This window comes from Kordiimonas sediminis (genome assembly GCF_014656395.1).
GTDB lineage: Bacteria > Pseudomonadota > Alphaproteobacteria > Sphingomonadales > Kordiimonadaceae > Kordiimonas_A > Kordiimonas_A sediminis.
This window is the reverse complement of record NZ_BNCI01000002.1, coordinates 576,202-633,872: the sequence shown is the minus strand read 5'-3', so window position 1 is coordinate 633,872 and position 57,671 is coordinate 576,202. Positions and strand designations below refer to the sequence as shown.

The window sequence follows — 57,671 nt, the reverse complement described above, 5'->3', positions numbered from 1 at the left end:
AACCGAATGCACTGAGCGACTCACCTGATCAGGCTATTCGCGGTATCATCAGGCAGATTGTTGATGCCTCATTACAGACACAAGCCCCATTATTTATGCGCGGATCAGTCATCAGCGACAAATTGCTGCCAGTCGCCTTCACACTTGTTTGCCTGCCGCTGACCGTTGATGGAACTGATAGCTTGGACACCCTACTCTTGGCTTTTGAATTTCCAAAACAAAATAGTTTTGATGCCTTCGCAATTGATTCCATTCTCCAGCCCTCTTATATGTAACAGGAAGACTTGGCGATTTATGGGCGTATACCCCATATCCAATCGCCATAGTTTTAAAGTAAATTTCGAAGGAACGGTTGGTTTTCATGAATGCTTCAACGTCAAATTCTCCGGTTGGTTTAAGCGAAAAAGCAGCTGCACGTGTCGCAGAGCTTATAAAAATGCAGGGTAACCCTGACCTTAAACTACGCCTGTCTGTTTCAGGTGGCGGATGCAGCGGGTTCCAGTACGGCTTTGACTTTGCAGAAAAACCAGAAGCAGGTGATATCGAGGTAAACCGTGACGGTGTGACCATGCTTGTTGACGAAATGTCCCTTCTGTATGTGATCGGCTCCGAAGTCGATTATGTAGAAGATCTGATTGGCGCATCGTTTCAGGTAAAAAACCCTAACGCAACGGCCAGCTGTGGCTGCGGATCGTCCTTCTCAGTTTAATTGTCCTCAGCTCACTATTCACGCCAGATACTTTCAAACAGGCTATTCCGTTATGAAAATTGCGACTTTTAATATTAACGGGATTAAAGCCCGGCTTCCCAGATTATTAGAATGGTTGGAAGAATTCTCCCCTGACGTTGCCTGCTTGCAGGAAATTAAAAGTATTGATGAGAATTTCCCAAGAATGGAGATTGAGGCTCTGGGGTATCATGTGGAAACCCATGGCCAAAAAGCCTTCAACGGTGTAGCCATCCTTTCAAAGGAGCCCATGGCCGATATCGTACGAGGACTGCCTAATATGACGGAAGGCCCTGAAGGTGGCCCCGAACAAGCACGTTATATTGAAGCAACAATCAAAGGCGTACGCATCGCTTCAATCTATCTGCCGAACGGCAACCCCCAACCAGGTCCAAAATTTGACTATAAAATTGCCTGGATGGATAAATTATATGACCGCGCTGCTGAACTGGTCAAACTGGAAATGCCGATCATCTTATGTGGTGACTATAACATCATCCCAACAGACGAAGACTGCTATGCACCTGCCAAATGGGTCGATGATGCGTTGACACAGCCTGAAAGCCGCGCTGGCTATCGGTCGATCTTAAACCTTGGATATCTTGACGCTCTCCGACAGATTAAACCAGCGGGTGCGGCCTATACCTACTGGGATTATCAGCGCGGTGCATGGCAAAAAGATCACGGGATTAGAATCGATCACCATCTTCTATCGCCGCAAGCAGCAGACATATTAAAAGACTGTCAGGTTGACCGTGTCCCCAGAGGCAAGGAAAAAGCCAGTGACCACACACCGGTTTGGATTGAACTGCAGTTGGACGACTAACAGCACGTCACAGTCTATTTAGAAGCAGAAAGTAAAAAGCCCCGACCAGAACTAGTCAGGGCTTTCTGTCATTACTAAAGAATTGTGTACCGTTTACTCTTTACCAGACGAATACTGTACAGCACCAGTACAAAGCCGGTATCTGACACCGTGCGCCATCGCAATTGCAGCGGATACAGGTACACCGATCCCTATCTGGACAATGAAGGCAAGATAGACTGACCCAACAGCCGCAGCCAGATAACTCGGGATTAACAGCGCCATATAAATAATGATCAGGGCAACAGCGAAGTCCGCGGTATGTGCGTGCTCAAACCCTTCACTGGAATCACCAAGCGCAGTATGTGTCAGATTGGCCGAAAACAGTGAATAGATTAAACATACCACTGCCGTTGACACCAGGTTCAGTGCAACCGCACTAAGAGTCAGGGATTGCGCAGACTGCTGTTCCACCAGAATGGTCATAATTTCCAGCGCAGATTTACCGTCAAGAGCCTCCAGATCAATCTCTGGCCCACCTGTAGGCGTGTACCCCAACATACCTAAGGCAGCAAATATAAGCCCAACACCCAAAGCAAGCAGCAATCCGATCAAAATCATTTTGATACCATTCACCAGTCCTGCCTTGAACATATCAGACACACCCTGGCGCGCTGCATCAGCCCCCAATGCGCCGACTCTGACCCAGTAATTGAACCAAGCGCCCATAATTGCCAATATGACAAGTACAGTGATCAATCCAATAACGAACCCGAGGATACTGGAAACCACGGACAGCGCCCCTGATAGCCCAAACCCAACTAGGCTTATCAGGAAAAAAGCAACGACCACGATTAACAAAACAACGAAAATCCGACCAATGTTTTGCAGTGTGATACCAACCGTCTGGTTAACGGTATTCATAATTGAAAAAGACATAATCCCCCTACCCTGCAATTTCTTTGCAAACTACCGCTTCAGCAATTAAAGCCTTGACGTACTTTATCTCTCTTTTATCACTCTGGCAGCTTTCGTACAGCCCCTTTATCCGCGGAAGTTGCCAGAAGGGCATATGCCTTCAAAGCCTTACTGACTTTTCTCGGTCTATCTTCCTGTGGTTTCCAGGCATCTTTGCCCTTTGCCACCATTGCACTGCGACGCGCGGCCAACACATCATCAGATACATTCAGGTTGATGGAGCGCTCAGGAATATTAATAACGATTTCATCGCCTTCTTCGATCAAGGCAATGGCACCGCCTTCTGCTGCCTCAGGGGAAGCATGCCCTATTGAAAGGCCACTTGTACCGCCACTGAAACGCCCATCAGTAAGCAGCGCGCATTCTTTGCCAAGCCCCATGGATTTAAGATAGCTGGTTGGATACAACATTTCCTGCATGCCCGGCCCGCCCTTTGGTCCTTCATACCGGATGATAACAACATCACCTGGCTCGATCTTGCCTGCGAGTATTGCCTCGACACTGCTATCCTGACTTTCAAAAACACGGGCTCGCCCTATGAAGGTCCAGATACTCTCATCAACACCTGCCGTCTTTACGATACACCCATTCTCAGCGATGTTTCCGAACAGAACTGCCAAGCCACCCTCAGTTGAATACGCATGCTCTTTCGATCTAATACAGCCATTCTGCCTATCCCGGTCAAGGCTTTCCCACCGTTTGTTCTGCGAGAAAGCAACCTGCGTAGGCACACCGCCCGGTGCCGCCATGAAGAACCTTTCAATATCCTGATCATCTGTTTTCATAATATCAAATTGATCAATGGCATGTCCCAAGGTCGGACTGTGAACAGTCGCGCAGTCTCTGCGCAGTAATCCCGCACGGTCCAGTTCACCCAGGATTGCCATGATACCGCCTGCGCGGTGTACATCCTGAATATGGTAGTCCTGGGTCGCTGGTGCTACCTTGCATAAATTGGGGACAATCCTGCTAAGGCGGTCAATATCTTCCATGGTAAAATCGACCTCAGCTTCCTGCGCAGCAGCGAGTAGATGCAACACGGTATTTGTAGACCCTCCCATGGCAATATCGAGGATCATGGCATTTTCAAATGCCTCAAATGTTGCAATACCACGTGACGTCGCAGACGTATCACCCTTCTCGTAAAACCTTTTGGTCAAGCTAACAATCTGTCTAGCCGCTGTCAGAAACAGCTCTTTACGGTCCGCATGGGTAGCAAGTGTTGTGCCGTTACCCGGCAGACTAAGCCCAAGCGCCTCGGTTAAACAGTTCATGCTGTTTGCCGTAAACATCCCACTGCAAGAACCGCAGGTTGGACAGGCGTTTCTTTCAATCTCGTCAACTTCTGCATCGGATGTTTGCGGGTTCGCAGCTTCTACCATGGCGTCCACCAGGTCCAACTTCCTGTTCCCGCTTACGCCAGCTTCCATCGGGCCACCGGAGACAAAGATCGTGGGAATATTAAGGCGCAAACTAGCCATCAACATACCCGGTGTGATCTTGTCACAGTTAGAGATACAGACAAGCGCATCCGCGCAGTGTGCATTGACCATATATTCGACACTGTCCGCAATAATTTCACGGCTTGGCAGACTATACAGCATGCCGTCATGTCCCATTGCGATACCATCATCAACCGCAATAGTATTAAATTCCTTGGCAACACCACCTGCTGCCTCGATCTCGCGCGCAACCATCTGACCCAGGTCTTTCAGATGAACATGGCCCGGCACAAACTGTGTGAAGCTGTTTGCTACGGCAATTATCGGCTTATGAAAGTCCTCGTCCTTCATCCCTGTTGCACGCCACAGTGCACGTGCACCTGCCATATTGCGGCCATGTGTTGAGGTTTTGGAACGATACTCTGGCATTCTTTGCACTCCGAAATTTAGCTGTAAATTTGGGGCGGACTTTAGCCAGTGACACATTAAATGTCGATAAGAAATGGCAAGAAAATTTCTCTATTTTTGAAATATTGTTTCTTTTTATTTCAAATCTTATCAATCTCTTTACTGTAAGTAGTATCCATCATAAGTAAGCTTGCACACTATTTGGGGAAACATAATGTCATCAACTATAGACATTTATTCAAAATCTATTTGTAAGAGAAAAACAGCCACTATTTTATCTGAAGTCTTACAATCAACAAATAGTGGTACCAACACATACAATAAAATACGCCTAACAACGGCGAGCCATCAACAACAATTGTTGAGAGCACAGGCTCCGCAAACCTGTAATCTTTTTGATACTAAACTGCATTCCTCCTTTATTGAGTTTTCTGTGAATACAGTTCCATCAAATGAGTTTGTGGAAAAAGCACCCTGCTATGCTGCATGTCCGAAAACAATGCGGACAGAAAACATGGACACTGTAAAGAACCAACAAAACTCAGCCATCCAAGCTGAGCCAGTAGCAGACGCCCTTTACCGGCAGCCACTGGATTTACTATCAGAAAACTATAAATAAATTAGATTGGGGAATCTATGACAACGCATCCAACAATAACAGTGTTGAAAAGAAGTCTAACCAACACTGTAAGTACACTTGTGCTTGCTACAACGCTAATCAGCGGTAGTGCTTTGGCATCAGACACATCACAGGATCAAATGGAAATGATCCTGAAGCGCCTTGAAAAGCTGGAAGCTGAAAATAAGGCACTTAAAGCCAAAGTGAATGCTATGACTGAGGTTGCACCTGTGGCAGTGGCCAGTACATCACAGTCACAATCAGCATCATCAGGTACGCAGCCAAACACAGCGCAAGCATCTTCTGATGCTGCATTAGTGACCAAAGCAAGCCTTGCCTACGACATGCTGGACGCTACAACAAACATCAACAGAAAGCAGCTACGTCTGCTTGAGGCAAAACAAACCGGTGAGCTGGCAAATAACAGCGTTGTCATCAGTGGCGGGGCCACAGCTATCATGGATTACTGGCGCAGTAATACTGATGACAAATTCGGCTATCTAATGCGGCACCCTACACCGTCCAACCAAAGGCAAAAGACGGTATCAGAAGCCGTGTTGCACAGCATGCAACTGTCTGCGACTGCCACTGTTGGTGACTGGGTCACTGTGTACGGAGAGGCGCTGTATGATCCTGAGCAAAGCTTCGGACAAGGCACAATCACAGACCTGAACCGTAACCAGCTTCAGCTGCGCAAAGGGTACGTGCTGCTTGGTAACCTGGACAAGTCGCCCCTGTATTTGACCGTAGGTAAAATGGCTACATCATTTGGCCTGACTGATACAGTTAGTCCCTTCACTGCCTCTACTGTGTGGCATGCCTTCGGCGGCCTCGCATTCGGTGCGCTGGCTGGCTACAGTAAAGATGGTCTGAATATTACAGCAGAATTGGTACAAGGTGGTGCCCAGTTCCGGTCAGCCAACATGCCAAATGACGGCACGAACGTTCCCAGCAAATTGAATAACTATGTGCTGGACGCTAATTATACACTGCCAACACATTTCGGCAGTGCAATGGTTGGTGCCTCTTATCAGCGTGGATCTGCCTATTGCCAGTCATATCCGGTTACCCACTTCAACCCGTGTGAAGATAACAACCCGGCATATAGTGTGTATGGTCAATTGTTTGCAGGCGATTTCATGTTCCTGGGTGAATTTGCTAAAACAACCCGTATATGGGACGGTACACACAATCCGACCCCACCGCTTGACCAGTTTGAAGCACGCAAAGTTACAAGCTTTGGTTTGGGGGGACGGTATTCCATGGACCTAAGCGGCAAGCGTGCTGATCTCTCGCTTGAATTCAGCAGCTTTATCGCAGGGCCAAAAGGATCACCGTGGCGCCGGCAAGACCAGACAGTTCTGGGCTTTTCCTATTTCCTGACTGACTCTGTGAAGTTCTTTGGCGAAGGTATTTTTGTAAACGGCTACGCCCCACTTAACTTCATCAGCGGCGGCAATGTACCGCCGGGTGAAACACACAGCGACATGGACATCACCAACAAAGGTGTCATCATTGGTGTTAACGCCGTCTTCTAAGTCATTACAAATAAATGAAAAGGCCCGGATCACTCCGGGCCTTTTTTTTACATTCTGCCTTAATAGTAAATAGTATATAGCGTCTGCTATCCTAGCCTGTTAAGCGCAGCCTTTGATTTTTCAATCTTGTCTTCAAGGTCAGCAAGCTGTTCTTTGGCTTGCTCAATAACCTGTGCTGGTGCCTTGGCAACAAAGCCCTGGTTACCCAGACGGCCTTTAATCGACCCTGCTTCTTTTTCCAGTTTGTCCAAAGCTTTTGTCAGGCGAGCTTTCTCTGCATCAATGTCCATCAAATCTGCAAGTGGCAAGAAGACAGTTGCCTCATCCACTACCAGCTGTGCTGATCCTTTTCTTTCAGCACTGTCGACACAGGAAGCCTTTTCCAAACGCGCCATCCGGCACAGCATATCCTGCCATGTTGCTACGCGGGACTTTGTGACGTCAGATGCACCAACCAGCAGTGCAGTCGCCTTTGCACTGGCAGGAACATTCATTTCAGAACGTGTTGAACGAACTTCGGTAATGAACCGGATCGCCCAGTCTACTTCTGACAAAGCCTCTTCATCAATTTGATTAACTGTTGGCCATTTGGCGTGAATGAGATCATAGGCACGATCGTCTTTCGTCGCATGCCATAGCTCTTCCGTGATATGCGGCATGAAAGGATGTAGCATTACCAGAATTTGGTCAAGTACCCAGCCTGCTACCGCACGTGTCTCGGCTTTCAGTGCTTCATCCTCACCCCAGAACACCGGCTTTACAAGCTCAACATACCAGTCACAGAAGGTACCCCATGTGAAGTGGTAAATAACATCGGACGCCTCGTTAAAACGGAAAGCATCAAGCGCATTTGTTACCCCGGCTGCAGCTTTTGAGACCTCGGAAATAATCCATTTGTTGACAGAGCTGGTCGCAACCGGTGCATCCACACTGTTTGAACCGACAATACCGTTCATTTCGCAGAACCGAGAGGCATTCCATAGCTTGGTACCAAAGTTCCGGTACCCTTCAACACGTTTCTCAGCCAGCTTGATGTCTCGACCCTGGGCTTCCATTGACGTCAGTGTAAACCGCAGAGCATCCGCACCGTATTTCTCGATAAACTCCAGAGGGTCAATCACATTCCCCTTGGATTTTGACATCTTCGCGCCCTTTTCATCACGGACAAGCGCGTGGATATATACGTTTTTAAACGGTGCCTCGCCCATAAAATGAATACCGGACATCATCATTCTAGCTACCCAGAAAAAGATAATATCAAAACCTGTTACAAGCGTGGCATTAGGATAGTAGCGTGCTAGCTCTGGCGTTTCCTCTGGCCATCCCATTGTAGAATAAGGCCACATTGCAGAAGAGAACCACGTATCCAATACATCAGGATCACGGGTCAACTCTACCGTCTCGCCGAAATGCTTGTCTGCCGCTGCCTGTGCCTCTTCTTCCGTTTCCTCAACGAAAACAGTGCCGTCTGGTGCATACCAAGCAGGAATGCGGTGTCCCCACCAAAGCTGACGACTAACACACCATGGCTGAATATTACGCATCCATTCGAAATAGGTCTTTTCCCAATTCTTTGGGATAAAGTTCGTTGTACCATTTTCCACAGCTTCAATCGCAGGCTTTGCAAGTGTTTCAGCGTCCACATACCACTGCTCTGTCAGCCACGGCTCAATGATAACACCCCCGCGGTCACCATATGGCACCTGATGAACATGGGGTTCCACTTTAACAAGGAAACCACCCTCTTCCATATCGGCGACAATGGCCTTACGGGCATCAAATCTGTCCATACCCTGATATTTTTCCGGGGCATTTTCATTGATCGCGGCATGCTTGTCGAAAATGTTGATCATCTCCAGACCAGCACGCTTTCCAACTTCAAAATCGTTAAAATCATGCGCTGGCGTGATTTTCACGGCACCTGAGCCCTGCTCAGGGTCAGCATAATCATCTGCCACGATCGGAATTAAACGACCAACAAGCGGCAACCGCACCATCTTCCCTATCAGATGCTTGTAACGCTCATCTGACGGATTCACAGCAATGCCCGTATCCCCAAGCATTGTCTCAGGCCGGGTGGTTGCAATTTCAATAAAGCCAGACCCATCTTCGAGTGGATAACGGAAATGCCAGAAATGGCCATTAACTTCCTTTTGCTCCACTTCGAGGTCAGAAATAGCTGTCACCAGCTTGGGGTCCCAGTTTACAAGACGGTTGTCTTTATAAAGCAGGCCTTCCTTGTAAAGCTGGACAAATTTCTTCAAGACCGCTTCTGAGCGGCTTTCATCCATGGTGAAGGCTTCGCGTGACCAATCACAGCTGGCACCAAGACGGCGCAGTTGGCTGGTAATTTTTCCACCTGATTCTGCTTTCCATTCCCAAACGCGCTCGAGAAATTTTTCGCGGCCCATTTCCTTACGGTCCTGACCAGCTGCGTCCAGTTGTTTTTCAACAACATTCTGGGTCGCGATCCCTGCATGGTCTGTACCGGGCTGCCACAAAACATCTTTACCCCGAAGGCGTTCAAAGCGGATCAATACATCCTGCAGTGTATTATCAAGAGCATGTCCCATATGTAGGCTACCGGTCACGTTGGGGGGCGGCATGACAATAACGTACGGCTCTGCCCCTACGTTACGTCCACACTTAAATGCGCCGTTTTCTTCCCAATGCTTGTACCATTTGCCTTCCAGGTCTCCTGGATTATAGGTCTTGTCCATGCCCATGTTGGCCACCTTAGTAAATTGTTCAATGAATGAAGGGTTGTTTTATGCGTCAAGCCACTGTGCGTCAATGCCTACCAGACTGTAGGCAGCACAAATATCATAAATTCACCGAGAATCACCCCAGAGCGTTCGACACATATATCTTTAAAGAAAATTACTTACGGCGCGCAATTCGCGCGACTTCCCGTTCAACCGCATCCTGCACGATTTGTGGCAGGTTTTCATCCAGCCAACCTTGCAGCATTGGTTTCAGCATAGAGCGCACAAGTGCCTCAAGCGTGTTTTCGTCGCCCACATACCCGGACACCATCATACTTGATAGCTGATTGAAGCTTAATGACGCCCTGTCCTCTACTGGCTCCGACACGATCGGATCAGCCGGGTTCACAGGCTGCTCAGTTGCAAATTCAGTCAGATCAAACACATCATCTTCGTCTTCATCTGCCTGGGCGGGTGCAGGCTCAGGCTCTTGAACCGGCAGCGGTGCAGGCTCAGGCTCAATTTCCGGGACGACTTCTGGCTCAGGTGCAATCTCAGGCTCTGGAGTAGGCTCAGGCTCTGGTGCAAATTCGGGTTCCGGCACAACTTCTTCAGGCACAGGTTCAGGGGTCGGCGCCGCTTCCTCAGCAGCACTTTCCGCTTCACCTTCCCCATCATCATCAGAAATTATCCGGCGGATCGACGCCAGAATTTCTTCCATGGTAGGTTCTTCATCAGATGCAGTATCGCTCATAGACCCAGCCAGTTTATTAGCTCCCAAAGGGTAACCCCTAATTGAACAGGTACAGTCTCATTCCCTGCCTGTCAATAATTCTTAATGAATAGTAACGCCTTATGGAAGATAGTAAAAACAGAAACTTGCGTTTTTGTTACTTTTTCTGTCATAAGAATCAGAAAGGCGGGCAAATACCCGCCTTTTGAAGTGATTATTAGGAAAACTACTAGTCTTCGATACCAAGACCGAAGAACTGATTTTTCACATCATCATAATGTTCTTCAGGATCGTAAACAGTAACACCAAGCTCCAGATCCTTGGCTGTCAGTCGTCCAATAGCGGATAGAAGGCTATAAGCAGCAACCATTTCATCGCGCTGCGCCCCGATCAGGTTAGACCGTGCATTCAGGAGCTCCTGCTCAGCATTCAGGACATCAAGAGTAGTACGGGAACCAACTGCCGCTTCCTGGCGAACACCTTCAAGCGCGATTTCGTTTGCACGAACAGATGCCTCGGACGACATAATCTGCCCTCTCGCAGCACGTAAGTTGTCCCACGCTACAAATGTGCTTTCCTGCGCTAAACGCTCTGCCTGATGGATTTCCACCATACGCTGGCTGCGAAGCTGCTTATTACGGCGCACATCACTATGACGCGCACCCCCTGCATAAAACGGAACAGTCAGTTGAACTGATACTGACCGTGACTTAGTATCACTTGGTCGAGACTCTCCACCAAAGAAACTAGTTCCACTACGATGTGTATAGCCTGCCTGGGCTCCGATCCGAGGCGACAAAGCCCCAAGGCTTTGTTTCACGTTGTATGATGCAACGCGTTCATTATGACGCGCTGCTATAACACCTGGTGACTCAGCCATCGCAACTTCGATAGCTGCATCAAGCGTAGCAGGAAGATCAGGTAGCGCATTTTCTTTTTCAAGACCAGCAGGCGTGCGTCCAACTACACGCTGATACAGCGCTCGGCTTGCAGCCAGACGGGCTTCCGCCGCCATCAGATTCGATTTCGCACCTTCAAGGCGTGCTTCCGACTGTGCTACATCTGTCCGGGTAATTTCCCCAACACGGAAACGGTCACGGGAAGCTTGTAACTGACGCTCAAGCACCTGAACCTGGTTTTTATTCAAACCGACAACCGCTTCATCGCGCACAACATTAGTATAAGCACGGATCGCATCCAGAAGAACCTGCTGTTCAATATTCATCAGCTGGGCACGACCGGCCTTAACCTGATACTTAGCTGCTTTGGTTGCGTTCAAGTCCTGAAAGCCACGAAAAAGAGACTGAGTTACTGTCAATCCAAGGTTTTCATTATCAAAAGACTTGTAACCTTGGGAGCCTGGCTCAGTCTCAAGCAAATCATTCTGTTCGCCTTCAGTACGGGAGTAGGTCCCCTCCAAGCTTGGCAGGAAACCTGACTTCGCACGCGAAACATTCTCATCAACAGCACGCAGTGCGGCACGCTGTGCCATCAATTGCGGGTTACTTTCGTACGCCGCTGCCAGTGCCTCTTTCAGACTTTCAGCGGATACCGACGATGCACCGCCAAGCACTGTGGCAAGTGCCAACAGTGATACTAATCCCTTTTTCATAAACGTCTCCTCTATTCCTCGCTGTTTATTATGGGTTTTATTAGAGTCTTTATTATTACCTAAAATAGCAATATGGGCACCCTATCCCCAACTTCAAGCAGATACAACCTAGAAACTGATACGCTCTAGAAAGTAAAACCCTTTTCTACCTGAAAGCCGGGCAAGTCTGCCACATTCGCGTCAAACAGGATTTTTTCCTGAAAATCATCATCAGACCGGGTGACAAGAAGGGCACGTCCGACACCGCCAATCTTTTTAACACAGACAAGGCGGCCACCATCTTTAAGCTGTTTCAACAGGGCTTTTGGCAGATCGTCCACCGCGCCCTGACAGAAAATAACATCGTATGGCCCCTGCTTGGCCACGCCCTTATCAAGGTCACCTTTAACCACGGCGGCATTCATCACGCCCTCGTCAGTCAGTTTTTTCTCTGCTGCCTCATAGAGCGCATCATCACACTCAAGCGCGACAACTGCACCGGCCAGCCCCGCCAGAACCGCAGAAGAATAGCCAGTGGCACAACCAATATCCAGAACCAGATCACCCTCCTGAATTTTGGCAAAATCCATCAGGCGTGCAAAAACCATTGGTTCCATCAAATACCGGCCACCGCCGACGGAAATATCTTCGTCTGCATAGGCAACACTGCGCAGTGTTTTAGGGACAAAATGTTCACGAGCAACTGCACGAACTGCGCTGATCAGCCGTTCATCATTCACTTCATTCGGGCGAAGCTGGCAATCAATCATATGTTCGCGCGCGGCATTGGTTTGTTTCACGATGCTAATCCTTTCAGAGACATCACTAATTTCCATTTAGCCGCTTTATAAGGCGCAACGAAGCGTTTAACAATCCGTTTCACCCCGAAAAATGAACTTTTTGCCGATAATTTGTGATCAGAACGCCTTAGGGAACTTCAGTCCACAGCCGACTACGGAAGAAAATTACAGTTTTGACACAATAACCGTTTGCAGAAGGCAATGGGCTTTGCTATAGCCTCTTCGTCCACTCAGTAAGCGAGGCGCGATGGCGGAGTGGCGACGCAGCGGATTGCAAATCCGTGTACACGAGTTCGATTCTCGTTCGCGCCTCCAATCTTTTCCAAAAACTTAAACAAGTCTTTTTAAACTTATCGCCGTGATGGATAAAGGTTTATTGGAATAGTTTTGACCTGATTCACGGGAAGACCCCTGCCCCAAACACGGCACAAAAGAAAAAGGGGCCATATAGCCCCTCTAATGTATCTTGCAAATTCGCTGAATGCATATGCAACCTGTACTTAAGGCCACATTGGCAGTGCATTCCATTCCGCTTCTGATGCTGGTTCACCCTGATTTTCCATTAACGTCAGCCAGCGATCCCCCTTTTTTACCATTAGCGTTGCAAAATGGGTCATGTAGACAGCTGATTGGCCGTCCTTGCCGATTTGCTCATACCGGAAAATACCAGTTTGGTAGGACGTAGTTGCATTGATGATCCGGCTCTTGAACCGAAACTGCAAGTTTGCGTCGATGCCGTCGGCCTTTGCCTTCGTACCCGACGTGCGCCAGCCCTTCATTGCCTCATCAATCGACTTGGTGGACTTCCCGCCACTGACAATGACTGCATCCGGGTGATATGTGGACGCCATCAGGTCAAAGTCGGCGGCACTGACGGACTGCACGATATCCTTAAATGTGGCATCCGTGGGCTTGGTTTCCTCTGCCGCGGCAAAACCACTTGATATCAGCACGCCCAGCAAAGCCGCAGTGCCCATACCTTTTACTGTTGTTGTAACTTTGGCGATCAAAACTCACTCTCCCCTATTCTGCTAATTGCAAGGCACGCACCTGGCATGCCTTGCATAAATATCTGATATTAGACGAATTTACCGCCTGATATTAGAAGTGTTTACGGAAAGTAACACCGATTGTGCGTGGCTGCACACGAATTACTGCATCCGGATCGAATGGTGGACGACGCAGCGCCCGCACAACACCCTGACTATCAAACAGATTGTTGGCATAAAGAGATACTTCCATGTCTTCCCATTCAAAACCAATTCGCGCATTGGTCATAGAATAGTCGTCCATACGGCGATAGTTTGTGTCAGGGTCATGGTTAAATTCTGTATGGCGTGTACCGACATACTGGTGATTTAACCAAACAAACAGGTCCATAGTATCCGTAATCGGGCGGATATAGTTTACTGTCGCGTTAAAGGACAGTTCCGGAACGTATGGCGCCTGATCCCCTGAAACTGCATTCAGGTTTGGCACATCTTCGTCCAGTTCTGACTGCAGATATGTACCACCGAAACCAACAGACCAGTTTTCAGAAAGCTGCGCATCAAGTTCCAGTTCAACACCCTGACTTGTTGCTTTACCAACGTTTTCACGGAAACCAAAGCCACACTCAAAGCTGCGACTTGTCTGCATGTCATCCCATTTCACATGGAAGTAAGCAGCATTATAGGAAAGCTTGCCATCTGCAGCCCGGCCCTTGGCACCGATCTCATAATTCCAGGTTTTATCCGGGTTAAAGAAACGGACGTCCCCGCCCTGACGTTCAACTTCTGCCAATTCGTCAGCACAAACTGCCTCAGGAATAGCACCGTTAATACCACCGTAACGGAAACCTCGGGCAACCTGAGCATATACAAGCGCATTGTCTGAAATGTCATACGACACATTCAGTTTTGGGTTCACGCCGTCAGTTTTTCCGCGTGGCCGTGGGTCACTATTCGCACCGCCATTAAACAAACCAGACTGATAAAACTCGATATCCTGCTTCCAGTTAAAATAGCGCAGGCCAGCTGTGACAGTAAATTTATCAAAGCTATAGTAGGCTTCACCAAAGAAGGCGAACGTCTTCACAGTCAGATCATCATAGCCGTAAAAAAGATGGTCATCCGGCGCCCCAAAAGCAGAGGAAGGCGTTCCGATGATCGCATCAGCCCCCGGAACCGGGAACGTGTTCAGATAGTATGTATCTTTCTTGTCTGTGTAGGCACCCACTGTCCACTGGAACGGGCTGTCTGTTGTCGAGGACAGACGCAGTTCCTGCGTGAACACATCAAGGTCTGTTGTATCAACAAGCTCATGCGGTGTAATGCCCGGCGGCAGTGCCAGCTCAAAAAGCAGATCAAGTGACCGTGGGTTAATGACTTTTCTATCGAAATAGGATGTAGAGGAAATCAACTCACCCCAACCAAGGTCAACCGTGAAAGTGGCGTTGAAAATCTGCATTTCATCGTCATATCCGTCAAAGGATACATAATCACGGCTGAATAGCGGCGTGCTGTCCAGGTCTTCCGGACGGCCATTGTCTGAATACTCATGATGGAAGAAGGACAGATCCGCTGTAAAGTTATCTGACGGCTGATAGCGTGCTGCAACTTTCACACCTTTGGAACTGCCATCATTCAGGTTCTTTTCACCCGTTGTGACATTGTCCAGATAACCACCGTTGTGAGTATAGTAGCCGCTGACACGCACACCCAGAACATCATTGATGATTGGCGCATTAATAAGGGCTTTAACGCCATATGACTGATCGCCGTACTTCAGATCAGAAGCATCAAGTTCAACCAAGCCTTCTACTTCTTCAAGGTTCGGCTTTTTCGAAACAAGACGCACTGTACCCGCCATTGACCCGGCACCGTAAAGTGTACCCTGCGGACCGCGCAATACTTCAACACGCTCCAGATCAAACAAGCCAATTTCAGGGTTCATCGCGCCCAGGGAAATCGGAATTTCGTCAAGATAGATGCCAACAGTTTCCTGGTTTTGTGTATCGTTATCGTTACCGCCACCGTTCGCGACACCGCGGATTGTCAGACGTGTGCGACCCGGACCGTTTTGATAAGCAGTCAAACTTGGGACAGAACCCAAAAGGTCAGTAAAGTCCTGCGCCCCCAACTTATTGATCAAGTCGGATGAAACCACATTGATACTGATTGGAACGTCATACATGCTTTCCGCACGTTTCCGCGCCGTTACCACGATTTCTTCCGGACCTGCGTACGCACTGTCGTCCGCTGATTGTGCCGTCACAGCCGGCGCCATAAGCGCACTCATCATCAAGCCGAAAGTCAATGATGTCGAACCAGCCAAGCTGCGCAGGCTTTTTGTTGCGACCTGCGTCACATTTGTTTTTTGCATAAGGTCTTCCCCTATTTTTTGAAACGATCACAGTTGATCGAGTACCGGGCCAAACTAACAGCCCCCAAAATGCGACCGGACAGTATCACAGATTTATGACCCCAAATGTTGCAACTGTCATATTGAATGATGCGATAGTAAATTTATGCAATTCCCTCTCAACTATGGAATGAACTGTGCCGACTATCGTTTACTTTTAATCGAATACTGCGACATATCTGATGCAGAAAGAGACACGCTACAGTTTACAAGCAGTGCCGCTGCGCTTAATCACCGATTTCGGGATTCCTTGGGAAAACGCCCAAACTTCTTTTTATAAGCCACTGTAAAATTTGTCGCATGGCCATACCCTACCTGTGCTGCGACCTGTGCAACTGTCAGATGCCTGTCCTGCAGCATCTCATTTGCCTTATTCATCCGGTAATCCTGACAAAACTCGAAAATTGTCTTGTTAAAAACCTGCTTGAATTCTGTGCAAATCGTGCTTCGGTTCAGTCCCACGCGCCGTGAAAGTTCCCGAATAGTCGGCGGTTTCGCATAATTTTCCACGAGCAGTCTTTGCGCTTCAAATATTTTGGATTTGACTTTTAGGTCCGCAGGCAGACCTTTCGGCATTTCCGTGAAAGATTGTTCGATATCGCCAAAAAACTGACAGATCAATTCCGTCGCCTTGGCTTGAATATAGCAATTACGCCGACTGCCCTGATGAGAGATATGCAACATGGACAGGATGGTTGTCATCATTCGCGACGACAAAGGGAATTCGTACAGGGTAGATGCTTCTTCCCGACCAAAGATAATATTGGCAAGGCGCGACGGCATTTTTCCTGCCTGCAGTGCAAAACTGTCAATCAAAAACTGGGGTTTAAAATGAATTGTGACACTGTTCATTTCGCTATGGGAGGCGATCACCAGATCAAAATTGGCGTTAGACCGGGTGCGCTGCAGTGATGCGCACGCCTGCGGTATTTGCAAACGCCCCATGTCTTTGAATTCCAGCCAGTAATTACCAGATAAGACAAACCGTATTGAGACCAGATCACTGGACGGCATGATTTGTTGGCGGGAATTTCGGTCATAATTTCCCTTGGTAATGCAGACCAGCATTCCGTCAGAAATCCGGCTCAATTCCATGTTGCCGATGATTAGTGTTTCACCTACCTGACCATCGCGCCATACAGTGGCGTCATTAAATGCCCGGCCAGAATACTGCTGCCCACGGGAAGCAACCGAGGAAGCCCGAAAAGCTTCATTAAACTCTGCATATACTTTTGCAATATCTGATGCCTGTTCCATGTCCCTGAAAATGCATCAAGTGGATTTAAATTGCACCAACAAAAGGAAAGAAACTGCTGGCCCTGTTCAACAGAGCCATAAAAAAAGGCCCGTCAATACGGGCCTTTTCAAAAGTTTCTATTTGATACTGATGCCTTAACCGTCCAGCTTCGGCTGCAGAAGCTTATTCACAACACCAGGGTTTGCAGCGCCGCCAGTTTCCTTCATGACCTGCCCCACAAAGAAGCCAATCAATTTGGTTTTACCTGCACGGTACTGTTCTACCTGGCCAGGATTAGCAGCAATGATAGTGTCAATGATCTTTTCAAGCTCACCTGTATCAGAAACCTGCTTCAAACCTTTTTCGTCAACGATGACAGCCGCATTCTTGCCAGTTTCAAACATTTCTTCGAACACATCTTTGGCAGTACGGCCAGAGATAGTACCGTCTTCTATCAAACCAAGAAGCTCTGCCCCTTGCTCAGGAGAAACCGGGCTTTCAGAAATCGTTTTACCTGCTTTATTAAGCAGACCAAACAAATCGGAAATTACCCAGTTAGAAGCCTTCTTCGCCATGTCGGCGTTGCCAAGCTTCGCTAAAAGCTCTTCGAAGTAATCAGCGTTCTCTTTCTCGGCAACGAGAACGGATGCATTATAATCAGAAACCCCCAGATCATCGACAAAACGCTTTCGTTTGTCATCTGGTAGTTCAGGCAGACTTTCACGCGCCGCATCCACAAAGGCATCATCAAATTCAACCGGCAGCAGATCGGGATCAGGGAAGTAGCGGTAATCGTGCGCTTCTTCCTTGCTGCGCATAGAGCGGGTTTCCCCTTTGTTTGGATCAAACAGGCGAGTCTCCTGATCAATCTCACCGCCGTCTTCGAGAATATCTACCTGGCGACGGGCTTCAACCTCAATCGCCTGACGAACAAATCGAATTGAGTTTACGTTTTTAATTTCACAGCGCGTACCAAGCGGCTCACCCGGACGGCGAACGGATACGTTCACGTCTGCCCGCATGCTACCCTGCTCCATGTTGCCGTCACAGGTACCGATATAGCGCAGAATGGTCCGCAGTTTGGTCAGATACGCCCCTGCTTCTTCCGGGCTGCGCATATCTGGCTTGGAAACGATTTCCATCAACGCAACGCCAGACCGGTTCAGGTCAACATAGGTAAACTGTGGATGCTGATCATGCATGGATTTACCTGCATCCTGCTCCAGATGGATACGCTCAACACCAACCTCTTTGGTTTTGCCATCACCCAAATCAAGAAGGATAGTACCCTCACCTACTACGGGGTGTTTGAACTGGCTAATCTGGTATCCTTGCGGCAGGTCAGCATAAAAATAGTTTTTGCGGTCAAATACAGAAAACTTGTTAATCTGTGCCCCTAATGCCAACCCCGTGCGCACTGCCTGGCGCACGCATTCGCCATTAATGGTAGGCAACATGCCCGGCATCGCTGCATCAACCAGCGATACCTGCGAGTTTGGCTCTGCACCAAACTCGGTTGCAGCACCAGAGAATAGTTTTGATTTTGAGATAACCTGTGCGTGAACCTCGAGGCCAATTACAACTTCGAAATCACCAGTGGCACCCTGTATACGATATTCACTCATGCCCTTATCTCCACCATTCATTCGGCGCAGCCGTAATAGCAGCTGCTTTCTCAATTACCTCAGAAACCTTCAGGACAGTTTCTTCGTCCCACGGTTTACCCAGAACCTGCAAACCAAGTGGCAGGCCGTCCGCATCAAGTCCAGCCGGTACGCTGGAACCTGGCAAACCTGCAAGGGATGCCGGAACGGTGAAGACATCATTCAGATACATGGCAAGCGGATCGTCCGTTTTTTCACCAAAGGCAAAAGCTGCAGACGGTGCCGTTGGTGTCAGAATGACATCACACTGTTCAAAGGCACGTGCAAAATCGTCACTGATCAACTGGCGAACTTTCTGGGCTTTCAGATAGTAAGCATCATAATAGCCTGCAGACAGAACATATGTCCCGATCATGATCCGGCGCTTGACTTCATCGCCAAAACCAGCCGCACGAGTGGCTTCATACATATCAATCAGGCCACCATTTTCAGGTGTCTCACGCAGGCCGTAACGAACACCGTCATACCGTGCAAGGTTGGAAGATGCCTCTGCAGGCGCGACAATATAGTAGGTAGGCAGTGCATATTTTGTATGCGGCAGATTGATATCAACAACCTCTGCGCCTGCTTCCTTCATCCATTCGATGCCTTTGTGCCACAGGGCTTCAATCTCGCCTGGCATGCCAGCGAGGTGATATTCTTGCGGAATACCAACCTTCATACCGCGAATATCGCCTGTAAGGGCTGCTTCGAAGTTTGGCACCGCCATATCTATGCTGGTACTGTCTTTCGGATCAAAGCCTGAAATGCTTTCAAGCATGATAGCACCGTCACGAACGGAACGTGTGATTGTTCCCGCCTGATCAAGCGAACTTGCAAACGCGACCATACCGTAACGGCTGCAGCGGCCATAAGTAGGCTTGATACCAAAGGTACCGGTAAAACTTGCTGGCTGACGAATGGAACCGCCTGTATCCGACGCCGTTGCACCCATCGCGGCAAAACCGGCAACCGAGGCCACTGACCCACCGGAAGAACCACCCGGAACAGTGTCCACATCACCCTTACGCCACGGGTTTTTCACCGGCCCGTAATAGCTTGTCTCGTTTGATGAACCCATGGCGAATTCATCCATATTCAGCTTTCCAAGCATGACAGCGCCGTCATCCCACAAATTCTGGGTGACTGTGCTTTCGTACTCAGGCTTAAAACCATTCAGGATATGGGAACATGCCGTAGTCTCCACACCCTTGGTGCAGAAAAGGTCCTTGATACCAACCGGAATGCCGGTCATGCCTTTTTGCTCACCCGCCTTGATTTTGGCATCAGCGGCGTCCGCCATTTCCAGCGCCTTTTCCGGCGTCTGGACAATATAGGCATTCAGTGCGTCAAAGCCTTCAACAGCGGTGATGTGGGCTTCTGTCAACTCGCGGGCAGACAATTCCCCTTTGGCCAGCAGGTCACGCGCTTCTGATATCTTCAGTTTGGTTAAATCAGTCATGACAGCCCCCTACTCGATTACTTTTGGAACAGCAAAGAAGCCGAACTCAGCTTTTGCAGCGTTTTTCAAAACGCTTTCCTGCTTGTCACCATCATTGATCACATCATCACGCCAACGCAGCTTGGCATTCACCGGGCTTGCCATCGGCTCAATAGTGTCAGTATTCACTTCCCCCAATTGCTCGACCCAGCCAAGAATATTATTCAGCTCGCCGGCAAGCGGCTCCAGCTTATCTTCTTCGATCTTTATTCGTGACAGACGCGCAATTTTGGCGACTGTTGCCTTATCAATTTCTGACATGGGAAATCCCTTATGAAACGTGTCTTGAAACCAACATCCGAAAAAGCATTGCAAATGCCCCGGATTTTGGCGCAACTTAACGCCTGCAATCAAACTAGGCAAGCGGTGATTCTTGATTATGACGCGAAACATCACAATACGGCAGGCACGCCCATCCGACGCCCGGGAATTGAACAGCTATCAGCGACAAATTTATCAGGATGCCAAACACCTTATAACGCACCCGGCCGAGTTCAGAATCACTCCTTTCAAGCAGCGCCTATGGATCGCTCGTAAATCTCTAAATGCCGCTGAGACGTGCCTCATAGCCACGAAAGACAATCATATTCTTGGCATGCTCGAAAGCTGGACTGATCGCAGGCGGCGGGTGCGCCATATAACAGGATTTAGTATGTCCGTGGCCGATGGCGCCAGAAATCAAGGCATTGGCAGCAGATTACTTGGCACCTTTTCTGACTGGGTAGCAAACCATGCAACCCTTGAGAAAATTGAACTCCATGTTCATGCAGACAATGCCCAAGCAATTGCACTATACGAGAAGCATGGTTTTACTGTAGAAGGTAAACGCATAGGCGCAATTCGCTATGAGGATGGTCGGGTAATAGACGATATCCTGATGGCAAAATGGCCCTTGTTACAGCCAGTCTCTAATCAGGCAACACTATAGCAAACCCAAGAACGACGTCACTAACATTATCAAGGTTGAAGAAACCAGGGATTATCAGGATATTTCTATGAGCAGCAAAACCAGCCCGGCAGCTAAATTTATGATCGCCATTATCGCCATTATCGTGCTTCTACTAGCAGGGGGCGTATGGCTGAACACTAATGAACAGACTGCAATGCGCATTGCCTTTGTACCTGGTCATAGCTTCGCCGAAGAAGCTGAAGAGCCAAGACTGGATTATGCTGATGATGCCTCCTGGTTTGCATTACCTTCAAATGAAACTTACGTTAACTTAGCACCAGAAGGCATTGAAAAATATTCAGAAAAACCAAATGTCGATGTGTTTTTTGTTCATCCTACGACATATCTGATCCGCGGTAATTGGTCTGCCCCGCTAGACGATAGCGCAACGAACAAACGGACCCAGGAGTTCTCCTTGAAAAATCAGGCATCCAGCTTCAGTGCAGCGGGCAACATTTATGCCCCACGATATCGGCAAGCTGCCTTTGGTGCCTTCTTTGATGATGGCACCGATGGGATAATGGCCCTGCAGCGCGCCTACACGGACATTGTTGTTGCCTTTGATGCCTTTATCGAACGTCGCAATCCCGAAAACGGTATTATACTTGCGGGTCATAGCCAGGGAAGTCTGCACCTGCTCCGTCTTCTCAAAGACCGGTTTGATGGTACGGAGCTGACTAAAAAGCTCGTTGCTGCTTATCTTATTGGCTGGCCGGTCTCAATAGAGGCCGACATAGGTGCAGTTGAAGGTGTCGACATCTGTGACGCCCCAACACAAACCGGTTGTGTGATTTCGTACCAAACCTTTGGCAAACACGGCGAAACTGAAACCATTACCGGCATCTTTAACGCAACACCGGGGCTGAACGGCACATTGCGCGCTGGCACGCAAATGCTCTGCACCAATCCACTAAGCTGGACAGTGGGCGATTCTGCAAACCGAACCGAACACATGGGCTCGGTGGAACTTTTAAGCGGCAATGCTCCACTGCCAGCGCCTATTCCTAATTTCATTGGTGCATCGTGTCATAGTGACGGCATTCTCTTTCTTGCTCAGCCTTTGCTGAATGAAGAATGGAACCAGTTTACAATGACGGGTGAAAACTATCACGCCTATGACTTTAATATGTTTTACATGAACATCCGCGACAATGCCCATGACCGCGCTCTTGCATGGACCGCAGCCCAGCAGTCCACTGAGCGCACTCCGGACGGCACTAATGAGTGACCCATACGACATTCAACAAGTAAAGGCGCAGTTCCCGGTGGGGCGGCGCCTGTTGGGCATGGACCCGGGGACAAAAACAATTGGCCTTGCCCTGAGTGATGTTATGCGCACCGTTGCAACCCCGCTTGAAATCATTAAGCGCAAAAAATTCAAAGATGACGTCATTCGCATCAAAGAGATTGTGCAGGAGCATAATATTGGTGGCTTTGTTATTGGCTTGCCCAAAAACATGGATGGGTCGGAGGGGCCGCGGTGTCAGGCAACACGGGCATTCGTCAGAAACCTGGAAGCACATTTTGATCTCCCGATAGCCTTGTGGGATGAAAGACTGTCAACCGCGGCCGTAGAGCGCACGCTTCTTGAAGCAGACAGCAGCCGGGCTAAACGTAAGGATGTTGTCGACAAAATGGCCGCTGCATACATTCTGCAAGGAGCCATGTATGCACTCTAGCCCGCGCGATACAATCATACAGTGGGTCGCAGCCTTTAATGCCGGGGACGCAAACCGCATCACAGACTTTTATGCGGATCACGCTGTCAATCATCAGGTTATGTTCGCGCCTGTTGTCGGCAAACAGAATATCCGCGCCATGTTTGCCAAAGAGTTCGAGGCGTATGAAATGGTTTGCGAAATTGAAAATATTTTTGAAGATGGTGATTGGGGCATTCTGGAATGGCGTGACCCTCTGGGACTGCGGGGCTGTGGTTTTTTTCAGTTTAAAGATGGACTAATCATTCATCAACGGGGGTATTGGGACCGCCAGTCCTTCAGTGAAGCACAAACAATACAACACTGACATTGACCGGAGAATTTTATGCTAACTGAACAAGGCATCATCGGGGTTGATACCCTTCTTAAAGAAGCGTTTGAAACAGACGCAGAATCGCAACTGGTCAAAACTCTGCGAAGTCAGGACAGACTGGTGGCGGAACATCTGCTGCCCCTCGAAGACGACGAAAGCGAACTTCTGGCCTATATCGCCTACACGGACGTGTCGTTTGAGAAAGGTGAAGCAGAAGATATTCTTGCACTCGGCCCCATGGCAGTCAGCCCCGGTGCACAAAGACAGGGTATTGGGCTTGAATTTCTCCAGCATTCTCTGGATGCGCTGCGAGAAGACGGCATCATGGCGGTTATCCTGTTGGGTCATACTGATTTTTACCGCCAAGCCGGCTTTCAGGCTGCCTCAGACTTTGGCTTAACTTTTGGTCAGGCCGAAGAACATTTCATGGCGATAGAACTGCGTCCAGGCGCCCTGAAAAATGTTTCTGGCAAAGTTCTTTACGATGATGCTTTCTATAGCCTATAGAAGCATACAGTTTACCTGCGAGAAATCTTTGGATTGCCCTCTCGCCATTTTGATCATATAAGGCCACTTGATGAGCAACGATACACGCAATCAATCGCCCTACCCGCGCGCGGAAGTGTCTCCGCCCTCTGGTTCCATTTTTCCTTATCAACATTTGCTGGGCCTGTACGGCATGGACCCAACTGCGATCAAGCATATCCTTGATCTTGCAGACACCTATGCCGACCAAAACAGAAGCCGCCACAAAAAGACTGACGTCTGCAGCGGCCTGACCCAGATTAATCTGTTTTTTGAGAACTCTACCCGCACCCTGATGAGTTTCGAGATTGCTGGCAAACGGCTGGGCATGGATACGATTTCCATGTCAACGGGCACATCATCCATCAAAAAAGGGGAAACCTTGCTGGATACCGCTGCTACCCTGAATGCCATGCACCCGGACGTGCTGGTCATGCGGCACGCAGATAGTGGTGCCGTAAAATTACTCAGCGAAAAGATGGACTGTCCTGTGATCAATGCAGGAGACGGCAGAAGCGAGCATCCTACTCAGGCTCTTTTGGATGCCCTGACCATTCGCAAACGCAAAGGACAAATCCACGGCCAGATCATTGCTATCAGTGGCGATGTTGCCCACTCGCGCGTTGCCCGGTCGAATATTTACTTACTGAACGCCATGGGGGCCCGTGTCCGTCTTGTAGCACCGCCGACCTTGCTACCCAAAGATGTTGACCAATTGGGCGTTGAAGTCTTCACCAACATGGAAGATGGCCTAAAGGATGCTGACGTTGTCATGATGCTCAGACTACAGCAGGAAAGAATGCAAGGGGCGTTCCTGCCGTCCCTCAGGGAATATTATCATTTCTGGGGCCTGACACGTGACAAACTGGCTTCTGCCCGTGATGATGTGCTGGTCATGCATCCCGGTCCAATGAATCGCGGCGTTGAGATTGCCTCTGATGTCGCCGATGACCTGGATCGTTCTGCTATTGAGGAGCAAGTTGAAATGGGCGTCGCTGTTCGCATGGCATGTCTGGATATCCTGACGCGTCCCCTTCGTGAGGAGGCTCATTCATGACCCGCACCGCTTACACAAATGCACGCCTGATAGATCCGTCTACCTCAATGGATGTTCGTGGCACCCTGATCGAAAGTAACGGCAAGATAGTTGCCGTAGGTGCAGACGTTATGCCTGCGCCAGACGATACTATAGTAGAGTGCGGCGATCGTATCCTATGCCCAGGTTTTATTGACATGCGCGCCCATAGTGTTGACCATCATGCTGCACTCGCGGGCGGGATTACCACAGTCATACTGCAGCCAGACCAACATACGCTTTTGGACAATGACGCAGCTGTGGAACGGATCAGGCAGCGATCATCAGAAACTGGCTCTGTCCACGTCCTGCCTATGGGTACAGCGACCAAAGCAATGGCAGGTGAAGAAATTGCCGAGATCGGCAGGATGCAGCTGTCTGGTGCTGTTGCCTTCACAGACTGCAGAAAACCAGTGTCAAATGCGCTCGTTCTTCGCCGGCTGTTTGAATATGCCGGATATTTCAATGCGCTAATTGTTCAGTTTGCCCAGGACAAAGACCTTGCAGCTGGCGGCTTTGCCCACGAAGGAGAGATTGCTACCCGTCTGGGCCTGAACGGTATACCTGCAATCGCGGAGGCAATTCAGATTGAACGCGATGCACGTATCGCGGAGCTTACAGGCGCCCGCCTTCATATTGCGCTTCTATCCTCTAAGGTCGGTGTAGATGCTGTTCGTGCAGCGAAAGCCAAAGGCGTTAGAATTACAGCCTCCACCGCACCGCACTATTTACAGCTTAACGATAATGCGGTGGAAGGATACAGGACATTTGCCAAATTCAGCCCGCCTCTGCGCAGCGAAGAAGACCGCCTGGCCCTCATAGAAGGACTTGCTGACGGCACCATTGACTGTCTTGTCTCTGATCATGATCCACAAAGTCAGGATGTGAAACGCCTTCCTTATGCACAAGCTGCTGCAGGTATGGTTGGCTTTGAAACGCTTCTGGCTCTTACGCTCGCACCAGTTCATGCCGGCAACATCGACCTTATGACTGCCTTAAGAGCACTGACATCTGCACCCGCAGATATTCTAGGGCTTTCATCTGGCACTCTTAAGGTAGGTGCACCGGCTGATCTTACTGTCCTTGACCATGAAAAGCCCTGGCGGATTAAGACAGATGCGTTCCTCTCAGCCGCAAAGAACTCACCTTTTGACACCCTGCCCGTACAGGGTAAAGTCTGGAAAACGATTGTGTCCGGCATATTGAAATATGATGCGACACACTCAGTAAAGGATTAATTCTGATGACTGTTGCTGATATCGCTGTTTTGATAGGGGCATACCTCTTGGGTTCTGTTCCATTTGGCCTGGTCCTGACGCGGCTCGCCGGGCTTGGTGATATTCGGCAAATCGGGTCAGGCAACATTGGCGCGACAAACGTACTACGCACAGGGCGTAAAGACCTTGCCCTGCTGACACTCTTACTGGATGCGGGCAAAGGTGCGATAGCTGTTCTTCTTGTAAGGCACTTCTTTGACCCTGGGCTTGCAATGTTTGCGGGTGCCGTAGCCTTTATCGGGCACTGCTTTCCTGTGTTTCTAAGATTTCAGGGCGGCAAGGGAGTTGCAACCTTTTTCGGCACCCTAATTGCCATGCATCCTGTAATTGCGCTCTTTACCGTCGGGTGCTGGCTGCTAACTGCGGTTATGTTCAAAATGTCATCTCTAGCGGCATTGCTTGCAGCTTTTGTGGCGCCAGCTGTGGCCCACATGATTGCACCCGGCATGGCCCCGGTGTTCATTCTCTTTATGTCATTGGTGATTTTTATCCGACACAAAGAAAACATTCAAAGAATTGCCAAAGGTGCCGAACCAAAAATCGGCGGTTCAAAGTCTAATTCAGAGACTTCCAGTAAAGATACTGACACGACTCCGCCGCAATAAAACCAACTGCCCGTCGCCGTAAATTCCCTGCATCATAATCATTATTAAACCAGTGGTTGACATAATGGCCGATTACTGTTCTAGTTTTGTTCATGGACATTGCACGAACCAGTTCTCTCACATCTTCTGAAAAAGTATCACGTCTGCGACTGATACGCACAGACAGTATTGGTCCGATAACATTCAAACACTTGATCGATAAATTCGGATCTGCAAATGCTGCTATCGCTGCTATTCCTGAATTAGCAGCCAGGGGCGGCCGTAAAAAGCCACTTCGTGTTCCGCCCAAGTCAGCGATAGAGGGTGAGCTAGCTGCAGTTGACAGGTTTGGTGCATCCGCCCTCTTCCTTGGCGATCATGACTATCCTGCGCCCCTTGCCGCAATCGACGATGCGCCGCCCATCCTTTTCACCAAAGGCCATCTTCATCTGTTGGACAAGGATAAAATAGGCATTGTTGGTGCCAGGAATGCCAGTGCCCCAGGCATAACGGTGACAAAACGTATCACGACAGACCTGTCCGCGTCTGGTGTCGTTATCGTCTCAGGGCTTGCACGCGGCATTGACACTACATCGCACTGGGCATCGCTGAAGGGCGGCACCATTGCGTGCGTGGCTGGTGGCCTAGACGTAATATATCCGCGGGAGAACACCGAGCTATATGACCACATATGCGCCGAAGGACTGCTCGTCAGCGAAATGCCCCTGTCAACCAAACCACAGGCACGACATTTCCCACGGCGAAACCGCTTAATCTCTGGTCTTTCGCTGGGCACACTTGTTATTGAAGCTACGGAAAAGTCCGGCTCCCTGATTACCGCAAGGATGGCGCTTGAACAGGGACGCGAAGTATTCGCAGTGCCCGGATCGCCGCTTGACCCGCGCTCGGCAGGAACCAACCGCCTTATTAAAGACGGCGCTGTACTTACTGCCTCTGCTGAAGACATCTTACAGGAACTGCCTGCCCTTAGGCGAATGTCTTTTGCAGACCCAACTGAGCTACCCTTATTCAGGGCTGCAGCGCAATCATCAGAACCAAGTGAGAAAGCCAGAACGTTAATCCTGACACTTCTTGGACCAACGCCTACGCATATTGACGACATCATTCGTTTATCAGACATTGATGCAAGTGACGTATTAACAATAATACTTGAGCTGGAAATTGCAGGATTGGCGGTAAGATACCCCGGCGGCCGCGTTAGTCTAGACTATGAAAACTGACACTAGTTGCAGGAAAAAGGTCACGGCAAAAGCATTATCCCGTTGCATTTACGCCCGTGACGCACTAGGTCACGTACTATAGAAAGAGCATTATTGCTGACTTCCACTGTACTAAAGGACAAGGCATACAGTATGAACGTAGTCATCGTAGAGTCACCAGCCAAGGCTAAAACAATCAACAAATACCTTGGCAAGGACTTCAAGGTCCTGGCAAGTTTTGGCCATGTGCGTGACCTTCCTGCCAAGGATGGATCCGTCAAACCAGACGAAGACTTTGCCATGGACTGGACCGTGGACAAGGATAGTAATAAACGCCTGACCGAGATTGCCAAGGCAGTTAAAGGATCAGATAAACTGTATCTGGCGACTGACCCCGACCGCGAAGGGGAAGCAATCAGCTGGCACGTTCTGGAAGTTTTGGCCAAGAAAAAGGCGCTGAAAGACGTTGATGTCAAACGCGTTGTTTTCAACGAGATTACAAAATCAGCAATTTTGAAAGCCATTGCGGAACCCCGCGAACTTGATAGTGAAATGGTAAACGCCTATTTGGCACGCCGGGCGCTTGACTATCTGGTTGGCTTTACGTTGTCACCTGTGCTGTGGCGAAAATTGCCGGGTGCACGCTCTGCCGGTCGCGTTCAGTCCGTTGCACTGCGCCTTGTTTGCGAGCGCGAAGCTGAAATTGAAAAGTTTGTTGCCCAGGAATACTGGTCTGTGGAAGCAGAGCTGGAAGGCGCCAGCAAAAAAGCAATCAGCAGTCGCTTATTTGGGCTGAATGGCAAGAAGCTGCAAAAATATGACCTTTCCAATGAAAAGACAGCAACGGATGCAGCTGAAAAAGTAAAGAACGAGCCTCTGACCGTAGAGGCAGTGGAAAGAAAGCCGGCGCGCAGGCATCCGCAGCCGCCGTTTACGACCTCGACTTTGCAGCAGGAAGCTGCACGTAAATTAGGCTTCCCTGCGAACAAGACCATGCGGGTTGCACAAAGCCTATATGAAGGTAAATCCATCGGCGGTGAAGTAACCGGTCTGATTACTTATATGCGTACCGACGGCGTTAGCATCGCGCAGGAAGCGATGAACGCAACACGTAACCTGATCACCAATCGGTATGGAGATCAGCACCTTCCAGAAAAGCCGCGGTTCTATAAAACCAAGGCAAAGAACGCACAGGAAGCACACGAGGCCATCCGCCCCACAGATCCGCAGCGAATACCAGCGGAAATTGCAGGCGCGCTTGATGATGATGAACGGCGTTTGTACGATCTGATCTGGCGCCGTACGATTGCCAGCCAGATGGAAAGCGCCAAGATGGAGCGTACAACAGTTACTGTTTCCAACAGTGACAAGTCGGCGGAACTGCGTGCGACCGGAACAGTTATCCTGTTCGATGGTTTCCTGTCTGTTTATCAGGAAGGAACTGACGACGAGACGAACGAGGAAGAAAAACGCCTTCCGAAGGTTGAAGTCGGCGAAGTGCTGACACTGAACAAAGTGACACCAAAGCAGCACTTCACCGATCCACCACCACGCTTTACAGAAGCGAGCCTCGTTAAAAAGCTGGAAGAATTGGGAATTGGTCGTCCATCTACCTATGCATCCATCCTCACCGTTCTTCGGGAGCGCAATTATGTTCAAATGGAACGCAATCGCTTCATTCCCGAAGACAAAGGGCGTCTTGTATCTGCATTCCTGGAAAAATTCTTTGAACGCTATGTTCAATATGATTTCACTGCCAACCTCGAAGAACAGCTTGATGAAATCTCCGCAGGCTCTCTGGACTGGAAAAAAGTCCTGAATGAGTTCTGGTCTGACTTCAAACCAAAAACTGAGGAAATTTTGGCCGTCCGTAATGCGGTTGTCATTGATGCGCTGGATGAATATCTGGCCCCTATGCTTTTCCCTGAAAAGAATGAAGACGGCACAGACCCGCGCAAATGTCCGAACTGTGAAGATGGCCGACTGGGCCTGAAAACAAGCCGGTATGGTGCCTTTGTTGGCTGTTCTAACTATCCAGAGTGCAGCTACACAAAACCATTCGGCTCTGCTGCACGCGGCGAAGACACAGATACGGCAGAGGGAAGCGGTCCACGCATTCTGGGTGATGACCCTGAAACCGGCTTCCCTATCAGTCTGCGGACTGGTCGCTTTGGTCCGTACCTGCAACTGGATGACCCGGTTAAAGAAAAAGGCAAGAAACCAAAGCGTGCAAGCATTCCCAAGGACATGAATGCCGCAGATTTGTCGCTGGAAGATGCAATTTCTCTTATGTCACTTCCACGCGAAGTAGGTATTCACCCGGAAAGTGGCAAGCCAATCACCGCAGCGATCGGTCGGTACGGGCCCTATATTGCCCATGACGGTACGTACGGCAAACTAACCAGCACGGCTGAGGTTTTCGAAGTTGGCCTTAACAGGGCTGTTGCTATTCTGGCAGATACAAAAGCATCCAAATCAGGTGGCAGTAGCAAAACTGTTTTGAAAGAACTTGGCGAGCACCCTGATGACGGTGATGCAATTCGGGTAATGGATGGCCGTTACGGTCCCTATGTCAACCATAAGCGCACGAACGCAACGTTGCCAAAAGGCACGGAACCGGCTGACGTTACACTGGAACAGGCACTGGAACTTCTGGCTGCAAAAGCTGCCAAGAAGAAACCTGCGCGCAGGAAAAAGAAATCAGCCTAAGCGCACGTTATTAGTGTTTTAAGACGGCGTTAGCAAAGGAAGACAACTGTGTCTCAAAAACCGCGAACTGGTGGCATGCCATCTGAACAGGAACTTCTCGACTTTATCAGAGACTTCCCCGGCAAGGTTACCAAGCGGGACATAGCTCGTGCATTTGGTCTGCGGGGCGCCGATAAAATCACCCTGAAGAAAATGCTGCGTGATCTGATGGATGCTGGCAAAATCGCCAAAGATCCATCAAAAGCTCTGCGTTCCGCTGATCAGCTTCCGAACGTCGCAGTGGTGGAATTTGACCGTCTTGATCATCAGGGTGACGTGCTTTTGAAGATTGTCGACCGTACAGAAGACGGCAAAAAACCGACTATTTATCTGGTACCCCCTAAAAGAAAAACAATGAAGGCCATGGGGCCCGGCGACCGGGCATTGGCACGGTTAGCTCTTATTAAAAAAGACCCGCCCCTCTATAGCGCAGATATCATTAAAATGCTGCAAAGTGCGCCAGACACTATTTTAGGGGTATTTCGCAAAGGAAGCGAAGGTGGACGAATCCATCCTGTCAGTAAAAAAGACCGTAATGAATATGTTGTAGCCGTTTCAGATACCCATAATGCCAATGATGGTGACTTGGTATCCGCTGAAGCGATCAAGCGGTCCAGACGGCGTTCGCTTGGACCGAAAATGGCACGCGTAACAGAGATACTTGGTGACGTGCAATCGGCGCGTGCGATTTCCATGATCGCCATCAAAACACACGACATCCCGTTTGAATTTCCTGAACATGTAATTAAGGCTGCACAAAAAGCACAACCGGTTACGCTTGGTGACAGGACGGATTTGCGGGATATCCCCCTGATTACAATTGACCCGGCTGACGCACGGGATCATGACGATGCTATCTGGGCCGAAGCTGACACAGACCCCAAAAACCCTGACGGTTGGCATGTTATCGTGGCAATTGCCGATGTTGCACATTATGTGCGCCCGGGGTCCCCTCTTGATAAAGAAGCAAAAAATCGCGGCAACAGCTGTTACTTCCCTGATCGGGTCGTTCCCATGCTGCCAGAAGACCTGTCTGCTGATTTATGTAGTCTGATGCCAGGCGCAGACCGTGCATGTATGGCTGTTCACATGTGGTTTGATGCAAATGGCAATAAAACCCGGCACAAATTTGTACGCGGCCTAATGCGGTCCCATGCAAACATCAGCTATCAGGAAACGCAGAGGGCACTGGACGGCGATCCTGATGAGAAAACTAGGGATATAACCGAAAACATCCTGAAGCCACTTCACGGTGCCTTTAAAAGCCTTATGAAGGCCCACAGCAAGCGTCAACCACTTGATCTGGATATACCAGAGCGTAAAATCGAGCTGGACGAACACGGAAATGTAAAAGCCATTACCCTTCGGGAAAGGTTTGATGCCCACAGGATTGTGGAAGAGTTCATGATTGCGGCCAATGTTGCTGCGGCTGAAGAGCTGGAAAAGCACAAAGTCCCCGCCATGTACCGCGTGCATGAAGAGCCTTCTCTTGAGAAACTGGAAAGCCTGAGGGAGTTTTTAGGCACTCTTGACCTTTCACTCACTCGCGGTGCTGTCATGAAGCCCGTCCTGTTCAATGGTATCCTGAATAAGGTCAAAGACACAACGTTTGAGCATATGGTCAACGAAGTGGTGCTAAGAACACAGACGCAGGCGTATTATTCTCCCGAGAATATGGGGCATTTTGGCCTAGCCCTGCCCCGATATGCACATTTCACATCGCCGATAAGACGGTATGCTGATCTTATTGTTCACCGTGGCTTGATAAAAGCGCTCGGACTGGGTGATGATGGCTTAACCCACGAAGAAATCACCGAGCTTGAAAAAATTGGGGAGCATATCTCGGATACCGAGCGTCGTGCCATGGCGGCTGAAAGAGAGTCTACAGACCGGTATCTAGCATCATACCTTAGCGAACATGTTGGGGATCAATTTGTTGGGCGCATCACCGGCGTTACCCGGTTCGGACTGTTTGTAACTATAGAGCCATCCGGAGGCGACGGCTTGATCCCCATCTCTGCAATCGGTCCTGACTATTATGAGCTGGATGAAGCACGCCATACAATTGTTGGGCGTGATTATGGGCAGGAATTTACGCTGGGCGACAAAGTCGATGTACGCCTAATGGAAGCCAACGAATATACTGGTGGCCTGCGACTGGAACTCGCTGATCAGGGAGACTTGCCCGATTTCGTCAAGAAACCTATCAGACGCCGTGGCCGCCCAGATAAATCAGGTGGCAGACCGGCAGGCTCGGCCAAAAATAAAACCGGTGGAAAACGGCCCGGCACCAACGCGAAACAGGATAAGAAAATCCGTAAGAAAAAGCGTTAGCACCCAGGGCCATTAATCGCTGTTACGCCTACAGGATACCCAACTGTACAAAGACATCGGCAACGTCTTCGCCGAATAGATTACCTTTGCGCAATACCGGCACATTGGCTGGCAAATCTTCCAGGTTCTCACGATCGGCAGAAGCGATAAGCGCAACCGGTATGTCCCGAGTCGTCGGCATAGCCTTCAAGGCACAAACCAAATCAATGCCAGTCAGTTCGGGCATCACACGGTTCACAATCACCATATCTGGTCGCATGCTGGGAATAAGCTGAATAGCGTCCATTGTGGATGCAACGTTAATTATTCGGTAGCCACACTCCAGCAGCTCTGTTGTCACGATCTTGGTAGCCAGACCTGGTTCCATGACCAACATCACTTCGATATCCGTGACAGTGACATCACTAACCTCAAAACCTTCACGCTTTGCAGGGAGTTCCCTAACCAACAAACTAATATCAATCGCACGACCCTGCACAAATGCTTCGAGACAGTCTGACATGCGATCGGAATATATCTGTACTGATTTAAGGATGTCCGGCGTGAACTCTTTGATATCGAAAATATAATCCTCAAACCGGTGACAAACGGCTGCGAGTGCTTTCATATCAAAACTTGATACCGCCGACTTCAATGATCGTGCTTCGATCTTCAAGGCAGCATTCAAATCTGCGCCTGTCAAACTGCCTTCAATCGCACTGTCTATAGCAGTGTTCAGTGTACCCAGCTTATCCTCGACTGTATCAATTGCTTCATTGCGTAACTGATCCAGAAACTCATCATCCATCATAGGACGTTATTCCTTTTTACTATCTTTATCAGAGGGGTTTTCCATCCGATCACCTTTAAGATTGGTATAAAACATCAAATTATTTATTGCTAGCTGCAAATCAGCCTTGACTTATGCCGAGGGAAAGGTATTTTGCGCGCTCGAACAGGTCATCTTTTTTGTAGACCGATGGTATGAATTCCTTGGTGGAGTGAAAACAATGGCAAAACCAGCCGCAATTAAAATCAAGTTGGTGAGCACCGCGGACACCGGCTACTATTACGTAACCAAGAAAAATCCGCGGACTATGACTGAGAAAATGGTCAAGCGCAAGTATGACCCAGTTGTACGTAAACACGTTGAATTCAAAGAAGCAAAAATCAAGTAAGATTTATCTTCTTATCGAATTTCGAAAACACCGTCAGCATATTGTTGACGGTGTTTTCTTTTGTGGGCAATAGACCACCCCAACCGCACATAAAATTACGCTGCACCTGCGAATGAGCAGGATGCAATTAATTATTCAATTGTGGATAATAGTGGTGAAGCTGCGCACTAGCTGCACAAAGGTGACAGGATCAGGCGTCAGCGTCTTCTGCCAAAACAACCTTATTCCGGCCCGTTTCCTTCGCTTCATACAAAGCCTTGTCAGCGCGTTCAATCAACTGCGCAGAGGTATACTGCCCATGACTGACAGCAACCCCGATAGAGACCGTCACGCTCAAGGGACCTTCTGACGCATTAACATCAAAGGGATTGTCACAGACTTCCTGACGCAAGCGTTCTGCAATCATGCTGGCCCAGTCCATAGCCGTATCAGGCATCATGACGACGAATTCTTCCCCACCGTATCGGGCAGCAAGGTCAACACCCCGAATATTCTTAGCAATCCGGTCTGCAAACTCTTTCAGCACACGATCCCCTACTGCATGGCCATGCTGGTCATTCACCTTCTTGAAGAAGTCGATATCCATCATCATCACCGCCAATGGTTTTTCCTTCTGGCGGCTTGAGGCAATCTGGGTGTCCATATGCGAGGTCAGATAATGACGGTTATAAAGACCTGTCACAGCATCGGTAGTCGCAAGCTGCATGCTCATATGGAAATTTTCCCAGAGCTTGTCGGCATAGCGTTTCCGGCGCAACTGCGTTTTAACCCGTGCGAGAAACTCCATCCGGTCCACAGGGCGGACCACATAATCATTCACACCCATTTCCATGGCACGAACAAGCAAGCGCGTATTGCCGTCATCCACCATAACCAGGATAGGAACGTGGCGGGTTTCTTCAAAACTGCGTAGGCGTGAACAAACACGCAGGCCGTCAATGGACCGCATTGTCAGCGACACAATGATTAGATCAAAATTCTTTTCCCTAGCCTTCTCGGCGATATCTTCGCCTTCTTCACTATTTGCACCCAGAAACGTCAGGTCACCGATACCGTCCAGCGCGCGGGCAATACGCTCCATCACGCGCTCCTGTTCGTCGACGATCAGGATATTACCATCAGAAGGCGCATCCAGAAGCTCTTCTTCCTCATCACCTTCCCAGCCTAGATTGCTGCCAGTCGCTTCCCTGTTTCTCAACTCATCCATCATGACTTTAAGGCGCACAAGCGACTTCACACGAGCAAATAGCGCCAAGTCCTGAACCGGCTTGGTTAGAAAGTCGTCTGCACCAGCCTCAAGGCCTGCCACCCTGTCAGAAGGCTGATCAAGTGCCGTTACCATCACCACAGGAATATGGGAGGTAGCCTTATCGCTTTTGATTCTGCGACACACTTCAAACCCATCCATACCAGGCATCATTACATCCAGAAGCACAATGTCAGGATGTTCACGACTAATCACCTCCAGCGCCTCTGGGCCGCTGTAGGCTGTCAATACGTCGAAATATTCACTGGTGAGCTTGGCTTCGAGTAATTTGACGTTTGGTGGAACGTCATCAACAACTAGTACACGGGCTGTCATACAGAATTATCCTGCAAACTGCTTAACGGTCTCCAAAAAGTGACCGACCGAGATTGGCTTGGCGATATATGCTTCACACCCGCCTTCTCTGATCTTTTCTTCGTCACCCTTCATGGCAAAAGCAGTAACCGCAACGACAGGAATAGACCGTAAATCTTCATCCTCTTTGAGCCATTTGGTTACTTCAAGGCCTGACACCTCTGGCAACTGAATATCCATCAGAATCAAATCCGGAGAATGTTCGCGCGCAAGGTCAAGCGCAGCCATGCCGTCCTTGGTCTGAATAGTTTCATACTGATGCGCTTCCAAAAGGTCGCAAAACAGTTTCATATTCAGCTCGTTGTCTTCAACGATTAGGATTTTTTTGCTCATTAAGCCCCCTGACCATAAAATGGATCAACATTAACCAGTTAGATATTAAGCCTGAATTCCAAATAATTACAAGCCCATGCTCTTTGGAAACTGATGATTTTTTTAACTTTGTTTACTCTCATCTGCAAAAAGATCACGCCAGTAGCTTGATTGGGTATCATAAAAACCAAGGTCCAGACTAAAATCATGCACTTATAGCTTGCCTTGCATGACCACAAGGGTTGGTCTGTGACCATATGCTAAGTGTACACCTACCTCGTAAACAAATCTTAAATGCAGTGGTTATAGCCGCACATGCGAAGAGTTAAGCTTGCCGTCACAAAACACCATACAACTTTCCCTGGACAAATATTCTTCAGGAACAAGGTACTGGATACCTGGTTCACAACCATGACTTACCCCGCGAACAAAAGAGCAATCAGATTATTTTCAGAATTTCATTCATACCAACATTCCACACAACCACCTGTTTTATATACATAATTAAATGAATAAAGCCTCAAACAATCTCAGTTTTTTTCAAAAGCTACACAAAAATGTAAAATAGTACTTGGCAGGCAGAAAATTTTGAGTATAAAGAGCCCCGTCCGCGACACACAGCGGGCAACATTGATGATCCGCCTTAGCTCAGTTGGTAGAGCAAATGACTGTTAATCATTGGGTCGCTGGTTCGAGCCCAGCAGGCGGAGCCAATAAATTAAGGCCTTAGCTAACATTAGCTAGGGCCTTTTTCTTTTTCGCCTTCCCTAAGCTGCAAAAGGCGGTCCAAAACCATAACAACCTCCCCCCTGATTCTTCGGAACAAAAAACCGAAAGCACGCTTTATAAACAAAAAATCTATGGGTAATTACAGCTGCTTTCATATGATTATTTTTCCCGTAAACTGTTAATGCAAACAGTAGCTGATCGGTCTGCAATCCGCAGCATCAGAAATTTGACATAAAAAGGGAGCTGCACGTCTGCAACTCCCCAATTTCATAGATAAGTCAGAGACTGTTATTACCCTTATAGTCTTGCCATAAAGGCATCTAAGTCCTTTAAGAGACCAGTGGAGCGTTTTGCCAAATCCTCCGCAAGTGCTCCCACCTGCATCGCGGACGATTCAGTTTCACCCGCCTTTTCCTTCAAACCATGAACTGTTGAGACAAATTCATCCGTTTCCTGTGACACGCGTGCAGAGTTTTCTGCAATTTCGTTCACAACGTCAGACTGCTCGCCAACAGATGCCGCAATAGATGTGGAAATAGCCTCAACATCATGGATGGACGCATCCACTTCTTGAATGGCGCTCAATGTCCTACCCATCGCCTCTCTAATTTCCTGCACACTTGATGTGATTTCGTCCGTTGCATCGGCGGTTTGACCGGCTAGCCCCTTAACCTCCCCTGCCACTACAGCAAACCCGCGCCCTGCCTCTCCGGCACGGGCAGCTTCAATCGTTGCATTCAGTGCCAACAGGTTCGTCTTTTTGGCAATGTCTGTGATCATTTTCAGTACATTTTCGATCCGTGCCGTCAGATTATTCAGTGCTTCAGCCTCTGTATGAATCTGAACCAGTTTTGACGCAGCACCCTCTACCACAGACTGTGACCGTGAGGTCTCGTCACGAACTTGTCTAATCGTTGAAGAAAGCTCCTCCGTCGCACCCGCAACAGACTGTAACTTCATAGAAGTTTCAGTTGCCGACTGCGCAGTACGGTGACAGTCTTGTTGTGTTTGCTGGGCTGCAGACGTAACCTGCGTTACCGGCGCAGAGACAGCCGCAACATCATCAATCATTGCCCGCATGTCCTGTGCAATGTTTGTTGTCATGTCTTTGAATTCGGCTGTTTTCACGCCCATTTCAGCAACAGCCTCATTTACGCTAACGGCATACCTACGAAACTCTCCCTGCATGCCGCCGTAGCGAATTCTTCGAAAATATTGGCCATCTTTAACATATTCAAGCGATGCACTTACTTCACGAGAGAATGCATCAATCACGTCAAACACATCATTCAAAGCGTGCGCAAAATCCTCTGCCTCCGGACTACTATTAAAATCACGTCCATCAAGCCTGGCCTCAAGATCACCCTTCCGAATGGCCCGGCACGCTGCCATAACCCTTGATAATTCTGAATGGGATAATCCTGCTGTACTTTCTTCAGTTCGGATAGGCAATGCATCACTATCCGATGGAGAATATAAACTCGTCATACTTAACCCCCTTTGATTCCAATGTCTCTTCAAGCAGATTTAAAGAAGCCTCCATGCCCTCCTTACGGTTGGCAAACGAGTCTTCCAGCGATTTTAATTCCTGATAAAGTGGCCGGATGAAGTCCAAAGCCTTAGGCGCAGGAACCCGACGATTTGAATGGTACCCAATATGCTGCATGTCTGCGTCATAGCTAGGGGTAACATGCGCCAAAACCCAGTAATGATCTCCGTTTTTGGCCATATTCACCACGTAGGCAAATATCTCTTTTTTCGCCTGAATCGCTTCCCACAACATATGGAAAATAGCCCGAGGCATATCCGGGTGGCGAATGACACTATGAGGTTTGCCCAGGCAATCTTCTTCCGTGTAGTCCGCGATGTCCATAAAGAGCTTATTCACATAAGTGATATGCCCCTTTAGATTGGTTTTACTGACAATAAACTCATCAGCAGAAAAATGTCTCTCAACACCAGTTGGTTGTATCGAATACTTGCTCACTGGCAGATACTCCCCCTCACAGAATGAATACATAATGCATTCAATAAGTAGCATTTAAAGTATTAAAAATGGTAATCAGAACATCCCCCCACGTATTTTCGCAAAAATACACGGCACAATATTAATAGGATGAAATTATTAATAAACTAATAATAGAATAATACTCTTCCTAAAATAGTATCACTGCGCAAATGGAAACTCCCTCTACGAGTAGTCTATGCTTTCAGGTCAACTTTTTCAGGATTTCTTTTTTCAACTCACGCACGCATAAATTTGACAATTACATCCACTCTGCGTCAAAGTTCATGAATAAAAGCCGTATCTACAAAGGCATATTCAGGGACAAAATAATGACAAACGACCATACCAATCAGCATTCTCACCCCAAGTCTGACCTTGAGATTGCTCAATCTGCTAAAATGGAACCCATCAGCACTATCGCAGAACGCAAGTTGGGGTTAGATGCAAAAGACCTGGAGCCCTATGGCCACTACAAAGCCAAGCTGTCTTTGGACTACATCAAATCACTGAATGATAAGCCAGACGGAAAGCTAATCCTAGTCACGGCAATCACTCCCACCCCTGCTGGCGAAGGTAAGACAACGACCACTGTTGGCCTGGGGGACGGTTTAAATAAAATTGGGAAGAAGGCGATGATATGCCTGCGCGAACCAAGTCTGGGGCCATGTTTCGGCATGAAAGGTGGGGCCGCTGGCGGCGGATATGCGCAGGTTGTGCCGATGGAAGACATCAATCTACACTTCACAGGGGACTTCCATGCAATCGGTGCTGCAAATAACCTGCTGGCTGCGATGATTGATAACCATGTCTACTGGCGTGAAAATGACAAAACCGGTCTTGATAACAGACGTATCACATGGCGGCGCGCCGTAGATATGAATGATCGCTCTTTACGCCAGATTACCACTTCCCTGGGCGGTGTGGTCAATGGTGCCCCCAGAGAGGCTGGTTTTGACATCACTGTAGCATCAGAGGTTATGGCAATCCTATGCCTTGCAACTGACCTTGACGATCTGCACCGACGGCTGGGCAACATCATTATCGGCTACACACGTGACAAAAAACCGGTTTTGGCAAAAGATATTAACGCGCACGGTGCAATGGCAGCCCTGCTTAAAGACGCCATGAAACCAAACCTTGTTCAGACGCTTGAAGGGAACCCGGCCTTTATTCACGGTGGCCCTTTTGCAAATATCGCGCACGGCTGTAACACGTTGATTGCAACTAAAACGGCCCTAAAATTAGCAGACTATGTTGTTACCGAAGCTGGTTTCGGTGCGGATTTGGGAGCCGAGAAATTCTTCGACATCAAATGCAGAAAGGGGAATTTAAAACCCGATGCCGTTGTGCTTGTAGCGACCATACGCGCGCTTAAAATGCATGGGGGTGTGTCCAAGGAAGACTTAAAAACCGAGGATGTTAGCGCCGTTGAAAAAGGATGTACTAATCTGGAAAGACACCTGATGAACCTGCAACAGTTCGGTGTGAACGCAGTTGTTGCCATAAACCGGTTCTCTGCTGACACCACGGCTGAAATGGACGCTGTTAGAAAAGTCTGCGCCAATTTTGGCGTTCAGGCAATCGAAGCAGATCACTGGGCGAATGGCGGTGATGGTACACTTGATCTTGCTCATGCTGTTGTCGAACAATGCGAAAAGCCAGAAAACACCTTCCATCCTTTATATGAAGACCACACGCACCTTTGGAACAAAATCCACACAATCGCAACAGAGTTATACGGTGCCAGCGATATCGTTGCCGATAAGAAAATCCGTGATCAGATAAAAACACTGCAGGAAGATTACGGCCACTTCCCTGTATGTATTGCCAAGACCCAGTATAGTTTCTCATCAGACCCTGGGCTCAAAGGAGCGCCAAGCGGGCATGTTCTCCCGGTCAGAGAAGTGCGCTTGTCGGCTGGTGCTGAATTTTTGGTGGTTGTCTGTGGTGATATAATGACGATGCCTGGGTTGCCCAGAACGCCGGCTGCAAACGCGATTCATATTGACCCTGATGGTCGGGTTGCTGGCCTGTTCTAATATTGCCGTAAAACTTTCTGGGCTGGTGCACCGCGCCGCACCAGCCCGCATATACTACCTGTAAGATACTGTTACACGCGTTATTTAGTACCCAAGATACAAACGCGACAAATTGACAACAATCTCTGCTGAAATCACATTTAAGTACTTGTTTACGCCATATTTCTCTTTTAGACCCATCGGCAGATCGGTACAGTAACCACAATATTTATTAATAACTTTAGATTACCCCAATCACTAAGGAAGGAAACAATGATGAGAAGGCTATCTTCAACCGCCCTTTTGGTTCTGCTAGCTACTCCGGCCTTCGCAGACGATGCCGGATATTATGCAGGCCTGGAACTTGGCTTCACCATTTCCCGCGAAAATGAAATCGAAAACTGGAATTCCGGACTTGAACTGGAAGACGAGAAAGAGCTTGGTCCCCTTGGCGGCCTGTTCATCGGGAAAGAATACGACAAATGGCGTCTGGAATTAGGCTATACGCTGCGTAAAAACCGCGCAAACACCTTCGACGTTGAAAACACTGGTGGCCTTGATCTTGATCTCGGCACAAACCGTTCTGGCGGCGTTCAGTACAGTCACTCTCTGATGGCGACTGCTATGTATCAGGTTGCAGACCTTGATGAGTGGAAAGCATACCTCGGCGCTGGCCTTGGTGCATCAAAAATCAACTTCAAACGTCTCCGTTCTGGCCAAACGCTGATTCTGGACGACAGCAAATGGCGCCCTGCCGGTCAAATCGTTGCGCAGATCGTTCGCCCCGTAAGTGACACAATGGAATTTTCGATGGGATATCGTTACTTCCGTGCGCACAGCGGCGAATACAACACAGTCGTTGGCGAGTCTGATATTGGCGTTTCCAACCACGATCTTTTTGCACGCCTATCCTGGAAGTTTGGTGAAAAGAAAAGAAAAGCTGTCCCTGCCCCTGCTCCGCAGCCAGTAGCACAGCCTGCTCCGAAACCAGAACCAAAGCCTGAGCCTAAGCCTGAGCCAAAACCAGTACCATTACCGGGTCCTTTCATGGTCTTCTTTGACTTTGACAAAGCGGACATCACACCTGACGGTGCCGGCATTATCCGTGCAGCTGCACGCGCCTACAAAGAAACAGGCAATCCATATGTGGTAAGCATTGGTCATACTGACCTTGCAGGTGATCAAGGGTATAACCTGAAGCTGTCTGCACGCCGTGTGGAAGCAGTGAAAGCGGCGCTGATTGCTGAAGGCGTTGACGCTGACAAAATCACTGCAGACTATAAGGGTGAGAATGACCCGCTGGTTCAAACAGAAGACGGTGCACGCGAAGCACAAAATCGCCGCGTACAAATTGTCCTGAAAAGATAAGTATCGGACACTATACAATTGAAAAGGGGCCTTTATGGCCCCTTTTTTTTATTCCCCTTTAAAAATAGTCGCCTACTTAGCGCCCTTATAAATGACACCATCCTTCATCACGAATGAGACTTCTTTCAGCACAGAGACATCCTCAAGCGGATTTCCTTCAACAGTGATAAGGTCTGCTAGATATCCTTTTTTGATCTGACCCAGCTTATCTTTCATACCCATCAATTCTGCACCTGTAATCGTAGCGGCCTTTAAAACCTCTTGTGGTGACAAGCCGTGCATCACAAGAAGTTCCAGCTCCCGAACATTATCACCGTGCGGGAAGACACCAACATCCGAGCCATTACAAATAGTAACCCCTGCTTTTATGGCATTTTCCATGGACGTCTTTTTTTGCTTAATCCTTGCAGGTACTTCGCCGCTACCCTTAACCCATCCACGATACTGGCTAATGGCATCGCCTGCCGCAACAGTCGGACAGAAAATGACATTCTTTTCTCTCATCAGCTTGAATGTCTTCAAAGACCCGCCATCACCATGCTCGATGCTCTGTACACCAGCTAATGTGGCCCGCCGCATCGCTTCATCCGTTGATGCATGGGCAATTACTGGACGCCCGCTGCTGGCGGCCACATCTACAATTGTTTTTAACTCGTCGACAGAGAATGTCGGACGCGCTTCCCCATTTGGCCCCCACCGGTAATCCGCATAAACCTTGACGATGTCCGCACCACGGCCAATCTGGTCCCGGACAACCCGGACAAGGTCCGCACCGTCTGCAGGCTCCGCCCCCAAAGTTATCGAATGGTGATCTGCATAGCCTTTTGGCCCATAACTGCCTGTTGCAACGATTGCCTTACCAGCAACGATCAATCGTGGACCTATAATCACACCTTTATGCAGACTATCACGTACTGCGACATCCGCATATTCTGCCCCTTCACTGCCCAAGTCGCGTAATGACGTAAAACCAGCCATCAGTGTACTGCGCATGTGATTGGAGGCCCTAAGCGCCCGTTCTGTGATGCTCTCCTTCAGCACCTGATCATTCCAGGAAATTTCATTATACGGATGCAACAGAACATGGCTGTGGGCATCAATCAAACCAGGAACAAGCGTTTTCCCGTCAAGGCGCACAACCCTAGCATCTGACGAAACGCTCTCAGTGGGAACAATATCAACAATCGAGTTCCCATCGACGATTATCGCCTTGCCGCGAACCAGCGTTCCCTGTGCTACATCCACATATGCATCAGGAATAAGTGTTATTGTTTCTGCAGATGCAACGTTTGCGCAACAAAACGTCAGCATCAAAGCTGCCAAGAGTTTATTTTTCATGTGTAAGCCCACCCGGTAGTTGAATATTCAATAATATTCGATCATGCCGACCATGCAGGCAACATTCAATAGATACATTGAAAAAGGCCCCCGCGAAAACCGCAAGAGCCTTTGACCTACTCACTAACGCAACAGTGAACTGCTGTTATTTGGGTATATTAGCTGAGAGCCATTACTCTACGGCGGCGCTGCGTAGCCGCACCAGCCATACCAAATCCAAGAATTAGCATAAGCCATGTTGCAGGCTCTGGAACAGCAGAAACGCTCAGAGACCTGATCTTAAACTCATCATTGCTGTGAGGCGCGCCAACCGCAAATGTTGTAGTCGTAACGTTCGTATTAAGTGGATTGTCGCTATACGTGCCCAGATTATTCCAGCTTCCACCACTATATGAATAGATACGAGCATCGTCGTTATCTCCAAAAAGGGAGAACATAACCTGCTCGATGTTCACAATCTGATCAAAATGGAACACAACATAATCGTCCTGACCACCACGACCATCAACCTGTGGGTCATCCAGAATTTCACTGGAAACACCCAAACCTGCATCAAATTCTGATACAGTCACATCATAATCGTACCAAAAACCACCAAAGAAGCCTAAGTCAACATAATTTGAAGACGTTGTATTCATGGTAGAACCGTCCCAAACGGCGCCCATCAAGGATAGACCGATACCGTCCAGTGAATAGTTAATGCCATCGCATGCATACTGACAATCACCGGCATCACTTGTGAAATCAAAAGTCGTGGATGCCTGTGCAGCAGTAGACATCATACCTACGATGACCATAGCTGTTAGCTTTTTAAACATGTAAATTCCCTCAAACAGAGCGATCGGCGCCGTACGAAAAACTATTCACCCCATGCGAACAGTCTGACAAACGCCAGTTCCAAAATATAAGCCTGAAAAACCAGTTGAAAATCACGCGACTGTGCCTGTCGGTGCCAGCAACCCCCAAATGGTTAACAACTTGTTAACATAATCCCTTCAGAACTTAAACACTTTTATGGTAATTTAATGCAACTTTTATGGTCAGAATTATCTTTCAGCTTTTGAAATAGCTATCTGCCCATAACAAACATTCCCAAATTCCGGAAAGTTCTTGCGCGACACAAAAAATACATTATCCCTAGTTCGCAATCAAAAATTAGGGGAGAAATAGTCAATGGCACGTGCCTGGTTTGATATAGTCCTGTGGAAACGTATCCTCATTGCGCTGATACTCGGCGTAATTGTTGGCTCCTTCTGGGGAGAAGGTGCAACCAGCATTAAATGGATTGGTGATGTTTTTGTCCGTTTGATCCGTATGATCGTTGTACCCTTGATCTTCCTGACACTGGTTTCCGGCGTAGTTGCCATGGGCGATCCGAAACGCCTTGGCTCGATCGGCCTAAAAACCTTGGCCATGTATATGGGCACAACAGCAATTGCAATCTGTATCGGTCTTTCGCTGGGTGCAATCATGCAGCCTGGTGTCGGCGTAGACCTTTCAGGAGCAACACCTGAAACGCTGGCCGAAGCTAAATCCCTGACCGACCGGCTTGTTGGCATTGTCCCGACTAATCCGGTACAGGCGTTTGCAGAAGCGGATGTTCTTGCCATCATATTCTTCGCCCTGATGTTCGGTGTGGGTATTCTCCTGTCTGGCGAGAAGGCGAAACCAATCACAGATGTTATCGACTCCGCGGCCGAGGTGATGTTGAAAATAACTCACTTGGTTATGGAAGTTGCCCCTTTCGGTGTATTTGCGCTTATTGCTGCAACGGCCGGGACAAAGGGTATTGCGGCCCTGGCTGACGTTCTGACACTGGCGCTTGCCTGTACAATCGGCTTTGTGACTCATGTTCTTGTAACCCACACAATCATCATTAAATTTATTCTTGGCTTGCCACCGGTACGCTTTTTCCGCGGCGCCCTGGATGCCCAGCTTGTGGCCCTTTCCACATCTTCAAGTTCAGCAACTTTACCGGTTACTATGGCAGTTGCAGAAGATAACCTTGGAATCAAACCTGCTGTCGCCTCGTCGGTTCTGCCGCTCGGCGCCACTATCAATATGGACGGCACGGGCATTTATGTCGGCATCGTCGCCGTATTTGCTGCACAGGCGTTTGGCATTGACCTGACGCTTGTTGATTACGGCCTGATCGCTTTGACGACGACACTTGTGTCGATCGGCACAGCGGCTGTTCCGTCAGCAAGCCTGTTCCTCTTGGCTGCTGTCCTCGGCGTCATCGGCGTTAGTGTAGACCAAACCGCTATCATCGTAGGCTTCCTTCTACCATTTGACCGCCCTCTTGATATGATGCGTACTGTCGTCAATGTGACTGGTGATCTATCGGTCGCAAGTGCAGTCGCAAAATGGGAAAATGAGATGGACGAAGAGACATTCCGCGCTCCGGCTGTCGAGTAAAACATTTTTTTCTTTGCAAACAGTATCGCCGGGGGTAAAACCCCGGCGATTTGTTTTTGAAAGCACCCATAGTATAGGAGCTTTGCCCTACAGTAGCTTTCCGTCTATGATACTCGCAACCAAGAGGCAGACATGACACAGAAAAAGAGAGCAATCGTCCTTCTTTCCGGAGGGTTAGATAGCGCAACAGTTGTCGCCATCGCGCAAAACGAAGGCTATGAGGTCTATGCCCTGAGCTTTCGGTACGGTCAGCGACACAGTATTGAGCTTAGCGCAGCGGAGACCATCGCGCAGCACCTGAACGTGAAAGAACATAAAACCGCCACGCTTGATCTGCGTCTATTTGGTGGTAGCGCACTAACAGATGACATCGACGTTCCAAAAGATGCAGTGGAAACAGATGAAATTCCTGTCACCTATGTCCCTGCACGTAATACAATTTTTCTATCGTTTGCCCTTGCTTATGCCGAAGTTGTCGGCGCGAAGGATATATTCATCGGTGTGAATGCACTGGATTACAGCGGGTATCCCGACTGTCGCCCTGATTACATTCAGTCTTTCCAGGAAATGGCAAACCTGGCGACGAAAGCGGGTGTAACCGAAGATGTAGCCCTGACAATCCGTACGCCTCTGATTGATATGACAAAGGCAGAAATCGCCAAAGCAGGTACAGATCTTGGCGTTGATTATAGCCTGACGATCAGTTGTTATGATCCAGATGAAACCGGGGCAGCCTGCGGACACTGTGACAGTTGCCTGCTGCGTTCCAAAGGCTTCAGAGAGGCTGGAATACCTGACCCAACGCGGTATCAAGATGGTCTATAGCGTTAAAGAAATTTTCTATACACTGCAGGGCGAAGGTGCCAACGCCGGGCGACCAGCTGTCTTCTGCAGGTTTGCCGGTTGTAATTTATGGACAGGGCTAGAGCGCGACCGCCAAAATGCAATTTGTCAATTTTGCGATACTGACTTTGTGGGAACCAATGGTATCAATGGCGGAAAATTTAAAACGGCTGTAAGTCTTGCGACAGCGATTGCAAATGAATGGCCAACAATCAATGATCCTGCCGGCCCTCCCATGGTAGTCTGCACAGGTGGCGAGCCTCTTCTGCAGCTTGATACCGAACTGATTGATGCCTTGCACGCCAAAGGGTTCGTAATTGCGGTGGAATCTAACGGCACGATAGAGCCGCCAACAGGCATTGATTGGTTATGCATTAGCCCCAAGGCAGGATCAGACATGATTGTTGCCTCTGGGCAGGAGCTAAAGCTTGTCTACCCACAAGCAGGAAACTCGCCCACAGACTTTGAACACCTCCAGTTTGATCATTTTTATCTGCAGCCCATGGATAATCCAAATCAGGCCCAAAACACTGCAGAGGCAGTCAGGTACTGTTTGCAGCATCCACTGTGGCGACTGTCGCTACAAACCCATAAGATACTAGACATACCTTAACCACCCAGGCAGGCAATCACATAAAACTGCCTGCCCCAGTTGGCATGTTAGCCGCGACCGCGATACGGTGCTACGCCTGTGTCTGGTATCCAGACACCTGCTGGTGCCTCGCCCGTCTGGAAAAACACATCAATAGGAATACCGCCACGCGGATACCAGTAGCCCCCCAAACGCAGCCATTTGGGATTCAGTTCAGCGATCAGACGTTCTGCAATGCCGACGGTACAGTCTTCATGAAAGGCTGCATGATTGCGAAATGACTGCAGATACAGCTTCAATGACTTACTTTCGACAAGTAAAGCATCAGGAACATAATCAAGTACCAGATGTGCAAAGTCAGGCTGACCTGTCACTGGACAAAGGCTGGTAAACTCCGGACAAGTAAAGCGCACCATGTAATTGCTGTTTGGACGTGGATTATTCACAGTCTCCAAGACCGCCTTTTCAGGCGAATCCGGGGCTTCAGTTTTTGATCCAAGGGCATCAAGTCCCTGATAGATATTCTCTGACATTGGAAGTCTCCATATTTTTCGCTCGCTATGCAGATTTTTTTACATGCTGTCAAAGTTTTTTCACCGACAATTCACTCGGTAAACTAATAACTTAGCATGCAACCCCCTGAAAATATTATCAAAACATTAATAACCCTGAACATTTTGAGGGAATTTGTTCAGCAAATGTTAATGGTGCCACACTTATAGTTTAATCAAGTTGAAACCCAAAAGGGTTATGCCGTTAGTCAGGAATATTTAGTTCGGCAAAGGAGAGTGTAATGGCAAAAATACATATAGCACAGTTTGCTCCCGGTCAGATCGTCAAGCACACAGCATTTGGCTATCGTGCCCTGATATTTGATGTGGATGCAACTTATAGCCAGTCTCCAGAGTGGTATGACATTATGGCTGAAGGTAAGCCGCGCAAAGACCGCCCATGGTATCATATTTTGGTCGATGGTGAAGATCACACAACCTATGTTGCGGAGTGTAACCTGGAGATTTGTCACGAAACGGACTGCTTTGAGCATCCAATGATGGATAGCCTGTTTGACCCGGCCGCACATTCCGTCAGTGATTACGCAGCACGTTTTGTCGTGAACTAAACGAGTTTGGAATAACATTTCGCAAACGTGGAGAACTCCCCCCCCCCTTGTTTCTCCGCCCCCCAGTTTTGAGTTTTGTGTTTAGAGTATAGTTCAGAGTACATGCGAAATGTGGAAAGGGACGCCTCCTACGGCGTCCCTTTTTTATTACTTCAGATAATCTTGTCTGCCTTGAGCATTGCACTTGATATATCTAGTCCCTAAAGTCGTTGCACTGTGCTTGAGGGAGATACATATGATGACGCCGCTTGTTTCAACTGACTGGGTCCTGGACAATCTTGATACCATCACTGTGCTTGATGCAAGCTGGCATATGCCAGATAGTGGACGCAATGCACAGCTGGAATATTATGAACTTCATATTCCAGGTGCGATCTATTTCGACATTGATGTAATCGCAAATCATGAAAGCAGCCTGCCCCATACACTGCCGACGGCCAAATTCTTTGCACAGGCGATCGAATATCTCGGTATTCGTAACACTGACACTCTGGTAATCTATGACAGAAGTATGGTTCGTTCCGCGGCGCGGGCGTGGCAGATGTTTCTTCATTTCGGCCATAGGGAGGTTTACGTCCTTGATGGAGGTCTTGAGAAATGGATCAACGAGCAAAAGCCTCTTAGTTCCCACATCAATCGGACTTATTCGAATTATCCTACCCCCGAACGTTTTGGCAATAAATTTTGCGCCTTCAACAAAGTCCTGGAAGCCATTGATAACGAAACACAAATCATTGACGCCAGACCATCTGACAGATTTGAAGGCACCGCGCCTGAACCACGCCCGGGACTGCGGTCTGGACATATACCCGGTAGCCTGAATGTACCCTTTTCCTCCCTCTTTAATGAGGATGGAACCTATAAGGATATAGAAACACTGCAAGGCATCTTTACCGAGGCTGGACTTGACTTTACCAAGCCAGTAATCACAAGCTGCGGTTCGGGTGTAACGGCCTGTGCTTTGAGTTTGGCACTGGCAATACTAGGCAAACACGATGTAACCGTTTACGACGGGTCATGGACGGAATGGGGCATGCGTGATGACCTTCCCATTGAAACAGGACCGGCACCTCGGAAATAACTAAAACCAAGATCAGGATTTATGAGTAAAATAGATACGAAATTCGTCACCGCTGGCCGCAAAAAAGAATGGACCAGCGGGATTGTGAACCCACCAGTGTACAGGGCTTCTACCTGCATATTTGAAACCTATCAGGATTTGCAGGAGGGACTAAAGAACCCATCGGCCAAAAAACTGTTTTATGGCCGTAAAGGTACGCCAACACAGTGGGCACTGACAGAAGCAATTACTGAGCTTGAGGGCGGTGAAGGAACAATCCTGTATCCGTCAGGCATGGCTGCTATTGCTGGCGCTGTTCTTGCGCTCGTCAAACAGGGCGATCATATATTGATCCCTGATAGCGCCTATGATCCCACGCGCCACTTCGCCAATACATTCCTGAAAAAAATGGGTGTGGAAAGTAGCTTTTACTCGCCGAGAGCAGGCGCCGATATTGAAACGTATCTGCAACCAAATACTTCCGTCATTCTAATGGAAAGCCCAGGCTCTCTGACATTTGAAATACAGGACATTCCTGCGATTGTAAGCGCAGCCAAGGAACGCGGCATCAAAACTGTTGTCGACAATACCTGGGCGACACCCTTGTTTTTAAATCCCCTCGCCTTGGGCGTGGATATCTCAGTCCAGGCCTGCACCAAATACATCTGTGGGCACAGCGATGTTATGCTCGGCAGTGCAACAGCCAACAAAGCTACCTTCCCGGCACTACAGTACGGCTCCTACGAACTGGGGCAGACTGCATCGGCTGATGATGCCTATCTGGCATTAAGGGGCTTGCGGACAATGGGTGTACGCCTGAGACAACACCAGGAAGGTGCTCTAACCGTCGCCAGATGGCTGGAAAGTCACGATATGGTGCATGCGGTCAACCACCCTGCCCTTGAAAGCAGTCCGGATCACGCTTTATGGAAGCGCGACTTTAAAGGATCAACTGGCCTGTTCTCCTTTGTCCTGAAAAAGGGGAAGGAAGCAGATAGCGGCGCCCTTGTAGATAATCTCAAGTATTTTAAAATGGGCTTTAGCTGGGGCGGGTATGAAAGCCTGATATTACCAAGCAACCCATCAAATGCCAGATCAGTCAATACATGGCAGGCGCCTGGGCCGTTATACCGGGTTCATATTGGTCTTGAGGATACAGATGATCTTATACGTGACCTTTCAGAAGGTCTGGAACGGTTCAGGGAGCAAAGTAACTGGTGATCACACCGGCAGAGGGACAAGCACTATGGCTAAGCGTTAAGGTTGCCCTTGTCGCTGTGACAGTAGCCTTGCCCTTTGCCGTCTTTGTCGCATACGCCTTTGCGCGTTGGTCATTTCCGTTCAAGTCGTTTTTGAACGTTCTTGTTCATATCCCTTTGGTGGTTCCGCCTGTGGTGATTGGATATTTACTGCTTGTCACCACGACACCTACCAGCAAATTTGGAGGATGGCTGTCAGACCTTGGGCTGAACCCATCCTTTACTTGGGGCGCGGCCGCCATTGCCAGCGGAGTTATGGCGTTCCCCCTGATGGTCCGAGCGGTCCGGCAAGCTTTTGAGAGCCAGCCAATAGCCCTGACCGAAATTGCCGAAACTTTAGGAGCCTCCAGATACCGGCGCTTTCTTACAATCAACCTTCCTTTAGCCGTGCCCGGCATCTTGACGGCCACTGTTCTCGGTTTTGGACGTGCGATTGGTGAGTTTGGCGCGACCATCACCTTCGCAGCAAACATTCCCGGCGTAACGCAAACCTTGCCGCTTGCTTTATACACTGCCGCGCAGTCACCGGGCGGTGAAGAAGCCGCATTTAGGTTAACGCTTTTATGCTTGATCCCTGCTGTTATCAGCCTGATCACCTCAGAGTGGCTAACACGGCGACATTATTTCAGAAATGAGCAGCGCTGATGACCACAACACTAACTGCAGATATTCGCTGGTCTATACCCACTAGCCTTTCTCTCAAGGAAGGTACTAACACCGGACAAGCATGTTTTACTGTGCCGAGCGGCATCACAGTTCTGATCGGGCCATCAGGCAGCGGGAAAACAACCCTTATGCGCATGATTACTGGTCTGTCTGACATAACAGCTGGGAAACTAACCCTGCAGGGCCAGAATATAGCCGCCTTACCCGCATATCGTCGGCAAATAGGATATGTCCCGCAGTCCCCCACCCTATTTCCGCATATGTCTGTACGTGCCAACATTCTATACGGCGCCAAAAAGGACACCGATATCTCTTTTTTGGTAAATGAACTAAGTCTGCCCGACCTTCTGGACCGCAAACCGTCTTCTTTATCAGGCGGAGAAGCAAGACGTGTGGCTATTGCACGGGCCCTTGTGTCTTCACCACGTCTGATGCTGTATGATGAACCAACAAGTGGTCTGGACCCGGTTAAGCGTGCGTCCACGCTTTCACTCATTCGGACTGTTTCGAGGAACCATAATGTTCCTGCTATTGTCTCTACACATCTAATAGATGACATGATGCCGATCGCAGACTATGCGCTGCTGATGGATAATCAGTCGGTTGTTCTGGAAGGCAGCTTGGAGGATGTGCTGGATGCCCCTGAAACCACTGAAGTATTGGGGCTGGAAGATGGAGGAAGTCTGATCGCTGCCCAAATAACCGGCGAAGACAATGGATTAATCGAAGTGTCACTAGGAGGTCAGCCCTTGTGGTTATCCGGGGCTTCCCGAACTACTGGTGACCACGTACACATGCGTATTCGCGCCCGTGATGTTGCAATTGCTAAAGACAGGCCTGAGAATATCAGCATTAACAACTGTCTGGCCGTCACTGTTCAGGATTTAAAGCCTGCGAGTACTGAAACTATCGTCACAATGTTGGTCGCAGAAACAGATACCGTATTAAAAGCACGCATTACCCAAAAGTCAGCAACCGCGCTGGCCCTGAAGCCAGGGGATGCATGCTTTGCACTTATCAAGGCAGTTGCCGTCTGGCACCGTGAAGACTGACAGCCTTTACTGCGTCAGATCAGGACACCCGCTTCACCGGACATGAACTTAAGTTGGTTTGCCAGCCACTTTTTTCTGAGTACAGTTACATCTGAAAATAAAAATTGGGAGGAACATAATGTTCGCGTCAAAGAAACGCATTCTAAAAGGAATGATGGCAGGAACCGCCCTGTTTGCAGGGCTGGTTGCCCCTGTCGTGCAGGCTGTTGATATAGAGGGGCAAATTCGCTGGGATTTGACAGATTTGTATGCATCAGGCGATGCATGGACCGCCGCACATGACAAAGCACTCGAAGACATTAAGGGATTGGCCAAATATCAGGGCACTCTCGGCGATAGCGCAGAGCAGTTACAAAAAGCCAGCGACGAAATATCCGCCGTTTACAAAGAAGTTATCCGCCTTTTCGTTTACGCAACACTTAAGGGTGATGAAGATATGCGCGAGTCTGCCGATCAGGAACGCCTTAGTCAGGCGCGTTCATTATTCGCGAAAATGGGACAGGCGGTTGCATTCACCAATCCTGAAATTTTAACCGTTGGGTCCGAGAAAATTGAGTCCTTCATCAAATCAAATCCCGGACTGAACAATCATGCATTTACACTGCGTGACACACTGCGCCGTGAAGATCATACACTTGGACTCGAAGCCGAAGGCGTGCTGGCTAACGCCGGAGAGACCTTGGCAGGACCGCAAAGCATCTACGGCCTTCTGGCGAATGCTGCGATCGAGTGGCCTACCGTAACCTTGTCAACAGGCGAAGAAGTTACCCTTAATCAGGCGGGCTACTCGAAATACCGTGCCGTTCAAAACCGTGACGACAGAAAGAAAGTGTTTGATGCCTTCTGGTCAACCTGGAAGAAATATGAAGCCCCGCTTGGTGCTACGCTTGATAACCATGTGAAAGGCCACATTTTCACAGCCAAATCCCGGAAATATGACAGTGCTCTGGCAAGCGCTACATCAGGATCGAACATCCCAACTACTGTGTATAAGGAATTGGTAGCAGCTGCGAATGAAAACCTCCCTGCCATGCATGCATACCTGAAACTGCGGCAGCGGATGCTGGGACTGGATGACCTGCACTATTATGACATTTATCCTGAATCAACAGCACTGGACCGAGAGTTCAGTCTGGATGAGGCTAAGGAACTGACACTCCAGTCCCTACAGCCCTTCGGTGAAGAATATCTAGCTGCCCTTCGGGAAGGGTTTCAGCAGGAATGGATGCATGTATATCCCCAGCCAGGTAAACGCCCCGGCGCCTATATGTTTGGATCCGCCTATGATGTACACCCGTATCTTCTGCTGAACTATAATAAAGGTTTTGAAGACGTTTCAACCTTCAGCCATGAATGGGGGCATGCTGTTCACACCATGCTGTCCAAGAAAAACAACAGCTTTGAAAACTTCTCCTATTCAACCTACACAGCGGAACTGGCGTCTACGACAAATGAAGTCCTTTTGCAGGAATATCTGTTAGCCAAGGATTTGTCAGACGAGGAACGTCTCTATTATATCGACCGTGCACTGGAAGGCATTCGTGGTACTTTCTTCCGGCAAACCATGTTCGCAGAGTTTGAACTTAAAATTCATGAACTGGCGGAAAGCGGCCAACCGCTGTCCGGTCAGAAAATGACTGAAATTTATCTGGAATTGCTTAAGAAGTACCACGGCCATGACCAGGGCGTGATGACCATTGACGATGCTTACGGTATCGAATGGGCCTATATCCCGCACTTCTATCGAAACTTCTATGTTTATCAGTATGCTACCAGCATCACCGGCGGCACTGCCTTTGCAGAACGCATGCGTGAAGGGGATGGTGATGCAACAACAGATTATGTCAATGTGCTGAAGGCAGGCGGGTCAGAGTACCCTTACTATCTACTGCAGAAAAACGGCATCGATCTCGCCACGCGTGAACCATACGACATTCTAATTGGCCGTATGAACAGACTGATGGAAGAAGCATCCGACATTCTGGACCGCATGGGAAAATAGAAAATCGAGACTATTCTTGAGATCAAGGCCGGGGATGAATTCCCCGGCCTTTGTTTGTTCATCCTGCAGCAAGAAACAGTCTATAAAGTAAAAAGGGTAATTCCAGCGTCTGCGTATAAGACACTATAAGGGACAAGGATTTCCATAATGCCAGATACTGCAGCGATAGTATTAAGTCGGTTTGGTATGGGCGCGCGCCCCGGGGAGCGCACTAAACTGATCACCAACCCTGCTCAGTGGGCACAAGACCAACTGCAAGTGAACACCGGTATTGATCCCGTCTTCGCTGCCCTACCTAGCACGCAAACTGCAGCCAGCACATTTTCTGAATTCAGGGATCTCCGAAAAAAAGGGACAAAAGCAGGACAGGAAAACTTAAGCGACGAGGCGAAGGAGATACGAAAAACGCTGCGTGACATTGGGCTGGCAGAGATAGACGCCCGCATGACCGTCGGGCTGACAACTCAAACCCCCTTTGCAGAGCGTCTTGTTCGGTTCTGGTCCAATCACTTCGCCGTATCGTCCAAACGCCAAAAAATTGCCCCAATGGTCGGTGCATTTGAACGCGAAGCCATCCGCCCTAATCTGTCAGGGTCGTTTCTGGACTTGCTGATCGCAGCGGAACAGCACCCGGCAATGATCATGTTTCTGGACAATGAATTAAGTGTTGGCCCCAACAGTAAAGTGGGGCTGCGACGAGACCGCGGCCTGAATGAAAATCTTGCACGGGAAATATTAGAATTACATACACTTGGTGTGAATGGTGGTTATTCACAGGAAGATGTAACCAGTTTCGCCCGAATATTAACAGGCTGGACAGTGGCAGATGGCAAACGCATTGAAGGCCCGCTTGGCAGTTTTCAGTTTTTCCCTAAAATTCACGAGCCTGGCACGCATCAGGTTTTAGGGAAGAGCTACGCCGAAGGTGGCATCACACAGGGACTATCGGTACTGAACGACCTTGCCAATCACCCGGCCACGGCCCATTTTATTGCATCCAAGCTGGTTAAACATTTCATTAGTGACGTACCCAAACAGTCCGATGTAGACAGAATTACAGATGTATTTCAGGAAACTGAAGGACACCTGCCATCAATACATGCTGCCTTACTAACACTCCCCAGCGGTTTCACTGCACCACTGCAAAAAGCAAGATCGCCCGAGGCCTATATCACTGCTACTCTGAGGGGGATAAACCATATACCGCCAAAACGCGGCCCCTTACAGCAGGCAATGAAAATGATGGGCTACAAACCCTTCGCTCCTGATGGACCGGATGGTTTTCCTGACACATCGGGTGAATGGCTATCTGGCGCGGCATTATTACGCCGCATTGAATGGGCAGATACACTCGGTGACAAGTTCGGTAGTACCGTTGATGCCAGGTCCCTAATGGCTGATCTTTACGGTGGTCTTTTGTCTGATGAAACAGAAACAGCGATCAGACGTGCAGAATCAGGAGCACAAGGGCTAGCAATTGCCCTTGCAAGCCCTGAAATGATCTTCACCTGAGGAGAAGCATAAATGACACTTAATCGGCGTGACATAATTCGACTAATCGGGGCAACGGCATCACTCACAGTTATGCCCAGTCTATCCCTGCCATCCGGCGCATCCACACCGGCAAAAAACCGATTTGTTTTTGTCATGCTTCGTGGCGGTATGGACGGGCTGCACGCCTTTCCAAAATTGGACGACCCCCACTATCAGGCGCTGCGTGGTTCCCTGACGGACGGTGTTTCTTTATCCCCTCTACACAGTGGCTTTTCTGTCCACCCAGAACTGGACGTAATCCATGACCTATTCCACCAAAACCAGGCTTTGATTATACACTCCGTGGCCAGCGCCTATAAAACCAGGTCACACTTTGACGCGCAGGATGTTCTGGAACTGGGAACAGCACACCTTGTATCCTCTGGTGATGGCTGGCTTGGTCGTGCCGCAAATCATATGGCAGAGGACAACGCTGCAATCGCGATTGCACAAAGCCTGCCACTAGCCTTACGGGGTGGGGCCGGCGTAAGCAGTTGGGCACCATCTAAACTGCCAAAGGCAGAAGCAGACTTGATAGAGCGACTGGGTGACTTGTACCAAAACCATCCCCAATTGGCAGAAGCCTTGCAAGCCGCAACAGACGCAGATGAAACAGCCATGATGATTGGAGGGAGCGGGCAACCATCAAACGCCACGACCGCCAGCCTAGCTGAAGCCGCAGGAAAGTTATTAAGCACTGGCAACAAATACCAGATGGCGATGATGGAACTGGGCGGCTGGGACACACACAATGGCCAGAAAAACAGGATCGCAGGGCAGCTTAGAAAATTGAATACCCTGCTCAAAAGTCTTCGCACTGGTCTTGGCGATGAATGGCAAAACACAGTCATTGCGATTGCAACAGAGTTTGGTCGTACTGCAGCCGTTAACGGTACAAATGGAACTGATCACGGAACCGCTTCAACTGCCATACTGGCTGGTGGTGCCGTCAGGGGTGGGCAGATTGTAGGGCATTGGGCCGGACTTGATACACTTTATGAAGGACGCGACATCACCCCAACCACTGATATTCGCAGCCTTTTTAAATCAGTAATGGTTGACCATCTAGGGCTTTCAGACACAGTAGTGAACAACAGCATTTTTCCTGAAAGTCAGGACGCGAAACGCCTTACAGGTCTGATACGGACCTGATTGCAGCCAGCGATTTCGATGAAAACTCCCGTCGTGCCAGGATCGCAACCACAAGTACCGTTGAAATCATAAACAGTACCGGGTCAAAAATCCACGCAACCGCTGCCAGTGCAAAAAAATACGCCCGAACGCCACGATTAAAATGGTGGCCTGACAAAGAACTGATGGTGGCAGCAGCCTCTGCTTTCCTGATAGATTTCTGTTCACCCGCGTCTTCAGGCTTGGGGAGCCCACCGATCAATATCGAGCAGTAGTTCGCAAGCCTGACTGACCATGCAAACTTAAAGAATGCATATACAAAAATCGCAAGCAAAACACCCAGTTTTATCACCCACATTTCTGCAGTATTCGCAACAATGAATGGTAGGGACGAAAAGGCTGCAGACAATTCACCAGTATAGCTGATGCCCGCAACAATACCGCCAATTACAAATATCGTAGTAGACGCGAATAAACCAACACCGGTGATTAATATCTGCATAACACCTGTATCAAGCATACGGATTTCACGCTTTAAAGATTCTTGTAGCCATGCTTTGCGCTGCTGATCC

Annotated in this window: 51 protein-coding genes and 2 tRNA genes (2 of these 53 only partly in view); 32 read left to right on the top strand and 21 right to left on the bottom strand. The window is 48.9% G+C overall.

Translation table 11 applies throughout. The annotated features are described in order from the left end of the window. The 3 genes from IE181_RS10505 to xth form a co-directional block, all read left to right on the top strand. Window positions 1-275, top strand: partial view of a PAS domain-containing protein gene (locus IE181_RS10505; protein WP_191252756.1) — the 3' portion only. It extends 244 nt beyond the left edge of the window; only the last 275 of its 519 coding nucleotides appear in the window; the start codon falls outside the window, past its left edge; its stop codon occupies window positions 273-275. Between the two features lie 86 nt (window positions 276-361). After that, window positions 362-709 (top strand): iron-sulfur cluster insertion protein ErpA, encoded by a 348-nt coding sequence (gene erpA / locus IE181_RS10500; protein ID WP_191252754.1) that lies wholly within the window; start codon window positions 362-364, stop codon window positions 707-709. A 52-nt stretch (window positions 710-761) separates the two neighbouring features. Next, on the top strand, window positions 762-1,553 hold the full coding sequence (xth, locus tag IE181_RS10495; protein ID WP_191252752.1) for an exodeoxyribonuclease III: 792 nt from the start codon (window positions 762-764) through the stop codon (window positions 1,551-1,553). A 93-nt stretch (window positions 1,554-1,646) separates the two neighbouring features. On the opposite strand, the gene IE181_RS10490 is transcribed toward xth, so the two are convergent. Further along, window positions 1,647-2,471 (bottom strand): hypothetical protein, encoded by an 825-nt coding sequence (locus IE181_RS10490; RefSeq protein WP_191252749.1) that lies wholly within the window; start codon window positions 2,469-2,471, stop codon window positions 1,647-1,649. A 77-nt stretch (window positions 2,472-2,548) separates the two neighbouring features. Continuing rightward, a complete protein-coding gene (ilvD, locus tag IE181_RS10485; protein WP_191252747.1) occupies window positions 2,549-4,381 on the bottom strand; it encodes a dihydroxy-acid dehydratase in 1,833 nt (610 codons plus the stop codon). A gap of 193 nt (window positions 4,382-4,574) precedes the next feature. Here ilvD and IE181_RS10480 point away from each other — a divergent pair, with 193 nt between their 5' ends. Both IE181_RS10480 and IE181_RS10475 read left to right on the top strand, forming a co-directional pair. Then, the gene (locus IE181_RS10480; RefSeq protein ID WP_191252745.1) at window positions 4,575-4,979 is read left to right on the top strand and encodes a hypothetical protein; all 405 of its coding nucleotides are present in this window, start codon (window positions 4,575-4,577) and stop codon (window positions 4,977-4,979) included. 17 nt (window positions 4,980-4,996) lie between these two features. Next, window positions 4,997-6,517, top strand: a complete 1,521-nt coding sequence (locus IE181_RS10475) for a hypothetical protein (RefSeq protein ID WP_229819332.1) — start codon at window positions 4,997-4,999, stop codon at window positions 6,515-6,517. Between the two features lie 86 nt (window positions 6,518-6,603). Here the strand turns inward: IE181_RS10475 and IE181_RS10470 are convergent, their stop codons facing one another. From IE181_RS10470 to IE181_RS10455, 4 genes are all read right to left on the bottom strand, one after another. Beyond that, window positions 6,604-9,243 carry a valine--tRNA ligase gene (locus IE181_RS10470; protein ID WP_191252743.1) on the bottom strand — a complete coding sequence of 880 codons (2,640 nt, stop codon included), beginning with the start codon at window positions 9,241-9,243 and terminating at the stop codon, window positions 6,604-6,606. A gap of 154 nt (window positions 9,244-9,397) precedes the next feature. After that, window positions 9,398-9,976: a DUF2497 domain-containing protein gene (locus IE181_RS10465; RefSeq protein WP_191252733.1), complete on the bottom strand. Its 579-nt coding sequence runs from the start codon at window positions 9,974-9,976 to the stop codon at window positions 9,398-9,400. A gap of 208 nt (window positions 9,977-10,184) precedes the next feature. After that, window positions 10,185-11,567, bottom strand: a complete 1,383-nt coding sequence (locus IE181_RS10460) for a TolC family outer membrane protein (RefSeq protein WP_191252731.1) — start codon at window positions 11,565-11,567, stop codon at window positions 10,185-10,187. 125 nt (window positions 11,568-11,692) lie between these two features. Next, window positions 11,693-12,346 carry a protein-L-isoaspartate O-methyltransferase family protein gene (locus tag IE181_RS10455; RefSeq protein ID WP_229819329.1) on the bottom strand — a complete coding sequence of 218 codons (654 nt, stop codon included), beginning with the start codon at window positions 12,344-12,346 and terminating at the stop codon, window positions 11,693-11,695. Window positions 12,347-12,587: 241 nt separating this feature from the next. Between IE181_RS10455 and IE181_RS10450 the strand changes: the two genes are divergently transcribed. Then, window positions 12,588-12,661 (top strand) — tRNA-Cys (locus tag IE181_RS10450). 185 nt (window positions 12,662-12,846) lie between these two features. Here IE181_RS10450 and IE181_RS10445 read toward each other — a convergent pair. From IE181_RS10445 to gatC, 6 genes are all read right to left on the bottom strand, one after another. After that, entirely contained in the window at window positions 12,847-13,356 is a 510-nt protein-coding gene (locus tag IE181_RS10445; protein ID WP_191252727.1) for a DUF4440 domain-containing protein, read from the bottom strand. A gap of 91 nt (window positions 13,357-13,447) precedes the next feature. Further along, on the bottom strand, window positions 13,448-15,709 hold the full coding sequence (locus IE181_RS10440) for a TonB-dependent receptor (RefSeq protein ID WP_191252725.1): 2,262 nt from the start codon (window positions 15,707-15,709) through the stop codon (window positions 13,448-13,450). 270 nt (window positions 15,710-15,979) lie between these two features. After that, a complete protein-coding gene (locus tag IE181_RS10435; protein ID WP_191252723.1) occupies window positions 15,980-17,005 on the bottom strand; it encodes a helix-turn-helix transcriptional regulator in 1,026 nt (341 codons plus the stop codon). Between the two features lie 135 nt (window positions 17,006-17,140). Next, the gene (gene gatB / locus IE181_RS10430) at window positions 17,141-18,610 is read right to left on the bottom strand and encodes an Asp-tRNA(Asn)/Glu-tRNA(Gln) amidotransferase subunit GatB (RefSeq protein WP_191252721.1); all 1,470 of its coding nucleotides are present in this window, start codon (window positions 18,608-18,610) and stop codon (window positions 17,141-17,143) included. 4 nt (window positions 18,611-18,614) lie between these two features. After that, window positions 18,615-20,090, bottom strand: a complete 1,476-nt coding sequence (gatA, locus tag IE181_RS10425; protein ID WP_191252719.1) for an Asp-tRNA(Asn)/Glu-tRNA(Gln) amidotransferase subunit GatA — start codon at window positions 20,088-20,090, stop codon at window positions 18,615-18,617. A 9-nt stretch (window positions 20,091-20,099) separates the two neighbouring features. Continuing rightward, window positions 20,100-20,390: an Asp-tRNA(Asn)/Glu-tRNA(Gln) amidotransferase subunit GatC gene (gene gatC, locus IE181_RS10420; protein ID WP_191252717.1), complete on the bottom strand. Its 291-nt coding sequence runs from the start codon at window positions 20,388-20,390 to the stop codon at window positions 20,100-20,102. 118 nt (window positions 20,391-20,508) lie between these two features. Here gatC and IE181_RS10415 point away from each other — a divergent pair, with 118 nt between their 5' ends. The 11 genes from IE181_RS10415 to rnr all read left to right on the top strand — a co-directional run bounded on the left by IE181_RS10415 (window position 20,509) and on the right by rnr (window position 32,872). Continuing rightward, complete coding sequence (locus IE181_RS10415) at window positions 20,509-21,057, top strand: GNAT family N-acetyltransferase (RefSeq protein ID WP_191252715.1); 549 nt, start codon at window positions 20,509-20,511, stop codon at window positions 21,055-21,057. A gap of 67 nt (window positions 21,058-21,124) precedes the next feature. Further along, window positions 21,125-22,306, top strand: coding sequence for a DUF3089 domain-containing protein (locus IE181_RS10410; protein ID WP_191252713.1), 1,182 nt, complete (start codon window positions 21,125-21,127; stop codon window positions 22,304-22,306). After that, window positions 22,299-22,757 carry a Holliday junction resolvase RuvX gene (gene ruvX / locus IE181_RS10405; protein WP_191252711.1) on the top strand — a complete coding sequence of 153 codons (459 nt, stop codon included), beginning with the start codon at window positions 22,299-22,301 and terminating at the stop codon, window positions 22,755-22,757. Before IE181_RS10410 ends, ruvX begins: the two co-directional genes overlap by 8 nt. Continuing rightward, window positions 22,747-23,103 (top strand): nuclear transport factor 2 family protein, encoded by a 357-nt coding sequence (locus tag IE181_RS10400; RefSeq protein WP_191252709.1) that lies wholly within the window; start codon window positions 22,747-22,749, stop codon window positions 23,101-23,103. Before ruvX ends, IE181_RS10400 begins: the two co-directional genes overlap by 11 nt. Before the next feature lie 18 nt (window positions 23,104-23,121). Further along, a complete protein-coding gene (locus IE181_RS10395) occupies window positions 23,122-23,616 on the top strand; it encodes a GNAT family N-acetyltransferase (protein ID WP_191252707.1) in 495 nt (164 codons plus the stop codon). A gap of 70 nt (window positions 23,617-23,686) precedes the next feature. Next, window positions 23,687-24,691: an aspartate carbamoyltransferase catalytic subunit gene (locus IE181_RS10390; protein WP_191252705.1), complete on the top strand. Its 1,005-nt coding sequence runs from the start codon at window positions 23,687-23,689 to the stop codon at window positions 24,689-24,691. Further along, window positions 24,688-25,947: a dihydroorotase gene (locus IE181_RS10385; protein WP_191252703.1), complete on the top strand. Its 1,260-nt coding sequence runs from the start codon at window positions 24,688-24,690 to the stop codon at window positions 25,945-25,947. The genes IE181_RS10390 and IE181_RS10385 overlap by 4 nt, the downstream gene beginning before the upstream one ends. Window positions 25,948-25,952: 5 nt before the next feature. Beyond that, window positions 25,953-26,591, top strand: a complete 639-nt coding sequence (gene plsY, locus IE181_RS10380; protein ID WP_191252701.1) for a glycerol-3-phosphate 1-O-acyltransferase PlsY — start codon at window positions 25,953-25,955, stop codon at window positions 26,589-26,591. Window positions 26,592-26,683: 92 nt separating this feature from the next. Then, window positions 26,684-27,811 carry a DNA-processing protein DprA gene (gene dprA / locus IE181_RS10375; protein ID WP_191252699.1) on the top strand — a complete coding sequence of 376 codons (1,128 nt, stop codon included), beginning with the start codon at window positions 26,684-26,686 and terminating at the stop codon, window positions 27,809-27,811. Window positions 27,812-27,943: 132 nt separating this feature from the next. Beyond that, window positions 27,944-30,499, top strand: a complete 2,556-nt coding sequence (gene topA / locus IE181_RS10370) for a type I DNA topoisomerase (protein WP_191252688.1) — start codon at window positions 27,944-27,946, stop codon at window positions 30,497-30,499. Window positions 30,500-30,547: 48 nt separating this feature from the next. Next, window positions 30,548-32,872 carry a ribonuclease R gene (rnr, locus tag IE181_RS10365; protein WP_229819327.1) on the top strand — a complete coding sequence of 775 codons (2,325 nt, stop codon included), beginning with the start codon at window positions 30,548-30,550 and terminating at the stop codon, window positions 32,870-32,872. 28 nt (window positions 32,873-32,900) lie between these two features. Here the strand turns inward: rnr and IE181_RS10360 are convergent, their stop codons facing one another. Beyond that, a complete protein-coding gene (locus tag IE181_RS10360) occupies window positions 32,901-33,662 on the bottom strand; it encodes an Hpt domain-containing protein (protein WP_191252686.1) in 762 nt (253 codons plus the stop codon). Between the two features lie 199 nt (window positions 33,663-33,861). On the opposite strand from IE181_RS10360, the gene rpmG reads away from it, so the two are divergent. Beyond that, window positions 33,862-34,029, top strand: a complete 168-nt coding sequence (gene rpmG / locus IE181_RS10355; RefSeq protein WP_191252684.1) for a 50S ribosomal protein L33 — start codon at window positions 33,862-33,864, stop codon at window positions 34,027-34,029. A gap of 190 nt (window positions 34,030-34,219) precedes the next feature. On the opposite strand, the gene IE181_RS10350 is transcribed toward rpmG, so the two are convergent. Both IE181_RS10350 and IE181_RS10345 read right to left on the bottom strand, forming a co-directional pair. After that, window positions 34,220-35,611 carry a PleD family two-component system response regulator gene (locus IE181_RS10350; RefSeq protein ID WP_191252682.1) on the bottom strand — a complete coding sequence of 464 codons (1,392 nt, stop codon included), beginning with the start codon at window positions 35,609-35,611 and terminating at the stop codon, window positions 34,220-34,222. Window positions 35,612-35,617: 6 nt separating this feature from the next. Then, window positions 35,618-35,983 carry a response regulator gene (locus tag IE181_RS10345; RefSeq protein ID WP_191252680.1) on the bottom strand — a complete coding sequence of 122 codons (366 nt, stop codon included), beginning with the start codon at window positions 35,981-35,983 and terminating at the stop codon, window positions 35,618-35,620. A gap of 616 nt (window positions 35,984-36,599) precedes the next feature. On the opposite strand from IE181_RS10345, the gene IE181_RS10340 reads away from it, so the two are divergent. Further along, window positions 36,600-36,675: transfer RNA gene (locus IE181_RS10340), tRNA-Asn, on the top strand. 313 nt (window positions 36,676-36,988) lie between these two features. Here the strand turns inward: IE181_RS10340 and IE181_RS10335 are convergent. Both IE181_RS10335 and IE181_RS10330 read right to left on the bottom strand, forming a co-directional pair. Beyond that, entirely contained in the window at window positions 36,989-38,179 is a 1,191-nt protein-coding gene (locus IE181_RS10335) for a methyl-accepting chemotaxis protein (protein ID WP_191252678.1), read from the bottom strand. Beyond that, window positions 38,151-38,678, bottom strand: a complete 528-nt coding sequence (locus tag IE181_RS10330; protein ID WP_229819325.1) for a PAS domain-containing protein — start codon at window positions 38,676-38,678, stop codon at window positions 38,151-38,153. The genes IE181_RS10335 and IE181_RS10330 overlap by 29 nt, the downstream gene beginning before the upstream one ends. Window positions 38,679-39,028: 350 nt before the next feature. On the opposite strand from IE181_RS10330, the gene IE181_RS10325 reads away from it, so the two are divergent. Both IE181_RS10325 and IE181_RS14710 read left to right on the top strand, forming a co-directional pair. Beyond that, window positions 39,029-40,738: a formate--tetrahydrofolate ligase gene (locus tag IE181_RS10325; protein ID WP_191252674.1), complete on the top strand. Its 1,710-nt coding sequence runs from the start codon at window positions 39,029-39,031 to the stop codon at window positions 40,736-40,738. Window positions 40,739-40,990: 252 nt separating this feature from the next. After that, the gene (locus IE181_RS14710) at window positions 40,991-42,085 is read left to right on the top strand and encodes an OmpA family protein (RefSeq protein ID WP_191252672.1); all 1,095 of its coding nucleotides are present in this window, start codon (window positions 40,991-40,993) and stop codon (window positions 42,083-42,085) included. A gap of 72 nt (window positions 42,086-42,157) precedes the next feature. Here the strand turns inward: IE181_RS14710 and IE181_RS10315 are convergent, their stop codons facing one another. Both IE181_RS10315 and IE181_RS10310 read right to left on the bottom strand, forming a co-directional pair. Next, window positions 42,158-43,423, bottom strand: a complete 1,266-nt coding sequence (locus IE181_RS10315; protein WP_191252671.1) for a metal-dependent hydrolase family protein — start codon at window positions 43,421-43,423, stop codon at window positions 42,158-42,160. A gap of 158 nt (window positions 43,424-43,581) precedes the next feature. Further along, on the bottom strand, window positions 43,582-44,241 hold the full coding sequence (locus tag IE181_RS10310; RefSeq protein ID WP_229819323.1) for a PEPxxWA-CTERM sorting domain-containing protein: 660 nt from the start codon (window positions 44,239-44,241) through the stop codon (window positions 43,582-43,584). A 355-nt stretch (window positions 44,242-44,596) separates the two neighbouring features. On the opposite strand from IE181_RS10310, the gene IE181_RS10305 reads away from it, so the two are divergent. The 3 genes from IE181_RS10305 (at window position 44,597) to queE (ending at window position 47,297) form a co-directional block, all read left to right on the top strand. Beyond that, a complete protein-coding gene (locus tag IE181_RS10305; RefSeq protein WP_191252669.1) occupies window positions 44,597-45,841 on the top strand; it encodes a dicarboxylate/amino acid:cation symporter in 1,245 nt (414 codons plus the stop codon). A 132-nt stretch (window positions 45,842-45,973) separates the two neighbouring features. After that, window positions 45,974-46,666 (top strand): 7-cyano-7-deazaguanine synthase QueC, encoded by a 693-nt coding sequence (gene queC / locus IE181_RS10300; protein ID WP_191252667.1) that lies wholly within the window; start codon window positions 45,974-45,976, stop codon window positions 46,664-46,666. Beyond that, entirely contained in the window at window positions 46,656-47,297 is a 642-nt protein-coding gene (gene queE / locus IE181_RS10295; RefSeq protein ID WP_191254178.1) for a 7-carboxy-7-deazaguanine synthase, read from the top strand. Before queC ends, queE begins: the two co-directional genes overlap by 11 nt. 47 nt (window positions 47,298-47,344) lie before the next feature. On the opposite strand, the gene queF is transcribed toward queE, so the two are convergent. Continuing rightward, a complete protein-coding gene (gene queF / locus IE181_RS10290) occupies window positions 47,345-47,809 on the bottom strand; it encodes a preQ(1) synthase (RefSeq protein ID WP_191252659.1) in 465 nt (154 codons plus the stop codon). 260 nt (window positions 47,810-48,069) lie between these two features. On the opposite strand from queF, the gene hspQ reads away from it, so the two are divergent. The 8 genes from hspQ (at window position 48,070) to IE181_RS10250 (ending at window position 57,120) form a co-directional block, all read left to right on the top strand. After that, window positions 48,070-48,396: a heat shock protein HspQ gene (hspQ, locus tag IE181_RS10285; RefSeq protein WP_191252657.1), complete on the top strand. Its 327-nt coding sequence runs from the start codon at window positions 48,070-48,072 to the stop codon at window positions 48,394-48,396. 235 nt (window positions 48,397-48,631) lie between these two features. Then, on the top strand, window positions 48,632-49,477 hold the full coding sequence (gene sseA / locus IE181_RS10280; RefSeq protein WP_229819319.1) for a 3-mercaptopyruvate sulfurtransferase: 846 nt from the start codon (window positions 48,632-48,634) through the stop codon (window positions 49,475-49,477). A 21-nt stretch (window positions 49,478-49,498) separates the two neighbouring features. Continuing rightward, on the top strand, window positions 49,499-50,677 hold the full coding sequence (gene metC, locus IE181_RS10275) for a cystathionine beta-lyase (protein WP_191252655.1): 1,179 nt from the start codon (window positions 49,499-49,501) through the stop codon (window positions 50,675-50,677). Further along, window positions 50,671-51,360, top strand: coding sequence for a molybdate ABC transporter permease subunit (modB, locus tag IE181_RS10270; RefSeq protein WP_191254174.1), 690 nt, complete (start codon window positions 50,671-50,673; stop codon window positions 51,358-51,360). Before metC ends, modB begins: the two co-directional genes overlap by 7 nt. Then, window positions 51,360-52,433, top strand: a complete 1,074-nt coding sequence (locus tag IE181_RS10265) for a molybdenum ABC transporter ATP-binding protein (RefSeq protein ID WP_191252632.1) — start codon at window positions 51,360-51,362, stop codon at window positions 52,431-52,433. Before modB ends, IE181_RS10265 begins: the two co-directional genes overlap by 1 nt. A 118-nt stretch (window positions 52,434-52,551) precedes the next feature. Next, the gene (gene pepF / locus IE181_RS10260; protein ID WP_191252623.1) at window positions 52,552-54,435 is read left to right on the top strand and encodes an oligoendopeptidase F; all 1,884 of its coding nucleotides are present in this window, start codon (window positions 52,552-52,554) and stop codon (window positions 54,433-54,435) included. 147 nt (window positions 54,436-54,582) lie between these two features. Continuing rightward, complete coding sequence (locus IE181_RS10255) at window positions 54,583-55,947, top strand: DUF1800 domain-containing protein (RefSeq protein WP_191252621.1); 1,365 nt, start codon at window positions 54,583-54,585, stop codon at window positions 55,945-55,947. 12 nt (window positions 55,948-55,959) lie between these two features. After that, on the top strand, window positions 55,960-57,120 hold the full coding sequence (locus tag IE181_RS10250; protein ID WP_191252619.1) for a DUF1501 domain-containing protein: 1,161 nt from the start codon (window positions 55,960-55,962) through the stop codon (window positions 57,118-57,120). Here IE181_RS10250 and IE181_RS10245 read toward each other — a convergent pair. Next, window positions 57,098-57,671, bottom strand: partial view of a DUF599 domain-containing protein gene (locus IE181_RS10245; protein ID WP_191252617.1) — the 3' portion only. 143 nt of this gene lie beyond the right edge of the window; only the last 574 of its 717 coding nucleotides appear in the window; its start codon lies beyond the right edge, outside the window — the gene reads right to left on this strand; the stop codon is at window positions 57,098-57,100. The two genes, IE181_RS10250 and IE181_RS10245, sit on opposite strands and share 23 nt — an antisense overlap.

Excerpts from the sequence above, each read along its gene's own strand:
- erpA (WP_191252754.1), top strand. The coding sequence starts at position 362 with ATGAATGCTTCAACGTCAAATTCTCCGGTTGGTTTAAGCGAAAAAGCA.
- xth (WP_191252752.1), top strand. The coding sequence starts at position 762 with ATGAAAATTGCGACTTTTAATATTAACGGGATTAAAGCCCGGCTTCCC.
- IE181_RS10490 (WP_191252749.1), bottom strand. The coding sequence starts at position 2,471 with ATGTCTTTTTCAATTATGAATACCGTTAACCAGACGGTTGGTATCACA.
- ilvD (WP_191252747.1), bottom strand. The coding sequence starts at position 4,381 with ATGCCAGAGTATCGTTCCAAAACCTCAACACATGGCCGCAATATGGCA.
- IE181_RS10480 (WP_191252745.1), top strand. The coding sequence starts at position 4,575 with ATGTCATCAACTATAGACATTTATTCAAAATCTATTTGTAAGAGAAAA.
- IE181_RS10475 (WP_229819332.1), top strand. The coding sequence starts at position 4,997 with ATGACAACGCATCCAACAATAACAGTGTTGAAAAGAAGTCTAACCAAC.
- IE181_RS10470 (WP_191252743.1), bottom strand. The coding sequence starts at position 9,243 with ATGGGCATGGACAAGACCTATAATCCAGGAGACCTGGAAGGCAAATGG.
- IE181_RS10465 (WP_191252733.1), bottom strand. The coding sequence starts at position 9,976 with ATGAGCGATACTGCATCTGATGAAGAACCTACCATGGAAGAAATTCTG.
- IE181_RS10460 (WP_191252731.1), bottom strand. The coding sequence starts at position 11,567 with ATGAAAAAGGGATTAGTATCACTGTTGGCACTTGCCACAGTGCTTGGC.
- IE181_RS10440 (WP_191252725.1), bottom strand. The coding sequence starts at position 15,709 with ATGCAAAAAACAAATGTGACGCAGGTCGCAACAAAAAGCCTGCGCAGC.
- IE181_RS10435 (WP_191252723.1), bottom strand. The coding sequence starts at position 17,005 with ATGGAACAGGCATCAGATATTGCAAAAGTATATGCAGAGTTTAATGAA.
- gatB (WP_191252721.1), bottom strand. The coding sequence starts at position 18,610 with ATGAGTGAATATCGTATACAGGGTGCCACTGGTGATTTCGAAGTTGTA.
- gatA (WP_191252719.1), bottom strand. The coding sequence starts at position 20,090 with ATGACTGATTTAACCAAACTGAAGATATCAGAAGCGCGTGACCTGCTG.
- gatC (WP_191252717.1), bottom strand. The coding sequence starts at position 20,390 with ATGTCAGAAATTGATAAGGCAACAGTCGCCAAAATTGCGCGTCTGTCA.
- IE181_RS10415 (WP_191252715.1), top strand. The coding sequence starts at position 20,509 with ATGACGCGAAACATCACAATACGGCAGGCACGCCCATCCGACGCCCGG.
- IE181_RS10410 (WP_191252713.1), top strand. The coding sequence starts at position 21,125 with ATGAGCAGCAAAACCAGCCCGGCAGCTAAATTTATGATCGCCATTATC.
- ruvX (WP_191252711.1), top strand. The coding sequence starts at position 22,299 with ATGAGTGACCCATACGACATTCAACAAGTAAAGGCGCAGTTCCCGGTG.
- IE181_RS10400 (WP_191252709.1), top strand. The coding sequence starts at position 22,747 with ATGCACTCTAGCCCGCGCGATACAATCATACAGTGGGTCGCAGCCTTT.
- IE181_RS10395 (WP_191252707.1), top strand. The coding sequence starts at position 23,122 with ATGCTAACTGAACAAGGCATCATCGGGGTTGATACCCTTCTTAAAGAA.
- IE181_RS10390 (WP_191252705.1), top strand. The coding sequence starts at position 23,687 with ATGAGCAACGATACACGCAATCAATCGCCCTACCCGCGCGCGGAAGTG.
- IE181_RS10385 (WP_191252703.1), top strand. The coding sequence starts at position 24,688 with ATGACCCGCACCGCTTACACAAATGCACGCCTGATAGATCCGTCTACC.
- plsY (WP_191252701.1), top strand. The coding sequence starts at position 25,953 with ATGACTGTTGCTGATATCGCTGTTTTGATAGGGGCATACCTCTTGGGT.
- dprA (WP_191252699.1), top strand. The coding sequence starts at position 26,684 with ATGGACATTGCACGAACCAGTTCTCTCACATCTTCTGAAAAAGTATCA.
- topA (WP_191252688.1), top strand. The coding sequence starts at position 27,944 with ATGAACGTAGTCATCGTAGAGTCACCAGCCAAGGCTAAAACAATCAAC.
- IE181_RS10360 (WP_191252686.1), bottom strand. The coding sequence starts at position 33,662 with ATGATGGATGATGAGTTTCTGGATCAGTTACGCAATGAAGCAATTGAT.
- rpmG (WP_191252684.1), top strand. The coding sequence starts at position 33,862 with ATGGCAAAACCAGCCGCAATTAAAATCAAGTTGGTGAGCACCGCGGAC.
- IE181_RS10350 (WP_191252682.1), bottom strand. The coding sequence starts at position 35,611 with ATGACAGCCCGTGTACTAGTTGTTGATGACGTTCCACCAAACGTCAAA.
- IE181_RS10345 (WP_191252680.1), bottom strand. The coding sequence starts at position 35,983 with ATGAGCAAAAAAATCCTAATCGTTGAAGACAACGAGCTGAATATGAAA.
- IE181_RS10335 (WP_191252678.1), bottom strand. The coding sequence starts at position 38,179 with ATGACGAGTTTATATTCTCCATCGGATAGTGATGCATTGCCTATCCGA.
- IE181_RS10325 (WP_191252674.1), top strand. The coding sequence starts at position 39,029 with ATGACAAACGACCATACCAATCAGCATTCTCACCCCAAGTCTGACCTT.
- IE181_RS14710 (WP_191252672.1), top strand. The coding sequence starts at position 40,991 with ATGATGAGAAGGCTATCTTCAACCGCCCTTTTGGTTCTGCTAGCTACT.
- IE181_RS10315 (WP_191252671.1), bottom strand. The coding sequence starts at position 43,423 with ATGAAAAATAAACTCTTGGCAGCTTTGATGCTGACGTTTTGTTGCGCA.
- IE181_RS10310 (WP_229819323.1), bottom strand. The coding sequence starts at position 44,241 with ATGTTTAAAAAGCTAACAGCTATGGTCATCGTAGGTATGATGTCTACT.
- IE181_RS10305 (WP_191252669.1), top strand. The coding sequence starts at position 44,597 with ATGGCACGTGCCTGGTTTGATATAGTCCTGTGGAAACGTATCCTCATT.
- queC (WP_191252667.1), top strand. The coding sequence starts at position 45,974 with ATGACACAGAAAAAGAGAGCAATCGTCCTTCTTTCCGGAGGGTTAGAT.
- queE (WP_191254178.1), top strand. The coding sequence starts at position 46,656 with ATGGTCTATAGCGTTAAAGAAATTTTCTATACACTGCAGGGCGAAGGT.
- queF (WP_191252659.1), bottom strand. The coding sequence starts at position 47,809 with ATGTCAGAGAATATCTATCAGGGACTTGATGCCCTTGGATCAAAAACT.
- hspQ (WP_191252657.1), top strand. The coding sequence starts at position 48,070 with ATGGCAAAAATACATATAGCACAGTTTGCTCCCGGTCAGATCGTCAAG.
- sseA (WP_229819319.1), top strand. The coding sequence starts at position 48,632 with ATGATGACGCCGCTTGTTTCAACTGACTGGGTCCTGGACAATCTTGAT.
- metC (WP_191252655.1), top strand. The coding sequence starts at position 49,499 with ATGAGTAAAATAGATACGAAATTCGTCACCGCTGGCCGCAAAAAAGAA.
- IE181_RS10265 (WP_191252632.1), top strand. The coding sequence starts at position 51,360 with ATGACCACAACACTAACTGCAGATATTCGCTGGTCTATACCCACTAGC.
- pepF (WP_191252623.1), top strand. The coding sequence starts at position 52,552 with ATGTTCGCGTCAAAGAAACGCATTCTAAAAGGAATGATGGCAGGAACC.
- IE181_RS10255 (WP_191252621.1), top strand. The coding sequence starts at position 54,583 with ATGCCAGATACTGCAGCGATAGTATTAAGTCGGTTTGGTATGGGCGCG.
- IE181_RS10250 (WP_191252619.1), top strand. The coding sequence starts at position 55,960 with ATGACACTTAATCGGCGTGACATAATTCGACTAATCGGGGCAACGGCA.